The following is a 47,149-nucleotide window of genomic DNA, read 5'->3' on the forward strand; positions in this document are numbered from 1 at the left end:
GCCACGTCCTGCACCGCCCCCACCCGGTCCAGGTGCGCCTGCACCCGCTGGTAGTCCCGCCACTGCGTCGCCAGCCGCACCACCGGCCCGCTCATCTGCCGGGCAAACAGCGTCGCCGCGATGAGGGCCCCCACTGTCAGCTCCCCCCGCAGCACCGCTCGCGAGCCACCCACAACACCAGCGCGCTGCCCACCAAGTCCAAGGTCTGCGAGATGCTCGCGCCAATCGCACCGTGCCTCGACGCCTTGAAACCATGTTGCAGCGATGGCGCCAGCAGTCGCTGCATGGTGCGCAGGAAGGGCAGCTCCAGCGCGTGCGCCTTCAGGGACTCGAAGCCCTTGAACGAGTCCATCAGGTGCGTCTGGTACAGGTCGTGCTGCGACAAGTACGCCACTGTGTGGTTCCTCACCCACCGGCCGGCCACCGCCGACACCAGCAGGTGCAGCGGCATCAACGCCAGCGAGAGCAAGGCCAGCGTGGGCGAGTACAGCGTCAAGACTCCCGCCGTGCTCAACACCAGCGCCACGTCGATGGTGATGGCGATGGCGTTGTCCACGATGAAGCCTCGGATGAGGCTCACCTCCATGAAGCGGTTGAGGATGTCGCTCGTGGAGAAGCGCTGAAACAGCCCCGAGGCCCCATCCAGGATGCGCCGGTACAGCGTCTCCACCACGTCGCGCTCGATGCGAGTCGTACCGCATCGGCGAGGGGAGCCACATCATCGTGACCTCGGCGATGACGCCCGTGTCGGAGTGGGACACGATGGTGTACGCGGTGGTGACGTTCCGGCTGCCGCTGCCGCGCTGGCTCCTGCGCGCCGTGCTGCCCGTGGCCATGCCGGTGGCGCTCCACATCTTCAACCAAGACGTGCGCATCCTGAAGACGCAGACGGAGTCCATCCGGCGCTTCGGGACGGAGACGTACGCGTCCACCGAGATTGATGTCCTCGGCCCCGGCATCCTCCGCCTGCTGCGCGCCGCCGAGCAGGGCAAGCCCGGCGCCGTGGGCGACGCCGTGCACGAGACGCGGCTGAAGATGAAGAAATGAGCGCGGCTCGGGCGCCCAGCCACCACGTCGCGTCGACCCCTCCTGTCTGGATGCGCTGCCGCCCTGTCAAATCAGACAGGCCGAAGGGCCGCGCCGTCCTTGTGTCACTGAGGCGAAGCCCTGAGTCCAAACCGAGCCATCCCAATGATGAGGGTGTATTGCTCCCACGGACTGGCCGACCGAAAAGCACCTTGAAAGGGTACTACATCGTCCAATAGGGTCACTCGGAGTGAAGGCTGACATTTTGGAGATACGCATGAGATTCGTTTCCGCCGTGGTCCTGACGCTCTCTTTGATTGGGTGTGGTTCGCCGGAGCCCGTGCAGTCCGAGGATACCCAGTCACCGTCCACCCACGAGGAGGTCGTGCTCGCGGAGGGTGCGTGCGATCAGTCAGAGGCAGACGGCACCGTGTCGGCGCAGGCCTGTGTCAAGCTTTGCTCCGGGGGCACCTTCGCGGGTCAATCCTGTATCATCGACGCCAGCTGCGGGAAGACGTGCTCGGGTGGCACCTTCGCGGGTCAGGGCTGTAACACCGACGCCAACTGTGGCAGGTCGTGCTCCGGAGGGCCCTCCGCGGGCCAGAGCTGCAGCATGGACGCCAACTGTGGCAAGACGTGCTCCGGGGGAACCTTCTCGGGTCTGAGCTGCAGCACGAATGCCAACTGCCCCGGTGGGTTCTGCGTCTCGCACCTCTGCAATTCGCACGTCTGCAACTCACACCTCTGCGTGACCTACTGCTGAGTCACCCGATGTCGCCGCGCCGTGGCTCCGTTCACGGTGCGGCGGCATGGATGCCTCGGCGCGCGCGATACACAGCGCGCCGTTCCGGGGGCGGCGCTCGGCGGAGGCGGAAGTCCGCACGCCCCTGCGGGCCATGCCCTGCAAGTCCCGTCGAAGTCACGGACCCGCGGCCCATAGCGGTGTTCCTCACCGGGTGAAGATGGCGGTCGGATGGTTCGTGCTACTTCGCGAGCTTCAGCTGGGCTTCCCAGCGTCTGCGCAAGGCGGCGCGGCGCTCGGGGTAGGGCGTGTCGAGAAAGCCCACGCTGAGCAGGCGCTCGGTCCTGAAGTAGCGGAAGTCGCGCCGCAGCTCACACCAGGCGATGAGCACGCGGACGCCCGTCACGTAGCCCACGAGGATGGGCCACACCGTGCGCTTGCTCGTGAGGCCCTCCGCTCACCCAAGAGAAGGCGGAGCCGGAGGAGAAGAGCTCGTCGTTTGCCGCGACGGTGGAGGAGCCGAAGAAGGAGTGCACGCCACGATTGGACTGGGCGGGGCTGCTACGCAGGACGTTCGCGCTGGACGTGTGGGCCTGCGTGAGGTGTGGCGGCAGGCCTCGGGTGCTGGCGTACCTGACAGCTCCCCGTGGGGTGAGCGCCATTCTGGTGCACCTGGGACTGCCCTCTGGGCCTGCGAAGCGGGCCCCAGCACAGGACCCACCGCGGGTTGGCGTGGTGTTGAAACTCCAGCAGTCGCCCTGCTCCAGAAGCTCACGCCCCTGCTGCCCCCTTTGGCGGGCCGACGGCCACCCGAAGGTGACCCAGGTGCTGCTGAACAAGTGGATGAGCCGCATCCAGCGGCTGGCCGGGCTGAAGGTGACGGGAGGCATCCACATCCTCCGCCACACCTTCTGCTCCCGGCTGGCGATGGCAGGCGCTCCGGCGAAGGCCATCCAGGAGCTGGCCGGGCACCAGAACCTCTCCACCACCCAGCGCTACATGCACCTGAGCCCTGCGGCCAAGTCAGCAGCCATCCGGATGCTGGAGGGGACGAAGCAGGACGCCCAAAACGGAAACGGGCTGGAAATCCGTGAGGATCTCCAGCCCGTCAATGAATCATGGTCGGGGAGACAGGATTTGAACCTGCGACCCCTTGGTCCCGAACCAAGTGCTCTACCAGGCTGAGCCACTCCCCGATATGTCCGTCCGCCGGTGGGTCTTCTTCGGGACCGGCGAAAAGTGCGGGCGGTAATACCCGTGCCCCTCGGCTGAGTCAACGTCCTCGGATCACCTTTTCGTTCCCAGCTCCCTCGCCTGCCCCCTCCACGAGTCCCTGAAGACCCTCAATCGCCCTTTCTCCTACCCACCCCCCTTTAAAACTCCCCGACATTCCGGTACTTCCGGATATATTCACTGATTCTCCGGGCCGAAAAAGGCAGTGGGCCGTGCAGGCCGATACGAAAATGTCACCCGTCGTCCTCATCTCCGATGATGAACCGCTCATCGTGTCGGCCCTCGCCCGGGAGGCGAAGCGGTCCGGCTTGACGTGCATCTCGGACACGACGTCGGAGCGCGTGCTGGAGCTGGCCCGCCTCCACCGCCCCGCCGTCATCATCCTGGACATCAACCAGCACCAGGACGGCCGGGACTTGCTCGCCCAGCTCAAGCAGGACCCCGCCACGCGCGAGTGCAAGGTCATCATCCTCAGCGGCGTCGAGGACCAGTTCACCCGTCACGTCTGCTTCGAGCTCGGCGCCGACGACTACGAGGTGAAGCCCTTCGACCCCACCTTCATGACCCGCGTCGCCCGGCTCGCCACCACCGTCGCTCGCACCCGCGCCTGAGTCACGGCCGCAGCGAACGGATGGCCGCGGCCCTGTCCTTCGCCCCGAAGACGTAGCTACCCGCCACCAGCACCGTCGCCCCCGCCACCACCACGCGCTTCGCCGTGTCGGCGTTGATGCCCCCGTCCACCTCGATATCCGTGTCCAGCCCGCGCGCGTCGAACATCGCTCGCAGCCGGCGCACCTTGTCCACCGTCGCCTCGATGAAGCCCTGCCCGCCAAACCCCGGGTTCACGCTCATCAGCAACACCATGTCCACGTCCCCCAGCACCTCTTCGATGGAGGACAGCGGCGTGCTCGGGTTCAACACCACCGACGCCTTCGCCCCCGCGTGACGAATCTGTTGCAGGGTCCGGTGCAGATGGGGGCTCGCCTCCACGTGCACCGTCAGCACGTCCGCCCCCGCCTTCACGAAGGACTCCACGTACTTCTCCGGCTCCACAATCATCAGGTGCACGTCCAACGGCTTCGTGGCCGCTCGCTTGATGGCCTCGACCACCACCGGCCCTATCGTGATGTTCGGCACGAACCGCCCATCCATCACATCCACGTGAATCAAGTCCGCCCCCGCGGCTTCAATGTCGCGGACCTCCTCGGCCAGACGACCGAAGTCAGAGGACAGCAGCGAGGGGGAAATCCGAACAGGGCGGCGGCTCATGGGGGCGCTACTTACCCGCTTCCCACCCTCTCCGGCACGGGCTGAATTCCCGGACGTCCACTCGAAAGCAGGAAACCGAGCAGGTCGGGGCTGAAGGCAGTCACCTGGCTGGGCATGTTACAACCCCGACGTCCTGCACGGCCGCAGGCCATGTCGCCCGGAGCCGCCCGGTGCTCTCACGCTCTCCCGCCGTTCCGCAGCCACTCCCCGACCTCAATCGCCGACTGGCGAAGCTCACGTCCATCCTGGACGTCGCCAAGGCCATGAGCGCCGAGCGGGACCTGGACCTGCTGCTCCCGCTCATCCTCTTCGAGGCCACCAAAGTGGTGGAGGCGGACCGCTGCTCGCTCTTCATCCTGGACCGCGAGACGAACGAGCTGTGGAGCAAGGTGGCCCAGGGCTCGAAGAGCGAAATCCGCCTCCCCGTGGGCAGCGGCATCGCGGGACAGGTCGCCCACACCGGCGCCATCATCAACATCCCAGACGCCTACGCGGACACCCGCTTCAACCGCTCGTTCGACGTCTCCAGCGGCTACCAGACGAAGACCATCCTCTGCGTCCCCATGCGTGACGCGAATGGCGAAGTGACGGGCGTCATCCAGGCCCTCAACAAGCTCGATGGCCAGGGCTTCAACTCCGAGGACGAGGAGCTGCTGCTCGCCCTGGGGGCCCAGGCCGCCGGCGCGATTGAGAACGCCCTGCTGCACGAGGAGATCAACCGCCTCTTCGAAGGCTTCGTCTCCGCCTCGGTCGTCGCCATCGAAGCTCGCGACCCCACGACGGCGGGACATTCCGGCCGCGTCGCGGACCTCACCGTGTCCCTGGCGCAGGCCCTGGAGCACCTGTCCACCGGCCCCTATGCCCGGACGCACTTCTCCTCCACGGAGATTCAGGAGATTCGCTACGCCTCGCTGCTCCATGACTTCGGCAAGGTGGGCGTTCGGGAGAACGTGCTCGTCAAGGCGGAGAAGCTCTACCCCTATGAGCTCGACGGACTTCGCGCCCGCTTCCAGCTCGCTCGCAAGGACCTCCAGCTCCAGAGCTACCGCCGCCGCTTCGAGGCCGTGAAGCACCGGGGCGACAAGCACCTGGCGGAAATCGAGGCCGAGGAGACCGAGCGGCTCGGCACCGAGCTGAAGCACCTGCACGAGGTGTTCGACTTCGTGCTCACCTGCAACCGGCCCACGGTGCTCGCCCAGGGTGGCTTCGAGCGCCTGCACGAGCTGGGGCACCTCCAGTTCGAGGATGCCGACGGGGCCTCGCAGCCGTTGCTCCTGCCTCGTGAAATCCAGTCGCTCTCCATCACCCGCGGCACCCTCTCCTCCGAGGAGCGCCGCGAAATCGAGAGCCACGTCGAGCACACCTACCGCTTCCTCACCCAGATTCCGTGGACGCGCGCCCTGCGCCGCGTGCCCGAAATCGCCTACGCGCATCACGAGAAGCTCGACGGCACCGGCTACCCGCGCGCCATCCCCGAGCGCACCATCCCCGTGCAGTCGCGGATGATGTCCATCTCCGACATCTACGACGCGCTCACCGCCAGCGACCGGCCCTACAAGAAGGCCGTGCCCCACACCCTCGCGCTCGACATCCTCAAGCGCGAGGCCGACAACGGGCAGCTCGACAAGGAGCTGTTCCACATCTTCGTCGACGCGGAGATTCCCCGCCGCGCGCTGGCCCACCCGCCGAAGTAGCAGACCCATGAAGCACGAAGGGGAAGCCCCGACCACGGGCCTCCCCTCGCGGTGCCGCGATTCGACTCCGGCTCAGCCTTCGATGGTGTGCAGCCGCAGGCTGTTGATCTTCCCGGGCTGTCCCACCGGCGCGCCGTACACGATGACGATGCGGTCGCCCTTGCGACCCAGGCCCCGCGCCACCAGTTCCTCACCCACGCGGCGCACCATCGCCTCGGTGTCCTGGATGGGCTCCAGCACTCGCGGCACCACGCCCCACAGGAGCGCCAGCCGACGACGGACCTCCTGGTTCGGGCTGAAGGCCACAATCGGTACCGACGGCCGGTAGTGCGACAACAACCGCGCCGTCACGCCCGACAGCGTGAAGGCCGCAATCAGCGACGCGCCACTCGCCTTCGCCGCCTCGCACGCCACGCGCGCAATCACATCCGGGAAGTGCGCGGGCAAACCCAGCGGCGCGTCGATGTTGCGCAACACCGGCTGCACCCGCTGCGACGACTCCGCCGCCAGGATGATGCGCTCCATCATCTGCACGGACTCGATGGGGAACTTGCCGCTCGCCGTCTCGCCCGAGAGCATCACCGCGTCCGCGCCGTCGAACACCGCGTTGGCCACGTCGCTCGCCTCGGCGCGCGTGGGCCGCGGGTTGTCGATCATCGAGTTCAACATCTGCGTCGCCACGATGACCGGCAGGCCTCGCAGGTTCGAACGCCGGATGATGTCCTTCTGCACGGCCGGGACTTCCTCGGGCGGAATCTCCACGCCCAAGTCGCCACGCGCCACCATGACGCCGTCTGTCTTGTCCAGGATGGCGTCCAGCCGGGCAATCGCCTCCGGCTTCTCCAGCTTCGCGATGATGGGCACCGTCCGGCCCACCTCCGCCATCGCCTGCCTCGCCGCGTCCAGGTCCGACGGCTGCCGGACGAAGGACAGCGCGATGAAGTCCACGCCCGCCTTGATTCCGAAGACGAGGTCCTCCCGGTCCTTCGGCGTCAGCGCATCCGCGCGCACCGCGACACCCGGCAGGTTGATGCCCTTGTTGTTCTTCAGCGCACCGCCGTGGATGACCTGCGTCTTGATGAGCTTCTGCTTGTCCGTGTGGAGGACCTTCAGCTCCAGCAAGCCGTCGTCCAGGAGGATGCGGTCGCCCGGATTCACGTCCGCCGCCAGGAACGGGTACGTGGTGGACACGATTTCGTCCGTGCCCGGCACCGTCTCGTCCGTGGTGATGTGGAAGATGCCGCCTTCCTTCAAGTCCGTGCTGCCCTTGGTGAAGCGGCCCGTGCGAATCTTCGGGCCCTGCAAGTCACCGAGGATGCCCACCGCCTTGCGCACCTTCAGCGAGGCCGCGCGCAGCTTGGCGATGTTCTCCGCGTGCTGCTCGTGGCTGCCGTGCGAGAAGTTCAATCTCGCGACGTCCATGCCGTTCTCCAGCAGCGCCTCCAACATCTCCTGGCTCTGACTCGCGGGCCCGAGGGTGCAGACAATCTTCGCTCGTCGCATATGGCTCGGGAGGATGGGTGGCCCTCACGAACGCGTCAAGCACGCACCACGCGTCGCTTCGCTCGGTAAAACGGTAAATGAGCCACCGAGCAACGGAGCCATCAACCGCGCAACAGCACACCCAGATTCTCTCGCTCCCACCGCAGCGCCGCCGCGTAGTGAGGATACGTGCGCTCGCGCTCCCGGAAGGCCCGCGGGTGGTGGACGCGACGCCCGCCTCGCCCCGTGCTCGGGAAGAGCTGATGCAGCATCTCGTGGTAGACGATGAACTCCACGAAGAAGGCCGGCACCTCGGGCCTGTCCAGCGCGGGGTGGATGCGAATCTCCCGCGTCTGGTGGTCGTACACGCCCAGGCGGATGGACTTGCGCCGGCGCCTCGGAGGCATCCGTCCCCAGCCGATTCGCGCCTGGATGACGTTCTCGAAAAAAGTGGCGTTGACGCTGTTGTAAAGCGCCGTCAGGTCGAAACAGCGCCCCAACGGGTTCAGGTCCGCGTCCGATTCGCGACGCACCTGGCGGATTCGGGGCTGCTGTCCCCGGATGTACTCGTCCAACATCACGCCCGCGGTGCGGTGCCCCCGCCCCGCGTAGTCCGCCACCGCGCGGACGATGGTCTCCGGCGCGTCCAGGAACATGTGGTGCAGCCGCAGCTGCAGCGCGTTGCCCCCTCGACGGAAGGACACCATGGTGGAGCGGTTGTCCGTCACCGCCAGCTTCACCGGCATCCCCAGCTCCGCGCTCAGCCTCCAGGCCAACGACTCCGCCCGGGTCCACATCTCCTCGCGGGGAGACGGGACATTGAGCATGCGCGGCGCTTCCTCGGGCACCCGATGCCGGGGCGGAGGCGGCCGGTGCTGAGGCACGGGCACCGGCACGAGCTGCGGAACAACCTCCTCTTCCAGGGCACGAGGCTCCGCGACCGCCGCCGTGGCCCGACTGGCCGCGGAGAGGCCGCGTGGAAACAGGGACATCTGACGGAAAAACTCGGAGGTCACTCGGGGCGCATCGTACCCGGCAACCTCCCGGACTCAAGGCCGCCGGCCATTGCCCGCCTGCCCTCCGTCAGCCCGTCAACCGCGCCCCACCCCTTCGCGCGGGGGTTCACACTCCACGGCGAGGTTTCGTCACGGAGCGGGCACCTCCGTATGACGGGACTTGAGCAGTCGCTCCAGCCGCTCCGCCTCCATGCGCACCACGAAGGTCTTCTCGCGCGTGTACGTCACCTGCCCCTGCGCCCCTCCCTTCACCTTGCGCACGAACTTCACCTGCACGTAGCTCACCTCGCCGCGCGGCTCGCCCTTCGCCCCGGAGTGGTGCAGCGCCAGGTGCGCCGCGTCCAGCAGCACCTCCTGCGTCGGCTCCTGCCCCTTCTCTAGGGGAAGCACCACGTGACTGCCCGGCACTCCGCGCGCGTGGAACCACAGGTACCAGGGCCGGGCCACCTTGAAGGTGAGCGTGTCGTTGTCCTCCGAGCCCCGCCCCACCCAGATGCGCGAGCCCGCGTGGCCCACGTACTCCTTGAAGGGCTTGCCCTCCGGCGTGGCCTCGCCTCCCACCGGCACATGCAGCACCTGCGCCTGCGCGAGCAGCATCGCCTCGTCCATCCGCTCCACCTGCTCCAGTGAGAGCTGGGCGTGGGCGACCTCTCGCGCCAGCTCCGCCTCGCGGTGACGCGCCTGCTCCACGCCCCTCAAGAGCCGGCGGTACTGGTGGAAGTTCCAGTCCGCCTCCTCCTTGGGCGTGCGCTTCGGGTCCAGCTTCACCTGGACCTCCTCCGCGCCGGCCTCGGTGTACTCGGTGAGCGTCACTTCGGTGGCGCCCCGCTTGAGGCGGAAGAGGTTCTGCGCGAGCAGCTCCCCCGTCCGACGGTGCTTCTCCGCGTCCGGCCCGCGCGCGGCCTCCGCCCTCACCTTCTCCAAGGTGCGCGAGGAGCGCTTGAGGCGCGCCCGGTACGGCTGCGCCAGTCGGCGGCGGATGGACTCCGCGCGGCTCGCCTGGTCCTTGGCTCCGAGCAGCCCCTCCGCCGCGTGGGAATAAGGGAGCGAATCCCCCTCGGCGGGCACCAGTCGCGAGGGCGCGAGCCGTGCTTTCGCCAGGGCGTCCGGGGGCAGCGGCTCCGGAGGCGTCCACGCAGCGCCCGGGTAGAGATTGCGCCGGGGACCGAAGCCCTCGCCGGACAGCATCAGCACCCGCCCCTGCTCACTCAAGAGGAGCAGTCCGCCCGGGGAGCCCAGCTCCATCACCAGGCGTCGGCGCACCTCCTCGCGCTCGAAGTCCAGCTCCACCACCCGCTCCGCGTCGCGAAAGCGCGCCGCCACGAGCTTCGCGCCGGTCAGCTCGTGCCGCAGCCACCGTTGAAAGGGCGCGGGCTCTCCCGGTGTGGGGAAGCGCGTCTCGGCGACGGCCACTCGCGACAGGTCTCCCTCGGCGCACAGGCACAAGAGGAAGGAGCGTCCGGGGACTCTCAGCTCCAGGTAGGCCAGCCTCGGCAGCGGGCACCAGGCCTTCTGGGCCACCGCTCCCGTCAGCTTCGCACCCACCTCCGCCACCACCTGCTCCAGCTCCGAAGGACGCAGTGACATGAGCCAACTCCCTGTCCGCACAAAAGAAAAACGGCCCGGCGGGATTCGCCGAGCCGTTCACCGGACGTCAAATACCGTCCGCGAATGACGACGTGCTGCTCAGGACTCCGGGGTCGCCGGGGCCGCCACCGTCTTCGCCTTGCTCGCGCGCTTGCGGGCAGGGGCCTTCTTGGCAGGCTTACGAGCAGTCGTCTTCTTCGCCGCCGCCTTCTTCGCGGTCTTGCCAGCCGTCTTGCGGGTGGTCGTCTTCTTCGCGGCGGTCTTCTTCTTCGCGCTCTTCGCGGCGGTCTTCTTCTTAGCGGCCATCAGAACCCTCCATGTAATTGGCCCCAGTCAACCGAGGGCCTGCACTCTTCTTTTGATGGAGTGAGTGCTTGAAGTGAATGGTACGGGCGACACACCAGTGTGTCAACGCATGGTGATGTATTGCATCGCGCGGCGAGGCCGATTTTTCGGCATCGGGCGGTGCTGGAGGTCGCGAAAGGCGCTTCGCGGACACTTCCGAAGCGACGAACGAAAACGCGCGCGAGGCCGAATTCTAGGCTCCGGACGCGACGGAGCCGTTCGTGCCGCGCGCCTCGGAGGCGCACTGTCGGATGCCGCGCACTGGCCTGTGCGGCACTCCGAACTTTTCGCGAAGGAGGCCCGCGTCTACGGTGCGCGGCCACGATGAGGACCTCCGAGAAGACCTTCCCCGCCGACTTCACCTTCGGCGTCGCGACCTCCGCGTACCAGGTGGAGGGCGGCATCGAGAACGACTGGGCCGAGTGGGAGCGCGCGGGAAAGTTGAAGGAGCCCCACGCCCGCTGCGGGCAGGCGGTGGACCACTGGCACCGCTACGAGGAGGACTACGCGCTGGCCCGCGCCGTGGGCGCCACCGCCTTCCGAATCTCCCTCGAGTGGGCGCGAATCGAGCCCGAGCGCGGCCGCTTCGACGAGGCCGCGCTGGAGGCGTACCGGGAGCGGCTCCTGAAGATGAAGGCCCAGGGCCTGCGGCCGGTGGTGACGCTCCACCACTTCACCCATCCGACATGGTTCCACCGGGAGACGCCGTGGCACTCGGCCGACAGCGTGGAGGTCTTCCGCCGCTATTCCCGCCGGTGCGCATCGCTGCTGGAGGGCCTGGACGCGCTCGTCATCTCCTTCAACGAACCGATGGTGCTGCTCTTGGGCGGCTACCTCCAGGGCGCCATCCCCCCCGGAATCGCGGACGGGGCGCTCACCATGAGGGCGATGGAGAACATGGTCCGCGCCCACGCGGCGGCGCGGCGGGAGCTCTTGGAGCGGCTGGGCCGGGTGGAGCTGGGCATCTCCCAGAACATGCTGGCCTTCTCGCCGGACCGCTGGTGGAACCCGCTGGACCGCGCGCTCGTGCGGCTGGCCTCCCCCGCCTACAACCACGCCTTCCACGAGGCGCTCTCCACCGGGAAGCTCCGGGTGAACATGCCTGGGGTGGCGACCACCCGCGCCGACATCCCCGAGGCCCGGGACTCGGTGGAGTTCATCGGGGTGAACTACTACAGCCGCGCGCACCTGCGCTTCGTGCCGCGCCCGCCCTTCATCGAGTTCAAGTACCGCGACACCCGAGGGAGGGGCCTCACCGACATCGGCTGGGAGGACTGGCCCGAGGGCTTCCTCCAGACGCTGCGCGACGTGAAGCGCTACGGCAAGCCGGTGTGGATTACGGAGAACGGCATCGATGACCGCGCGGGCGCCCGGAGGCCCCACTACCTGCACTCCCACCTCGACCAGGTGCTGGCCGCCCGGGCCCAGGGCGTGGACGTGCGCGGGTACCTCTATTGGAGCCTGCTCGACAACTTCGAGTGGCTGGAGGGCTGGGGGCCGCGCTTCGGCCTCTACCACGTCGACTTCGACACGCTCGCGCGCAGCCCCACCCCCGCCTGCGACTACTTCCGCGCTGTCGCCACCGGCCGCGTGCTCGTGCCGCCGCCGGGCTCGGCCCCGTAGGAGCTTCCGCGCCGCGTCAGCTTCAGCGGCTCAGCCGAGCGCGGCGCGGTAGTCGACGTCCTGCTCCTCCGAGGAGGCCCCGGAGCGGTCCGAGTCCGCGGCGGAGAAGAAGGCGCGCACCGCGTCCGCCACGGCCTCCGGGGCATCCAGGACGTTGGCGCGCGCACGGAAGGCGGCGGCGCCGGCGAGGCCGTGGGCGTACCAGCCCAGGTGCCGGCGGAAGGAGCGCACCGCGTTGAGGGGGTCCCCCACGAAGGCCAGGTGCGCGTGGAAGTGCTCCAGCACCAGGGCGCACCGCTCCTCGGGAGCAGGCGCGTCCCCTCCGGCCAGCTCGCGAAAAATCCACGGGTTGCCCAGCGCGGCGCGGCCAATCATCACGTAGTCGCAGCCGGTGGTGTCCAGCATCCGCCGCGCGTCCTCGGGGGTGCGCACGTCCCCGTTGCCGAACAGGGGCAGCTCCGGGAAGTGGCGCTTCAGGTCGGTGATGACGCTCCAGTCCGCCTGGCCCGAGTAGCCCTGCTCCCGGGTGCGCGGGTGGATGGCGAGCCCCGCGCACCCCGCCTCCTGGAGGGCCGCGGCCATCTGGAGGTAGTTGCGGCTCTTCGCGTCCCAGCCCGAGCGAATCTTGCAGGTGATGGGCAGGCCCGAGGCCTCGCGCATCGCCCGGACGATGGCGGCGGCGCGCTCCGGGTCGCTCAACAGCGCGCTGCCCGCCCCGTTCTTCGTCACCTTCTTCACGGGACAGCCCATGTTGATGTCCAGGAGCTGGGCGCCATGGGACTTGCCGACCGCGGCCGCGAGGCCCATGGCCTCCGGGTCTCCTCCATAGAGCTGGAGCGAGTAGGGCCTCTCCACCTCCGCGTCGAAGCGCAGGTACATGAGGGTGCGCTGGTTGGCCCGCATCAACCCCTGGGAGCTGACGAGCTCGGTGGGGCACAGGGCGGCGCCCATGCGGAAGGCGAGCACCCGGAAGGGCATCTCCGACACCCCGGCCATGGGGGCGAGGACAAAAGGATTCGGGAGGGAATAAGGACCGAGTCGCGGCATGGGGCGCGGAGAACCTACCGAAATGAAGAGGAAGCGGTTGCGGGATGTGCGCTACGGACTGCGCATCCGCGCCTCAACGGTTAAGGTCCGTGCCCATGTTCCGCTTTCGACTCGGGAGCATTCCCGTCGACGTCCACCCCAGCCACCTGCTGGTCTCCGCCGTGCTCGCCTACAGCTCGGTCCGCGCCGCGCAGGACGGCTGGCCCTTCCGCCAGGTGTCCGAGGCGCCCGCCCTGGGCCAGGCCAGCGCCATGGTGGTGTTCGTCCTGTCGTGGATGCTCATCGTCTTCGTGTCCGTGCTGGTCCACGAGCTGGGCCATGCACTGGCCAGCCGCCTCTTCGGCTACCAACCCAGCATCGCCCTCGTCTGGCTGGGCGGGCATACCCTGCCCACCGACATGCCCGGCCCCCTTCCCTGGAAGAGGGACTTGGTCATCACCGCGGCGGGCCCGCTGTTCGGGTTGCTGCTCGGCGTGGTGAGCCTGGTGGGCTACCTCGTCTTCAACGGGCACTCCCCCGCGCTGGACTTCTTCCTGCGCACCTTCGCCGGGGCCAACTTCATCTGGGCCATCTTCAACCTGCTGCCGGTGCTGCCGCTGGATGGTGGGCGACTGGTCTCCACGCTGGCCACCCGGGTGCTCGGCCCCAAACGGGGGATGATCGCCTCCCAGGGCCTGGCGCTGCTGGTGTGCGTGGGCGTGGTCGTCTACAGCGTGAACATCGGGTGGCTGTTCCCCGCCATCTTCTTCGCCATGTACGGCTTCCAGGCGTTCCGCTCCCTGGCCGAGCTCCTGAGCTCCGGCGGCGGCGCCTCGTCGGGCATCAGCGCTGGTTCAATGGACCATCCGCTGGCGGCGAAGCTCCGCGAGGCGAAAATCGCGCTGGACGCGGGGCGGCTGGATGACGCGCGTCGCCTGGGTGGCGCGGTGCTGGAGGGGGGCGAGGGCCTCACCCCCGAGCTGGCCAGCCACGCCCACCACCTGCTCGGCTGGGTGGCGCTGAAGGAAGGCCAGGGCCGTCAGGCGCTGGACCACTTCTCCCAGGTGCAGGGACAGAAGGTGGAGCCTCACGCGGTGGCCGCGTCCTTCTCCCTCGTGGGGGATGACGCGCGCGCGCTGGATTGGTGGAAGCAGGCCTGGCAGACGTCTTCGGACCGCACGGTGATGCACGAGTACGCCGGGACGTTGATCCGCCTGGGCCGCGCGCCGGAGGCCCTGAAGCTGCCCGGCGTGGAGCCCGCCGCCGCCTTCAGCTGCGCGGAGCGGGTGCTCTTCATCCGGGGCGTCTATTCAGAGGCAGCGGCCATGGGCGAGGCCGCGCTGGAGTATGTGCCGAGCGCCAGCATCGCCTACGACGCGGCGTGCGCTCATGCCAAGGCGCGCAACGTGCCCGACGCGGTGCGCCTGCTGCGGAGGGCGAGCGAGCTGGGGTTCAAGGATGGGGCGTATGCCGCCTCGGACGCGGACCTGGCGCCCCTGCATGGCCACCCCGCTTTCGAGGAGTGGTTGACGGAGCTGAGGCAATCCGCCGCCTCCTGACAGAGCGATGACAGCAGGGGGTGTTGATGCGGGGAGAGGCTGCGCACTTTCGGGTGCGCTCCTGCTCCAGCTCACGAGGCTTCCTTGCAGACTTCCTCTCCTGCTCCCGCCCTGTCCTCGGACAACGAGCGCCTGAACTGGCTGTCGTCCATCCCCTTCTTCGCCGTCCACATCATGTGCCTCTTCGTCCTCTCTGTCGGGGCGAAGCCAGTGGACGTCGCGGTCTGTGTGGGGCTGTACATCCTGCGCATGTGGGGAATCACGGTGGGCTTCCACCGCTACTTCTCCCACCGGGCCTTCAAGACGGGCCGTGTCTTCCAGTTCATCCTCGCGCTGGTGGGCACCCTGTCCACGCAGAAGGGCGTGCTGTGGTGGGCGGCCAACCATCGCCACCACCACCGGACGTCGGACCAGGCGGACGACATCCACTCTCCCGTGCAGAAGGGCTTCTGGTTCAGCCACGTGGGCTGGATTCTGTGTGACAAGTACGGGGCCACGCGCATGGAGGGCATCAAGGACTTCGCGCGCTTCCCGGAGCTGGTGTGGCTCAACCGCTTCCACCTGGTGCCGCCCGTCCTGCTGGCCGTGGCGCTCTACTTCATCGGCGGCTTCTCCATGCTGGTGTGGGGCTTCTTCGTGAGCACCACCCTCTTGTGGCACGGGACGTTCACCATCAACTCCCTGAGCCACATCTTCGGAAAGCGCCGCTACAAGACGACGGACACCAGCCGGAACAACTGGCTCCTGGCCCTCATCACCCTGGGCGAGGGCTGGCACAACAACCACCACTACCACCAGAACACCGCCAACCAGGGCTGGTTCTGGTGGGAGGTGGACTTCAGCTTCTACTCGCTGAAGGTGCTCTCCTGGCTCAAGGTGGTGGAGGGCCTGCGGCTGCCCTCCGACTCGGTGAGGTACGCATACAGGAAGTACTCGGCGGAGGACCGCGCCGCGCTGGCCGTGCCCGCCCGCTTCTTCGGCGCGGGTGGCGCGCGCGCTCAACTGGTCGCCGCGAAGAGCGCCGCCGAGGGCAAGGTTCGCGAAGCGCTGGCCGCCGCCGCGGACCACCTGCCCTCCTCGGCACCCACACCGCAGCCGATGCTCAAGCAGTAGCCGCCTCCGTGAGGGCGGGGCGGAGGCGCACCCACCCGAGTCCCGGCCAACCGGCTAGAGTGGCTCGCGCGTGACTTCGCCTCCGCCGATGAAACCCGCCTCCGCGCCCGTGCGTACCGGAGACGACTCGGGGCGCGCCTCCGTCGCCCTCGAGTCCGACGAGGTGCTGATGGCGCGGTTCTGTGAGGGGCAGGCTCCGGCGTTCGACGCGCTCTTCCAGCGCCACTCGCGACAGGTGCGCGGCTACCTCACGCGGCTGACGGGCAGCGCGTCCACGGCCGAGGACCTGGTGCAGCTCACCTTCATGTCCCTGGTCCGCGCGCGCGGGCGCTTCCTTCCGGGCTCCCGCTTCAAGCCCTGGCTGTACGCCATCGCCACCAACGCGGCGCGGGACTTCCAGCGCCGGGGCCGCCGCCCCGAGGAGCTGACCCCCGAGGGAGAGCTGCCCACGGGCATCGCCGACGAGAGCCCCGGCCCCCGCGACGTGGGATTGGAGCGCGCGGTGCGCCAGGCGCTCGACGCGCTGCCGGAGAGCCAGCGCATCCCCATCCTCCTGCACCGCTTCGAGGGCATGGGCTTCGCCGAAATCGCCGACACCCTGGGCCTCACCGAGAGCGCGGTGAAGGTCCGGGCCCATCGCGGCTACCTGCGCCTGCGCGAGCTGCTCGCCGCGCTCCGAACGGAGACCCTGGAATGACTCCCGAGTGTTCACGGGTGATGGACTGCCTGGGCGAGACCCTGCCCCCGGACCTGGCCGCGCACGTGGCCCGATGCCAGGAGTGCCAGGTGGTGACGGGCGGCTTCGAGTTCATCAGTGGACCGAGCCTCGCTGGACCGAGCCTCGCTCCGGCCGCGCTGGCGTCCGCGGCCTCCTCTGACGATGAGGACGACGAGGACACCCTGCCCGGTCAGCTCGACGCGCGGCGCTTCGCCCTGGAGGCCCTGGCGAAGCAGCCGAAGGCGCGCCCCTGGTGGCATGGACTGGCGCTGTTGGTGGGCGTCCACGCGGCGACGGTGGGCGTGGGGCTTGTGCTCTTGAGCCGCGACTTCTGGGTGCGCAACGCGGCCCACTCCAGCCTCGTCGTGGGCGTGGGGGTCCTCATCCTCGCGCTGCTGGCCGCTGGGACCTATGTCGCGCTGTCGCCCCAGCGCCGCGTCGTGCCCTGGGTGGCGGTCCTCGCCACCTCGGGAGCCCTGGGGCTCACCGTGGTGCTCACGGGCTCCGGCCAACAGGGCAAATCCTTCCTCGCGGGCCTCGTCGGCTGCATGGGCACGGAGCTGGCGGTGACGGTGGTGCCCCTGGCCGTCACGCTGGTGCTCTTGAGCCGCTCCGCCTTCCACCCCGCGCGCGCCCTGGCCGCCGGCCTGTCCGCGGGCGCGGCCAGCCTGCTCGTCCTCCACCTCCACTGCCCCGACGGGACGGCGTCACACCTGCTCTGGGGCCATGTCGTCCCCTGGCTGGGGCTCGGGGGCATCGCCGTGCTGCTGCGCTCGCGCCTGCCCACGAGCAGCCACGCGCCCTGAGGGCGGGCGCCCCTCCCCTCGCTCCCTCCCGCTGTACCTCCGAGAGGAGTGCCACCGGCCCGACAAGTCACTCCAGAACGTTGCAGCTTCCACGTTCGGGATGGGTTAGTGGGAGGACCAATGAATGTCGATGAACCTCCGCCTGGAGTGGTGACCCAGCGCGCGGCGTGGCTCCTCCGAGCCCGAGAACTGCTGAGCCGTTTCACCCACACGGCGCTCCAAGCCTCCAACCGCCTGCGACTGCCCGGCCCGTCCGTGCTGCCGGTGGCGGGCGCGGTGGTGGGGCTCTACAGCGGCCTCGTCGCCGGCATCTTCTCCAACCTGATTGGCCTCTTCAGCGGCCTGACGTTCGGCGCGGCGGAGCTGGCGCACACGCTGCGCCGCAGCCAGTTGCTGACGCTGGTGGACGCGTTCGGCTCGGCGCGGTGGCATCTGGAGTACGCCATCGTCGGGGCGCCGCTGGCGTTCGGCGCGCTGCTGCTGGCGCGGGTCATCGAGCCCGGGGGCCCTCGGGACGAGGTGAAGCGACGGCTGCGCCTCCTGGCGCTGCTGACGCTGGGCGCGCTGTCGCTCTACTACCCCCTGGTGGCGCTGGCCGCGCTCAACAGCGTCTTCGGCCACCCGCATTTCCTGGCGGAGGCGATTCCCCAACTGCCCTGGTGGCTGATGCTGCTGGCGCCGACGCTGGGCGGAGTGGCGGTGGGACGGCTGCTGCGCGACAGGCCGGAGACGCATGGCCACGGCGTCCCGGAGGTCGTCCGGGCGGTGAAGAGCGGCGCCAACGTGGTGCCCGCGGACCGGGGCTTGTTGAAGCTGGTGGCGTCCGCCATCACCATTGGCAGCGGCGGGTCGGCGGGCCGCGAGGGCCCCATCGTCTATGGCGGCGCGGCGTTCGCCTCCACGGTGGGCCGGGTGCTGGGCTTCAGCCGCAGGGAGCTGTCCATCCTCCTGGCGTGCGGCGCGGGCGCGGGCATCTCCGCGTCCTTCAACGCCCCCATCGCCGGCGCGGTGTTCGCGATGGAAATCATCCTCCGCGAGTTCGAGCTGCGCGTCTTCTCGCCCATCATCCTGGCCAGCGTGGCGGGCACCCTGGTGAGCCAGGGCGTGCTGGGCGAGGCGCCCATCCTGCGCAGCGTGCCGTACGAACTGGTGAGCGGCTCGGAAGTCCTGGCCTACGCGGCGCTGGGCATCGGCTGCGGCCTGTTGGCCTTCACCTTCGTGCGGATGCTGCACGGGGTGGAGCACTTCTTCCAGGGGCGCATGGGTGGCAAGCTGTCGCCGTGGCTGGGCCGCAAGTCGCTGCCGTTCCGCGCGGGCGTGGGCGGGCTGTGCGCGGGCACCATGGCCTTCGTCAGCCCCACCGTGTGGGGCAGCGGGCACGACTTCATCAACCTGGCGGCGGTGGGAAAGCTGTCCTTCTTCTTCCTCGTCACCGCCTGCGTGCTGAAGCTGGTGGCGACGGCCATCACCATCGGCTCGGGGGGCTCGGGCGGGACGTTCTTCCCCGCGGCCGTCATCGGCGCCATGGCGGGCGGCGCGTTCGGCACGCTGGTGCACTACTTCTTCCCGGCCAGCACCGGCCCCAGCGGGGCGTACGCGCTGGTGGGCATGGGCGGCGCGGTGGCGGCGCTCAACCGCGGTCCGCTCACCGGGATGATGATGATGTACGAGCTGAGCGGGAACCACGACATCATCCTCCCGCTGATGGTGACATGCACCATCGCCTCCGCGCTGTGCCACTACCTCATCGAGCGCAACGCGCCCAAGGCGCCCAGCGACACGGACCTCCTGGAGAGCACGCCCGTGAAGGAGCTGATGGAGCACATGGCGCCCGTGCCCGCGGGCCTGCCGATGCGCCCCCTGGCGGACCTGCTGCTCACCTCTGAGACAGGCGCGCTGGTGGTGCTCGACACCCACGGCGAGGTCTACGGCATCGTCCAGGTGGAGCAACTGCGCGAGGTGTGGCGCGACGAGGCCATGTACCCGCTGCTGGTGGCCAGTGATTTGGCGCGCAAGCTGCCAGCCCTGGCCCCCGAAACCGACCTGGCCCACGCGCTGCTCCTCATGGACCAGGAGGACGTGGACGCCCTGCCCGTCGCCGCGCCCGAGGGCATCGCCACCCGGGGCCTGCTGACCCGCGCCGCGGTGAGGCGCTTCCTCTTCGCCCAGCACGCCCGGGCTCACGCGAGCGGAGACAGCCCCGTCAGCGCCTCGGAGACCTCGCACTGACGACCTGGGGTCCGGGCCACCCCCCTTCTACGAGGAAGGCTCGTCCTGTTCGTGGCGCGAAGGATGGGACATGCTGGGCGCCCGGAGGCGTCCGTGGAGCTACTCCGTGCGAGTCCAGCCGAGCACCCGCTGCTGCGAAACCTGTACCCGCTCTACCTGCACGACTTGAGCGAGTTCGGCGTGGAGTACCGCCTGGACGCGCAGGGCCAGTGGGTGCCGAACTTCCTGCCCACGTGGCTGGCGGACTCCAACGAGGTCCACCCGCTGCTGTTGCGCTGGGAGGGCCGCACGGTGGGCTTCGCCTTCGTGGCGCAGGCGCCCTTCCCGTACATGACGCCCGGGCGCGACTTCCGGATGAGTGAGTTCTTCATCCTGCGCGGCGAGCGGGGCTACGGACTGGGCCGGCGCGCGGCCATGGCCGTGTTCGACCGCTTCCGGGGGCTGTGGGAGGTGTCCCAGCTCCCCGCCAACCACGCGGCCACCTCCTTCTGGAGGAAGGTCATCCGCGAGTACACCGGCGGCCAGTTCGAGGACAGCTACGTGGAGGACTCCCCGGCCCAGCTCTTCGACAACCGGGGACTGCCTCCCCTGCGACTCAAACCGCTCAAGGACCGGTAGGCTACGGCTTCGGCTTCGCCTCGGGAGCGGGCTGCTTCGCGGCGGGCGCTGGCGTCGCGCCGGGCTCGGGAGCGGCGGCGGGCTTGCCCTGGGTGCACGAGGTGATGGCGCCCGACGGGTCGATGGCGTCACCGCCCGAGTCCACCTTGAGGACCTTGCGCCCCTCGCCGACGACGAAGGTGTAGCGCTTGGACACCGTCATCACCGGCATCTTCACGTCGTACGCCTCCACCACCTTGCCCTCCGGGTCCGGGATGAAGGGGAACGGCGCCTTCAGCTCGTCCTTGAAGCGCTTGAGCGTCGCCGCGTCGTCCGTGCTGAAGGCCAGCACGCGCCCCTGCAGCTTTTCGATTTCCGAGTGCCGGGCCGTATACGCCTTGAGCTCCTTGGTGCACCCGCCCGTGAAGGCCTTGGGGAAGAAGGCGACGATGACGGGCCCCTGCTTCACCATCTCCGACAGGATGTAGACCTTGCCGTCCGTGTCCTTCACGGTGAAGTCAGGGGCGGTGTCGCCCACGTTGGGAACGGCGCCAACCAGCAGGCCTGCGAGCAGTACGGGAGCGAGGAGCATGCCGGGCATTTGAGCGGGCCCGCTCCTCCCAGGCAAGCGACGCGGGCCCGCTACTTCGCCTCGGCCATGCGCGCCCACACGGCCGCGGCCGCCTCGCGCGCCTGCTCGGCCACGACGGAGGGATTCACGGACAGCGGCCGGCGCGCCCACATGCGCCACACCCCGTCCACCATCACCGCCTCCACGTGCCGGCTGCCCAGGCCGAACACCACGTGCCACGCCAGGTTCTCCGCCGTCAGCGGCGTGGCCGGCAGGTAGTCGAGCACCAGCAGGTCCGCCAGCGCGCCCTCGCGCATCGGCCCCACCGGCGCACCGAAGTGCTGGGACACCAGCCGGTGCCCGTTGGCCAGGTAGCGCAGCACGTCGATGGGCTGCCCCGCCTCGCGCGAGCGCAGGTACGCCGCCTGCGCCTCCGCGAACAGGTCCGCCGACACGCCGTCCGCCCCCAGCGTCGCGCGCGCGCCGAACTTCAGCGCCGGCGCATAGCCCACCTCCAGCCCCTGGTTGGCGCGCGGCGTGTGGACAATCCACGCCCCCGTCGCAATCACCTGCGCCAGGTCCGCCCACGCCAGATGTCCCACGTGCGCCAGCTGGCTGCGAGGCGACAACAGCCCCGCGTCCAACAGTCGGGGCACCTGCGAGGCGCCGTGCCGCTCATTGGACAGCCGCTCATCCAGCGGGTCCTCCGCGAGCGGGATGTGCAGGCCGGTGTTCGCCGCCTTCAACGCCTCGGCGAGGCCCTGGAGCGCGTCGGGCCCCAGCGTGAAGCAGGGGGCCGCGCCCACCTGGCCCCGGAATCTCCCCTTCGCCTTCTGCGCGAAGCCCACCGTCTCCTCCAGCCCCTCCTCGCGCCCCACCGCCCCGCCGCGGTCCGACACCGCGTAGGCGAGCACGCCGCGCACGCCCACCTCGTGGAGCCCGCGCGCCAGCCGCACCAGCGAGCCCGACACCGCCTTGGGCGACGAGTGCAGGTTGCACACCGTCGTCGTGCCGCACTGGAGCGCCTCCAGGCCGCCCGCACAGCCCGCCACCTGGACCGCGTCCAGGTCCAGCGCGTCCTCGTAGGGCCAGAGCACCTTCTCCAGGATGTCCTGGTAGGTCTCCATCGCGGTGTTCGGCATGCCCCGACCCAGGACGGCGTGCAGCCGGTGGTGCGCGCTGACCAGGCCCGGGAAGACGAGCTTGCCGGAGAGGGCCACCACCTCGTCGTCGGGATGGGGCGTCAGGTCCGGCCCCCGCGCGACGATTCGCTCCCCTTCGACGCGCAAGTCCACGCGCTCCACCACCGCGGGCTCCAGCTCGACGACGAAACCACCCTTGAGGACGGTGCCCAACATCCCTCCGAACGAAGAACGACGCGCGTGGCGGGTCAGCGGGTCGCGAGGTTAGCACTCCACCCACCCCCTCATGCGAGCGGGCAGATGGAGCGCCCACACCCCGCGTAAGGCCCACGAGCGCCGCGCCGGGCGCCATGCGGGCTTCCGACCTTCCCGGACACGTGGAAACCCACACCCAGGCTTGGGCCCGCGCGTCACGGGGACTCAAGGCGCCGGGCGACAGGGTTCGGGACGGAGCCGGGCAGGCATCCCCCTCGAACTTCTGAGGGGGGACGCGGGGAGGCTCTCCACATAGACTGGCGCCATCTTGGAGTCGGGTCCGAACACCTATTGGGTCGGTCGCTACCGGCTGTCCGCGCGCATCGCGACGGGCGGCATGGCCGAGGTGTACCTGGGGCGCCGCTTCGAGGATGACGGCGCGCGCGGGCCCGCGGTGGCGGTGAAGCGGCTGATGCCGCACCTGGCCTCGGACCGGCGCGTGGTGCAGATGTTCCTCAACGAGGCGCGAATCACCGCGCAGGTGCGCCACCCCAACGTCGTCGCCATCCTGGAGCTGGGGATGGAGGGCACCGAGCCCTTCATCGCGATGGAGCTGTTGGAGGGCCGCTCCTTCGCGGAGCTGCGGCAGGAGGCCGCCGAGCGGGGCCAGCGCGTGCCGTTGGGCATCACCCTGCGCGTGCTGGTGGAGGCCTGCCGAGGTTTGGACGCGGCCCACCGCGCCGTCGACGAGGCGGGGCGCCCGCTGCGCATCGTCCACCGCGACTTCACCCCCGACAACATCCATGTGGGTGTGAACGGCGCGGTGAAGGTCATCGACTTCGGCATCGCCAAGGCGGATGCGCTCGGGTCGGGCACCGAGCCCGGCGTCCTCAAGGGCAAGTTCTTCTACATGTCGCCGGAGATGATCGCCGGCAAGCCGGTGGACCACCGCGCGGACCTCTTCGCCGCGGGCGTCATGCTGTACGAGCAGCTCTGTGGCCGCAGGCCCTTCACCGGCATGACGGCCGAGGAGGTGCTGGGCCGCATCGCCGAGGGACGCGCGCGCCCCCCCACCGCGTTCGACCCGTCCGTCCCCGCCGCGCTGGAGCTGGTGTGCCTCACCGCGCTCCAGAGAGACCCGGCCGCGCGCTTCGACAGCCTCGAGTCCTTCATCGACGCCATCGAGGCCATCGGCGGCCAGGCCGAGGTCGCCACCGGTGAACAGGTGGCCGCGTACGTGGACACCCTCTTCCCACCGGACCGGGACCCGAAGCGCCAGGCCCTGCGCCGCGCGCGGATGGCCGACCCGTCCCACGGCGGCACGCCGCCCATTCCGCGCGCCTTCGACCCCAACGCCGCGCCCCACAACGCCATGACGGTGCCGGCCGCGTGGGCCCAGGTCTTCCTGCCCGACGTGGGCGCCACCCTCCACGGCGGCGAGCCCCCGGACTCCGTGCGCCCGACTACGCCCACGACGCCGGGCTCCACCGAGGCCGCCACCGTCGCGGGCTTCCGCGCCAGCTCTCCGGGGGTGGTGCAGCAACCTCGACCTGGCGCCGCGACGGACTCGTCGCCGCCCACTCGCAACCCGACGGACTCGTCGCCTCCCACGCGCAACGACTCCGGCATCACCCAGGGCGGCCCTCGACGCCGCTCGCGGCTGGGACTCGCCGTTGCCGGGGTGCTCGGGCTCGCGGCGCTCGGTGCCGGAGGGACGTGGTACCTGACGCGCAAGGAGTCGTCGCCCACGGAGCGGCTGGCGAAGGCCCAGGCCGCCGAGACGCCGGCCGCGAAGGTGTCGCTGTTGTCCGGACTGGGCGCGGACCCTCGCGCCACCGCCGAGGAGCTGGCCCAGGCGGGGACGACGCTCCTGACGGCTCGCGCCCACCCCCAGGCGTTGGAGCTGGCGGAGGCGTATGTCGCGCGCTTTCCGAAGGACGTGGAGGCGCACCTGCTCGCGGCCCAGGCGGCGACGGAGCTGAACCGGGGCAAGAGGGCGGAGCGCGCGCTGGACGAGGCCCTCACGCTGGCGCCGAAGGACTTGCGCCCCTCGCTGATGCTTGCGGACCTGCGCGAGCGCCAGGGAGACCTGTCCGGCGCGGTGGCGGCGCTGGCGAAGGCCTACGCCCAGAAGCCGGGCACCGCGCGGGTGGCGCCTCGCTACGGGCGGATGCTGTCGCAGAGTGGCCGTTTGGACGAGGCCGCCACGGTGCTGTCGGCCTGGACTCGTGAGCACGACGACGCGGCCAGCCTGGCGGAGCTGGGCTTCGTGCGCTTCCGGCAGGAGCGCGTGGACGAGGCCGCCACGCTGCTCAAGCGCGCGGTGCGCAAGGATGGCCGGCTGGCCGTGGCGCACTACTACCTGGGGGCCGTCCTCTTCCGTCAGGGCGACAGCACGGGCGCCGAGCGCGCATATCGGGAGGCGGACAAGCTGGCCCCGGAGGACCCTCGGGCCCTGGCCGCGCGATGCCAGCTCCATGCCCATGGTGGCAATGCGACGGCCGTCGCCGAGGTGAAGCGTACGCTGGAGGAACGATTCCCCGAACGGGCGAACGTCCTCGCGGCGGAGTGCAAGACGGGGAATTAGCTTCCCGTCCATGCCTCGCGGCCCTCATCTCGTGATTCTCGCCCTCGTCCTGGGGGCACTCGGCTGTTCGTCCTCGACGGCTTCGCGTCCGGAAGTCCCCGGTGACACCGGCGGCCCCGGGCCCGAGGAGCCCTCCGTGCCGGAGCGCACGTCCTGCACCGGACTGTCCGAGGGCCCGGGCACCCATGAATGGACAGTGACGCACGATGGACGGGCGCGGACCTACCGCGTCCACGTGCCTCCCGGCTACGACGCCACCAAGCCCATGCCCACGGTGCTCGCGTTCCACGGTTTCGGCTCGAACCCCGAGCAGTTTGAAGTCCAGACGGGCCTGTCGACGCTCGCGGACACCGAGGGCTTCCTCGTCGTGTACCCGCGCGGACTGAGCGCCGCGGAGCTCAACGGGGGCACCTCGCCCCCCCGGGACAACACCCGGGGCTGGAACGCGGGCGCGTGCTGTGGGTCGGCCCAGGTGTCCAACAGCGACGACGTGGGCTTCGTGGACGCGCTGCTGACGGACCTGGACACCCGCGTGTGCGTGGACCCGCGCCGCACCTTCGCCACCGGCTTCTCCAACGGCGGCTTCTTCTCGTACCGGCTGGCCTGTGAGCGCGCGGGGCGCTTCGCCGCCGTGGCGCCCGTCTCCGGCATGTCGCCCCAGAGCGGCTGCAGCCCGTCCCGTCCGGTGCCGGTGCTGCACATCCATGGCACCGCGGACACCGTCATCCTCTACGCGGGAGGCAACAACATCCCCTTCGGCCGTGCCTACCCTTCCGCCGAGGACTCCGTCCGGAGCTGGGCGGAGCGCGATGGCTGCGGCGGCCCGGTGGTGGAGACGTACCGCCAGGGGGACAGCACTTGTAGCGCCTTCACCGGCTGTTCGCCGGAGACGGCCACCGCGTCGCTCTGCACCGTGCAGGGCGGCGGACACACCTGGCCTGGCAGTCCGGTCAGCGCGGGCAACCCCACGCAGGACCTGAACGCCACGCTCGAGGCCTGGCGCTTCTTCCAAACCCGGCCTCGTCCCTGATGCGCAGGAGAGTTCTTCGTGAGCACACGCGCCCTCATCATCAACGCCGACGACCTGGGGTATGACCCGGCCGTCACCCGAGGCATCCTCCAGGCCATGCGCGACGGCGTCGTCTCGTCCGCCACCCTGATGGTGAACACCCCGTTCGCCGAGGCCTCCGCCCACGAGGCCGAGGGCCTCTCTCTGGGGCTGCACCTGAACCTGGCCCGGGGCACGCCGGTGTCGAGCGACTTCCCGCGCGAGATGCTCGGCGCCAACGGGAACTTCCTGGAGTCGCGCGCCGCGAGCATGACCGCCGAGGTGGTGGAGGCGGAGACGCGCGCGCAGCTGGAGCGCTTCACCGCGCTGACGGGGCGTCCGCCCACGCATGTGGACGTGCACATGCACCTGCACCTGCAGCCCCTGGTGCTGGAGGGCCTGTCCCGCGTCGCCCGGGAGATGAAGCTGCCGGTGCGCTCCATCGACTCCATCATGCGCCACGCGCTCAAGACGCAGGGCATCCCCACCAACACGCACTTCCTGGGCGACACGGGCTCGGACGCGTACTGGACGCTGGAGCGACTGGAGGCGGAGCTGGTGTCGCTGCCCTCCGAGGGCATCATCGAGCTGATGTGCCACCCGGGCTATCGCCCCGAGACGGTGAAGAGCGGCTACGGCGCGCAGCGCGAGGTGGAGCTGGCCACCTTCAAGAACCCGAAGGCCCGCGAGACGCTGTCCCGACTGGGCATCACCCCCGTGGACTACCGCGTCCTCACGTCCGCGAGCTGAAGTCGTCGGCCCGTCCGCGGCTCGCGCCATGGGTGCCTGCCTTGCGTGGGAGCAAGCCCCTGACGAGCCAGCCTCCGCGCGTGCCCCTCAGATTCGAGGGGCCATGCCCACGTGCGGGGGCAGGTCCCCCACCGCGGGCGAGACTCCAGACGGCCGCCGCCGCTCCTGCATGAGCACGTTGCGCACGCGCGCCACCAGCTCATCGGCGACGTAGGGCCGCGTGCACAGGGACGTCTCCTCCTGGGCCCACCACGGCCGCGCATCCCCGGCCAGGAGGATGGGCACCGGCCGCGCGCGTGGCAGCGTGGCGAACGTCTCCAGGAACAGGCCCGCCTTGCCATGGGTGACGGAGGTGGACAGCACGATGAGGTCCACCGGCAGGTGCGTGGCCTGGCGCAGCGCCTCCGCTCCGTTCCGCGTGGTGAGCACCTCGAACCCCTCGGCGCACAACACGCGCTCGGCCAGGGCCTCCTGCGCGGAGTCCTCGTCGAGCAGCAGCACCCGCCGGGGCAGCCGCTTCACCTCGTGCGACGGCATCCGCGGCAGGCTCACCGTGAAGGTGCTGCCCTGGCCCTCCGAGCTCGCCAGCGACAGCGCGCCCCCGTGCAGCCTCGCGATGGAGTGGCTGATATACAACCCCAGCCCCAGTCCCCCGAAGTTGCGGTGCGATACGTTGCGCGCCTTGTAGAAGCGTTGGAACACCTGGGACTGGTCCGCGCCGGGGATGCCGATGCCATGGTCCTGGACGTGGATGCGCGCCTCGCCCGCGAGCCGCTCCACGCACACGGTGATGGGCTCGCCCGGCGGGCTGTACTTGTGCGCGTTCTCCAGCAGATTCACGAGCACCTGCTCCAGCCTGTCCCTGTCTCCCCGCACCCACACGCGCTCGCGCGGCACGTCCACCGCGAAGGGCCGGTCGAAGGCCGCGCGGAAGTGGTCCACCACCTCCGCCACCAGTTGCCCCACCTCCAGCGGCGACAAATCCAACGCCAGCCTCCCGGCGTCCAGCCGCGAGGCATCCAGCAGGTCATCCACCAGCCCCGCCAGCCGGTCCACCTGCCGCTTGGACTTCAGCACCGTGGCCAGCTCCAGCGGCTGCCCCGCCGTGAGCTTACGCTCCATGGTGAACAGGCCCAGCTTCAGCGGGGTGAGCGGCGTCTTCAGCTCGTGGCTCGCGATGGACATGAACTCCTCGCGCACCTGGAGCGCCGCCTTCGCCTCACGCAGGAGGCGCGCGTTCTCCACCGCCACCGCGAGCTGGTTGGCCGCCGCCGTCCACAGCTCCAGCTCCCGGGCGGAGAAGGACGTGCCCTGTTCCTTGTAGAGCAGCAGCAACCCCACCGTCCGGCGCGGCGCGCACAGCGGCACCGCGGCGAAGATGGAGCCCATCGAATCCCCATACCCCCGCTGGATTCCGAGCTGCGCCTGCCGCAAGGCCAGCGCCTGCCGGAACGGGTCCTCCTCCGGGTCGAACGAGTCCTCGGGAGACTCGCTCCCGGCCAGGTCCGACACCGCCGAGCGACGCAGCTCCGCGCCATCCTCCTCGCAGAGGTACACCTCCGCGCGCCGCACCTGCGCGCATCTCACCAGCGCGACGACGGCCGCGGCGCACACGCTGTCCACCTCCAGCGTCTCGCCCACGGCCCGGGCAATCTCGCGCACCGCCATGGAGAAGGCGCCGTCGTCATCCACGCCGGAGGGCTCCACCACCAGCCAGGAGCCGGGAGACTCCTCCTCGCGTCCCGGCTTCACCTGCACGCGCACCTGGTGCAGCTCCCGGGTGATGACGTGGCCGGTGTGCGGACGGCCCTCGCGCACCGCCAGCTCCATCGCCTCCAGGCTCCGTCCGCGCTCCAACGCCTCCAGCAGGTTGGTGCCCAGGGGCAACGTCATACCCGTCTTGCGGGCGAACCCTTCCTCACACCACTGGACGCACAAGTCGGGTCCGACGCGCACCAGGGCTTGGGGGAGGCACGAGAAGGCTTCTTCGACGTCAGGGGGAAGCGTCATGTGCTCGGGAAGGTGGCGGGGGGCCTTCGGGATTATGAACCCCGCCCCGAGTGCGCAACCCGCCCGCCCCCCGCATTCCACGCTGGTGGACGACCGCCGCGTTGAGGGGGTGACAGAACCCTTCAGGGGCAGCCAGGGGGGCTGGGAGCCACGTCGTGGATGACACGTAGCGATGGTGTGGTAGACGACAGCGCCATGCCTTCGCAGCCGACCAAGGAACTCCAGACCTTCCCCAACCCGGCGCCCGAGCGCGACTACGAAATCGCGTTCGACTGCCCGGAGTTCACGTGTCTGTGCCCGCTCACCGGGCAGCCGGACTTCGCCCGGTTCAAGATTACGTACGTCCCGGACCAGCTCTGCATCGAGCTGAAGAGCCTGAAGCTCTACATGTGGGCCTACCGGAACGAGGGGGCCTTCCACGAGAAGGTCACCAACACCATCGCCGACGACATCATCAAGGCCATCCAGCCGCGCAAGCTGACGCTGGTGGGTGACTGGTTCGTGCGCGGCGGAATCGGGACCATCGTCACCGTCACGCACGAGAAGAAGTAATCGTGTAGCAACAGCGGGAGCAGCGAGCGCCGTCTCGAGGGCGCTCGCGCCTCACTCCGCCTTGTTGAAGATGGCGTCGGCGTTCTTGTTCAGGTCCGTCTCGATGCGGTCAGCGGCCTTGTGCACGTTCTGCAGCCTGCGAGCGGCGGCCGCCTCCGGGTCCGTCTTGGCCGGGCGGTTGAGGACATACCGCGCCGCCGCGACCAGCACGACGATGCCCAGGATGAAAGTGACCATGCGTCCCATGGACTGCCTCCTCCCGCCTCAGCGGGTGAGCTGTTGCACCAGTGGCGCCCACTGCGCCTGGGTGAAGTAGAGGCCGGTTCCGGCCAGCGACGCGAGGACGAGCGCGACGAGCGCCCACTTGAGTCCACCGCCGGAGCGAGAGCGCGAGGTGTCGAAGACCTCCACCGCCGCGTCCAGCTCCTGGGGCCGCAAGAGCTGCTGCGCCTCCGTCTCCGTCAGCTTCTGGCGGTGGCGCAGGAAGGCGACCAGCAGCCCCGCATGCGACACCTGGACTTCCTGGGCCAGGAAGACATCCAGCTCACGGCGCATGGCGGCGGCGTCCGGGAAGCGGTCCTCCGGCTTCACCTCCATGGCGCGCTGGATGATGCGCACCAGGGGCGAGGGTACGTTGGGCGCCACCTTGTTGAGCGGCGTGTACTTGCCGTCGCGAATCTTCGCGAACACCTCGCCCGCCGTCTTGCCGTGGAAGGGCCGGGCACCGGAGAGGGCCTCGTAGAGCAGCACGCCGAGCGAGAAGATGTCGGTGCGGCCATCCAGCGGCGCGCCCGTCACCTGCTCCGGGGACATGTACGAGGGCGTACCCACCGCCATGCCCGCCTGCGTGAGCGCCTCCAGCCCCACGTCCTTGGCGATGCCGAAGTCCATCAGCTTCACGTCACCGGACTTGGTGAGCATGACGTTGGCGGGCTTCAAGTCACGGTGGATGATGTGGCGGAAGTGCGCGTGGTCCAGCGCGCTGGCGATGCGCGCGGCGATGACGCCCGTGACGTCCGGGGGCAGCGGCCCTTCCTTGATGAGCGTGTGGAGGGTGGGGCCGTCCACCAGCTCCATCACCATGAACATGCTGTCGTTCTTCTCCACCAGGTCGTAGAGCGTGACGATGTTCTGGTGGCGGAAGGCGGCCAGCGCGAGCGACTCCCGGCGGAAGCGGGACAAGGTCTCCCGGTCTCGCTTGCCCTCGGGCAGCAATTCCTTGATGGCGACCTCGCGCTGAATCATCTCGTGGAGGCCGCGATACACGACGGCCATCCCACCTCGGCCCAGCTCTCCGAGCACTCGATACGCGCCAATCTTGCGATGACGGACTGCTTTTTCAGCGGCAGGCACGGGCGAAGGGTACAGAACTGGACGCGCACCGTCGATGTCTCACGTGGCCACCCCCGTCCACGACTCACATCCGCCCGAGCCGAAGAAGTCCAAGGAGGACAGCCAGGACGGACACCCGGGCAAGCGCTCCCTGTCACCCGGGGCGTGTCCCGCTCCGCCCGGGAGAGTTGTAGGGTGGATGCGCTCATGCGCACCGAAGCCTCCGTCGTCCCGCAGCCCGCGCTCCCGCTGTCCCAGCCGTCACTGGCCCGGGAGCACGCGAGCGAGCACTGCACGCTGCTGGATGGAGGGACGGAGGCGTTTCCCCGGATGCTGGAGGCCATCTCCTTCGCCCGGCACCGCATCCACCTGGAGGTCTACACCTTCGAGCGCGAGGGCGTGGGCGCGCTCTTCCTGGACGCTCTGGTGGCGGCGGCGAAGCGGGGCGTGTTGGTAAAGGTGGTGGTGGACGGCTGGGGGAGCATCGGCGCCAGCAAGCACCTCACCCAGACGCTGCTCGCCGCGGGCGCGAAGGTGCGCGTGTACAACCCGCTCACGTCGCTGTGCCTGGGCCGCTCGTGGCGCAACCACCGCAAGATTCTCCTCGTCGACGACACGGTGGCGTTCCTGGGTGGCATCAACATCGGCGACGCCTACGCGGCCAAGGGCGACGTGCCCGGCTGGGCGGACCTGGCGGTGGAGCTGCGGGGTGACATCTGCCGGCAGCTCGGGGAGAAGCTGACGGCGGGCGCGGCGGCGCTGTCCGCGGGCGCGGTGAGGCTGTTCCTGTCCGGCATCGGCGGGGGGCACCGGCTGCGCAAGCGCTACCTGTCCGCCATCGACGGGGCGAAGCACGAGGTCATCCTCGCGCACGCATACTTCCTCCCCGACAACAGCTTCGTGAAGGCGCTGACGCGCGCGGCGCGCCGGGGCGTGAAGGTGTCGCTGCTGCTCGCCGGACGCAGCGACGTCATCTTCGCCCGCGCCGCGACGATGCGGCTGTACGCCACCTTCCTGCGCGCCGGGGTGAGCATCCACGAGTGGACGGCCTCCACGCTGCACGCCAAGGCCGCGGTGGTGGACGGCAGGACGCTGCTGGTGGGCAGCTTCAACCTGGACCCGCTGTCGCTCGTGAATCTGGAGACGCTGGTGGAGGCGGAGGAGCCCGCCGTGGCGGCGCAAGCGGCCCTGTGGCTGGACAAACACGTGGCCCTGTCGAGGCACGTCCTGCCCGAGCAGTGCGGCCGCTCCGGCCTCCAGCGGTGGCTGTTGGACGTCGTGGGACTGGCCGTGGCGCGCTTCGCGGAGCACTTCGCCAGCTTCATCGGGCGGCGGCGCAAGCGGTGAGGCCGTCACGCTCGCGTCACGCGAGGGCCTGAAAAAGCCCCTGCCCGGCCGCAGCCCCCTCATGACGTGCTGCGCGGGCCGCCAGGGCGCTCTACACTGTCGCACGTCCAACCATGCCCATTCGCCGCCCCGCCCTCCCGCCCGTACTCGCAGCCATCGATGTGGGGACCAACGCCGTGCGACTGGAGCTCGCCCGGCCGGACGCCGACGGGGCGCTCGAGACGCTCCATCAGGAGAGAGACCCCATCCGCCCGGGTGAGGGCGTCTTCGCCACCGGCACCATGCCGGAGGCCACCGCCGAGCGACTCCTGTCCACGCTGCGGCGCTACTCCGCGCTCTGCCGCCGCCACAAGGCCCAGGTGCGCGCGGTGGCCACCAGCGCCCTGCGCGAGGCCCGCAACAGCCCGGACATCGTCCGACGCGTGCGCGAGGAGGCCGGCCTCAACCTGGAGGTCGTCAGCGGCAAGGAGGAGGCGCGCCTCATCTGCCTGGGCGTGCTGCACCGCAAGCCCCCGGGCACCCGCTCGCTGCTCATCGACATTGGCGGCGGCAGCACCGAGGTGGCCACCGCCGTGGGCGAGAAGCCCGACAACCTCTGGAGCCTGGGGCTGGGCTCGGTGCGCCTCACCGAGGTCTTCGAGGCGTCACGCATGGTGACACCGAAGCAGCTGCGCATCATGCGAGGGTTCGTCCAGGAGGTGCTGGGCAAGACGCTGCCGGAGAAGCTGCCGCTGTTGCCTCGGATGGCGCTCGGCTCGTCCGGCACCATCAACGCCGTGGTGTCCTTCGCCTCCAGCGAGAGCAGCGGCAACGCCACCGTGCGCCAGCTCACCCAGACGGTGGAGACACTGGCGCAGATGCCCGTGGACCGGCGGCGCAAGCGCTTCGACCCCAAGCGCGCCGACATCATCGTCGCCGGCGCCGTCATCCTGGAGGGCGTGGCGAAGTACCTGGGAATCGAATCCGTCAGCGTCGTCAACCGGGGCCTGCGCGACGGCATCCTCGTGGACCTGCTCTACCGGCAGGACGCCCACCACCAGGACGACGACCACAGCCTGGCGGACGCCGCCGTCGTCATGGGGCAGCGCTTCTTCTTCGACGAGAAGCACGCGCGTCAGGTGGCCCGCATGGCGCTGACGCTCTTCGACGACCTGGCCGCCCTGCACCAGCTCCCGCTGTCGGTGCGCCCCTATCTGGAGGTCGCCGCGCTGCTGCACGACATCGGCCACGCGGTGAACTACGAGCGCCACCACAAGCACACGTACTACCTCATCCGGCACGCGGACCTCCCCGGCCTCGCGGACCGTGAGCGCGAGCTGGTGGCCCGAGTCGCCCGCTACCACCGGCGCAGCCCGCCGGAGCTGGCTCACTCGGGCATGACGGGGCTGACTCCCACCGAGGCCCGCACCGTGCGCAAGCTCGCCACCCTGCTGCGCGTGGCCAACTCGCTGGACCACAGCCACCACCAGCCCATCAAGGACTTCAAGGCCACCAACGGCCGCGACGGCGTCGCCCTGCACCTGCGCGCGCGCCAGCCGGTGGACCTGGAGCTGTGGAACGCGGAGCACGAGGTGGCGCTCTTCCGCCGCGTCTTCGGCAAGAAGCTCACCTTCCACGTCCACACCGGCGGCCGTTAGTCGCTCGTCCTCCCGGCCGCTGACCGGAAGAGGAGCCGCCGCGCCCTGCCCGCGGTCGCGTGGATGCCCACGCTCCAAGTCGCACGGGTCCGTCGTCGCAAGACGGGCCCTGCTCGACTTTGAACGCCTGGCACCCCGGACGGGGAAGGAGCACGAGATGAAGGCCATCGTATTCCATGGGATTGGGGACATCCGGCTCGACGATGTGGCGGAGCCGCGCATCGAGAAGCCGACGGATGCCATCGTCAAGCTGTCGGCGAGCGCCATCTGTGGCACGGACCTGCACATGATTCGCGGGACGATGCCGGGGATGAAGCCGGGCACGATTCTGGGTCACGAGGGCGTGGGCTACATCGAGGCGCTCGGCGACGACGTGCGCAACTTCAACGTGGGCGACCGCGTGGTCATCCCCTCCACCATCGCCTGCGGCAACTGTGTCTACTGCCGCGACGGCTACCATTCGCAGTGCAACGACGCGAACCCCAACGGGCCTTCCGCGGGCACGGCCTTCTTCGGCGGGCCGGAGCAGACGGGCCCCTTCCACGGCATGCAGGCGGAGAAGGTGCGCGTTCCCTTCGCGCACGCGGGGCTGGTGAAGATTCCGGACGGCGTGACGGACGAGCAGGCCATCCTCATCTCCGACATCTTCCCCACCGGCTACTTCGGCGCGGAGCTGGCGGAAATCAAACCCGGTGACACCGTGGCGGTGTTCGGCTGCGGGCCAGTGGGGCTGTTCGCCATCGTCAGCGCGAAGCTGCTCGGGGCGGGCCGCGTCTTCGCCATCGACTGCCACGAGGACCGGCTGGAGCTGGCGCGCACCCAGGGCGCTGAAATCATCAACTTCGACCGGGAAGACCCGGTGAAGACGATTCAGCGCCTCACCAACGGCATCGGCGTGGACCGGGCCATCGACGCGGTGGGCGTGGACGCCGTGCACGCGCACGCGGGACCCGCGGCGAAGCAGGCCAGCGCGCAGAAGGCGGAGCTCAAGCGCGAGGCGAAGGAGACCGCGCCGAAGACGAAGCCGGATGGCGACAACTGGGTGCCCGGTGACGCGCCCACACAGGTGCTGTCCTGGGCGGTGGAGTCCCTGGCCAAGGCGGGCACGCTGTCCATCATCGGCGTCTACCCGCAGCAGGTGCGCACGTTCCCCATCGGCATGGCGATGAACAAGAACCTCACGATGAAGATGGGCAACTGCAACCACCGCAAGTACATCCCCCGGCTGCTGGAGCTGGTGCGCACGGGCGAGGTGGACCCCACCGCCATCCTCTCGCACGTGGAGCCCATGAGCAGCGCACTGGACGCCTACCGCAACTTCGACCTGCGCAAGCCTGGCTGGGTGAAGGTGGAGCTGGAGCCCAATCAGCTCCAGTGAGCCCTCACGCGTCCAGCACCAGGCACGAGTCCCCGAACTCGTGCCCCAGGTAGCCGCGCGCCTCCGCGTGCGCGGTCGCCTCCTTCAAGAGCGGTGACGGCGCGAAGGCCTGGAGCAGCGCATGGTGGCTGCTTCCAGGCTCGTGCATGCCCGTGAGCAGCCCGTGCACCACGCGAGGCACGAAGCCGGGCCCCAGGAGCAGGTCCGTCACCGCCTCGCCCGCCACCAGTCGCCCGCCGTTCATCTCCGCACGGCCCTCCAGCGCGCGCACCACCGTGGTGCCCACCGCGACAACCCGACCTCCCGCCGCGCGAGTGGCCTCCACCTGTGCCACCGTGGCCGCGGGGATGTCCGAGCGCTCGGGCCTCGGCAGCGCCGCGTCCAGCACGGCGTCCCCGGTGGAGGACAGCCCCGCCGCGTGGGTGAGCGACGCCAGCCGCACGCCTCGACGACGCAGCGCCAGCAGCAGGTTCCAGGTGAGGGGCAGTCCCGCCGACGGCGCCTCCGTGGCCCAGGGCCGCGCGCCATACCCCGTCTGCACGTGCCACAGCGACAGCGGGGCCACGGTGTGCGCGTACTGCACGGGCCTGCCGCCCTGGTACAGCGCGGACCAGAGCGCGGCGCCGTCCTCGTCGAAGGCCACGCGCACCAGGCGGGGCGAGGGCGGCAGCACCTCGACGACCTGGACGGGCAAGCCGACGACGGTGAAGCGCGAGCCCACCGGCAGCGCGGGCGGGAGCGGCCGGTCCTCGGTGCGCTTGCGCCAGTCGCCCGCGCCGAAGAGGACGGCGGTCCAGGTGCCGTCCTGCTCGCGCGCCAGCAGTCGCAGCTCGATTCGCTCTCCCGCCGCCGTGCGCCCCAGGAGCGAGGCGGGGAACGTGGCGGCGTCGTTCACCACCAGCAGGTCTCCGTCCCGCAGGAGTGACGGAAGGTCCGCCACGCGGGCATCGGAGAAGCGACGTCCGTGAGGTTCGATGTGCAGGAGCCGCCCCTCCTCGGGATGGTCCACGGGCCAGCGCGCGGGCTTCATGCGGCCTCCAGACTCGCCGCCTCCAGGCGGGAACCCGACGGCAGCGACTCCGAGCGACGCTCCACCATCGCGACGATGCGCGCCGCCACGTCCTCGGGCCGAGCCAGCGTGGAGCGGTCCGCCTCCGGCATGGCGTCCGAGTGCATCCGCGTGTCCATCTCCCCCGGGTCCACGTTGAGGAAGCGCACGCCCGTGCCCTCCAGCTCCGTGGCCCAGAGGCGGCCCAGGTGCTCCAGCGCACCCTTGGACACGCTGTAGGAGCCCCAGCGCGGATACGCGGAGAGGGCCGCGTCCGAGCTGATGTTCAGTACCAGCCCGCCCCCTCGCACCACCATGTTGCCCACCACCGCCTTGGTGAGCCGGAAGGGGCCCACCACGTTGACCTCCAGCACGTGCTGGAGGTCCTCGCACGCGGTGTCGAGCAGCAGGGGCAGCGGCGTGGGTCCGAGGATGCTGGCGTTGTGCACCAACACGTCCAGCGGGCCCACCAGCGACGTGGCCACGCCCACCAGCCGGTAGATGGACTCCTTGTCACCGACGTCATAGGCCACGCCGTGCGCCTCCAGCCCTTCCGCGCGCAGGGCCTCGGCGGCGGCCTCCATCTCCGGGGCATGGCGGGCCACGCCCACCACCCGGGCCCCTCTTCGCGCGAAGTGCGCCATGAGCGCGCGGCCCAGGCCTCGACTCGCTCCCGTCACCAGGACCGCTTTTCCGGTCAGCTTCATGTGGAAAGTCCTCCTTGGTGGATAGGGATACGCCCGCCGCGTTGATGGAATGGCGTCGCGGACAATCCTTTGGCAGATTGTCAAACCATGGCCATCGACGAAGAGGACCTGCCGAGCAGGCTGGCGCGCAACATCCGGACCCTGCGGGAGACGCGGGGCGCCACGCAGGCCCAGCTCTCCAAGCTCGCGGGGGTGCCCCGGGCGACGTGGGCCAATCTGGAGTCGGGCACCGCGAACCCCACGCTGTCGGTGCTGCACCGCGTGGCGGCGGCGCTCCAGGTGTCACTGGAGGAGCTGGTGGCGAGGCCTCGCGCCAGTGCGCGGCACTACCCGCGCGACAGCCTGACGACGCGCATCCGAGGTGCGGGGCAGTTGCGCAAGCTGCTGCCGGACCCGCTGCCGGGCATGGAGTTCGACCGGGTGGAGCTGCCCTCCGGGGTGCGCATCACCGGCGTGCCCCACACCCCCGGCACCCGCGAGTACCTGGCCTGTGAGTCCGGGGAGATGGCGCTGGTCGCCAGCGGTGAGCGCTTCGTCCTCAAGCCCGGAGACGTCGTCGTCTTCCGGGGGGACCAGAAGCACTCGTACGAGAACCCGGGGACGCGCACGGCGGTCGGCTACTCCGTCGTCCTGCTCGCGCCCCCGCTGTGAGGTGAAGGCTCAGCCCGCGTCGCGGCCGTAGTACCAGGCGGTGAGGGCCAGGCGAGAGGCGTGGGCGGGCAGCACCTCGTGCTCGATTCGCTCGCTCAGGAAGACGACGAGCGTGTCGAGCACGGGGGCCACGTCCACGGGTGCGGAGTCCTCCGGATACAGCCGCAGGACGCCTCCGTGCTCGGGCACCCAGCCCGGGTTGGCGTACCAGATGGCGGTGGCGCGGCGGTTGGATTGGCCTGGGAAGGCGTCGAAGTGACGCGCGTAGCGCGCTCCGCCGCCGGGGTAGCAGGCGAGCTGGAGGTCGAAGCGTCCCAGGCCGAGGTAGGCCGCTGACGAGAGCGCGTGTCCCAGTTGGGAGAAGTGTTCCCGCAGGACGCCGAGCCCAGTCCCGGGCTCCGGCTCTATCCAGCCGATGAGGTCTCCTCGCACGCGGGAGTCCAGGGTCCGCTCGGCGCCCCGGCGGATGCCCGCGGCATGGAGCACTCCGGATTCAGCCCTCGCCAGCGCATCAGCCCGCGCGGCGAGGGCGGCCACATCCCCGAGGAAGACAGGGCGCGTGAAATAGCCACGCGCTCCCAGCTCCGTCACTTCCACATCGGTCAGCTCCACACGTGCTCCTTCCAGCAACGTGCCGCCCACACGCGCGCACCGTGCCCCAGACGCGTGCCGCGAGGAAGGGGATACACTGGGGCCCATGGCGCACCTCTCGCGAATCCTCACGGTCCTCCTGGGTATCGCCGCCGGAGCGCTGGGCGCGGGCCTGCTCTTGCGACCCGCGTCCCCCGTCCTGCCCGACACCGCCTCCGTGGTGCAGCAGATGCGCGAGGTGGCGCGGCTGGAGACGTTGGAGGTCGCCCTCTACAAGAAGGTGACCTTCTCTCCCGAGCCGCAGGCCACGGATGCGCTGTGGAAGGACGTGGTGAACTGGGCGGCGTACACGCTCCAGAATCCGCGCGGCCGGGCCATCGTCTTCGCGGATGCGCACCTGGGGTTCGACTTCCAGCGACTGGACGCCTCCAGCCTCCACGTCGCCGGGACGAAGGTGCATGTCGTGCTGCCGCCCCTGGACGTGCGCGTGGCGCTGCGGCCCGGGGAGATGGAAGTCATCGACTCCAACCTGGACAGCGCGCAGACGGCGCAGCTCCTGGAGAAGGCGCGGCTCGCCTTCGAGAAGGACGTGCGCGCCGATGCACGACTCCAGCAGCGCGCCCGTGACTCCGCCGAGCGGGCCCTGCGCGCGCTGCTGCTCACGCTGGGCTACCGCGAGGTGCTGTTCGTGGACCGGCTGCCCACCAGCACGGCGGGCTGAAGCCCCTCAGTCCCCAGCAGCCCAATCCCGGGTGAGCCCCGCGTCCGACAGGAAGTACAGGCCTTCGATTCCCTCCGAGGTCGGCTCCAGGTCAGCCAGGAGCTCCCGGGCCGACGCGTCGGACACCCGGGCCACGAGCGCCAGCTCGCGTCGCACCAGGGAGCCGTAGAGGGGCTCGTCTCCCGCCTGCTCCGCCAGCAGTCGCCGCTGGGACGCGGTGAGCAGCCGCGCGCCGTCGAGCCCATCTCCTCCCGCCACCGCCCACAGGCCCGAGAAGGTCTCCGCGAGCCGGACCTCGCCCTGGTCGATGACCACGGGCCGCACGGGCGCGGGATGCGCCTCTAGATTTCGCCACGCCGCCGCGTCCACCCCCTCCTCCGTCAGCCCGGAAGCACGCAGGGCGGACTCGGGCAGGTAGCGCACGAAGTCCGCGTCCTCCAGCACGTAGAAGACCTCCAGTCGCGCCGGCCCGGGCCTGTGCAGCGCTCCCACCGCCTTCGCCGCGAAGTCCGACGGACGCAGCACCGGGCGCAGCCGGGCCTCCAGCGAAGCCCCCTCCGCGCTCAGCCCCGAGTCCAACCCGCCCAGGCGCGCGGCCAGGGCCTCCACGTAGGGACTCAGCCCCGCTGAGCCAGGGGCCTCGCGATAGGCCGCATACAGCGAGCCCAGGTCCACGCGCCCCACCCCGCCCGAGGCCAGCTTCACCAGCAGGTCCTTCCCCTGTCGCCGGAAGGCCACTCTCGCCCGTCCCAGCGCTCCCGCCAGCGCGGCGGTGAACTCCGGCCGGAGCACCTGCTCCTCCGGCGCGGCCGGGGGCGGAAGCTCCGCCGATTCGAGCTCCTCCTTCAACAGCCGCGTCTCCGCGTCGAACGGGTCTCTGGCGAGCGCATCCTTGACGTACACCTGCGCCCGCTCCACCTCGCCCCGACGCAGCGCCAGCACCGCGAGCACCTTGAGGACCTCCGGGTCCCCGGGCTCCTGCGCGCGGGCCTGCCGCAGCAGCGCCTCCGCGTCCCCGTGGCGCTCCAGCCCGAGCAGCGCCCGGGCGAGCCCCAGTATCACCGGCACGTCCCGAGGGAAGTCGCGCCGCAGCGCCTCCAGCAACGGCAGCGCCTCGCGGTCCGCTCCCGCGTTGATGAGCGCATGCGCCACCGCCAGCCGCATCGTCGGCCCTTCGCTGCCCTGTGCCCGCGCGCGCAGCCCTTCCAGCTCCGCGTCACTCAGGACCTCACCCGCCTCCACCTTGCGGCGGATGCGCTCCACTTCCAGCAAGCCGTTCACCCCCGCGACTCTAGACGCCCCGCCTCATTTCACGAACCCACCCCGCACCGCTCCCGCGTTCCATTGCCAGACAAGCATTCCAATCCACCCGGACGCACCAGGGCAATTCCATACACAAACACGACGAAAGAGAACACTCACATACCCCAGGGGTGGATGGCTTGCACAAAACCCGGCAGGCAGGATTCGCCTGCTTCGCAGACAGGTGCCGCACCCCGAGCAATCCCGAGTTCAGCTTCGTGGACGTGGCGAAGTCCCTCGGCGTTCCACATGGTGAGGTGACTCACCGCCAGGACGAAATGAAGGCCGCGATGAAAGTCGCGGTGGAGCACGTCCTGACCCGACCTGAGTCGTCCGTGCCCGACATGCGCGCGGCTCAGGTGACGCCGCTACCGCCCGCGAGGCGGCCGGTGAGGGTCTCCAGGCGACGGCGGCCCCCGTTGCCCCTCCACCTTTTGGACCCACATGATGCCTTCCAGGTCTGTGCGCCAGGGCCCGGGCGGCCTCAGTGTCTTTGTGTGTCGGGACTGTCGCTGAGGGGCTTGGGAGCTTCCCCGGCGGCTTGCGCGGCCTCACCGCCCGAGCCGCCCTCCGTCTGCGCGAGGAAGTCATCCAACGCGCCCACGTCGATGGGCTTGCGGAACACCGCGTCCACCAGCGCCAGGTTGGCGCGGTTCTGCCCGCGCACGTCCATGCCGGTGACGATGGCGAGCAGCGCCTGAGGCGACTTCTCGCGCAGCGCGCGCGCCAGCTCCCAGCCGCTCATCTCCGGCATCACCGCGTCCAGCAGGGCCGCGTCGAAGCGGCGCCGGTCCCACATGTCCAGCGCCACGCGGGGGTCATGGGCCACCTGCACCTCGTAGCCTTCTTCCCCCAGCACCTCGGCCATCATCCGCGCGTTGTCCAGGTCGTCGTCCACCACCAGCACGCGGCGCGTCTGCTGGAAGCGCCGAGGCGCCGCCGGAGCCACGGCCTTCGTCCCGGCCGGCGGAGTGCGCGTGGGCTCGTACGTCGACGACTGCTCATGGACGCGCGGCAGCCGCACCACGAAGGCCGCGCCCTTCCCCGTCGTCGCGTTCTCCGCCGTCAGCTCGCCGCCCCAGCGCTGCACCTGCGCGCGCGCCACCGCGAGGTACAGCGAGAGCTGCGGCGCGCCCGGGTCCCTGCGCAGCGGGTCGAACAGGTGACTGAGTTCCTCGGTCGCGTACGTCGGGCCCTCGTCCTGGATGCGCAGGGTGAGCCACTCCTGGTTCTCCCTGCGCGTCTCCAGCTTGAGGTGGCCGCCCTCGTCCATCCTGTCGCGCGCCGCCAGGAGCAGGTTCACCACCAGTTCGCGGAAGAAGGCCGCGTCCGCGCGCACCGCGCCCGGGTCGTGCAGCTCCAGCTCCACGTAGACGGGGTGCTCGCGCTGCTCCAGCTCGCCGCGCGCCAACTCGAGCGACTCGCGCACCGTCTGGTCCACCTTCACGTCGATGGGCCGCTCCTCGGTGCGCTGGACGTTGAATTCCTGAAGTCGCGCCACCAGCTCGCCAATCTGCTGCACCGTCTTGTCGAGCGCCTCCAGGTGCTCGGGCTTGTACTCGCGCTGGAGCAGGGTGATGCGCAGGCGCAGCACGTTGAGGAAGTTGTTGAGCGCGTGCGCCGCGCCGCCCGCCAGTTGCCCCAGCGCCTGCTGTCGGGTGCGCTGGAGCAGCCGCCCCTGGAGCCGGCGCAATTCGCCATAGGCGCTCTCCAGGGCCTTGGTCTTGTTCGCGGACTCGGTGCGGTCGGTGAAGGTCTGGATGGCGCCGGCCAGCTCGCCCTCCTCCTCCCAGACGGGCGTGGCGCTCATCTCCAGCGTCACCTCGCCGCCGCCGGGGCGCTCCACCACCATCATCACCCCGCGCACCGGGCCCTGCTCCTTGAGCGCGCGGACGAAGGGCATGTCGGCGACCTTGAAGGGCTCTCCCGTCAGGTGCCGGGCGTTCACCTGCGTGAGCACCGGGGACACGGTGTTCACCGCGCGCCCGCCCACCACCGCGCGCATGGGCACGCCCATCAGCCGGCTCACCGGCGGCGTGGCGAAGGACACGGTGCCGTCCACTTCGGCCAGGAGGATGCCCACGTCCACGTGGTTGAGCACCGACTCCATCACCGCCGCCTCGCGGAAGCGCACCTCCTCCGTCTTCAGGATGCGCGCGTAGGACGCCTGCGCGGCCGCGTCCCCTTCCCACACCAGCTCCGAGATGAGGCCGGCGACCTCCGGCTCAATCAGTCCACCGTGGTGGCGCGCGTAGACGTGCAGCAGCACCGACTCCAGGGACTTGAACTCGCGCGTCAGGTCCTCGGGCTCGAAGTTCTGCGTGTACCGGTCCGCGCCGTGGGAGCGGGCGACTTCCGGCCACAGCCGCACCGCGTCCTCGCCCCTGTCCTTGAGCAGGCGCGCCATCTCGCCCACCAGTCGCCTCAGCGGGGCACGCAAGTCCCGGCCCGGAATCTCCACTTCGTAGACTTCCGCGCGCAGGCGCTTGGCCCACAGGCGCGCCACGCGCTCCTGCTCTCCCTGGAGCAGCTCCGACAGGGCTTCGATGGGATTGAGTCGAGCCACGTTCAAGTCGCCAAGGTGGGCACGCCCGCCCGCCATGGCCACCCGTGCCCCCGCCTGGCCGCCCGCTCCCGAGGCACGATGCCACCACGTGAACCCCGTTGGACCGAGGCCGCCTGGACGCTCACCAGGGAGGCGGGGCATCCAACCGGGCACGCATGCCGGGAGCGCTCAGGCGGGCGAGCCGTTGCATCGACACGCCCCCCGGCCCACCTTCCGGGAACGGATGCCCCTCAACGAGCCCACCAAGAACGACCTGCTGGAGTCGCCGTGGCTGTCGCAGCAGGCCATGGCGCAGCTCTTCCGGGGCGAGCTGAGCCGCTCCGACACCTGGCGCACGCGCCTGGACACGACGACGAACTGGGCGCTGACCACGACGGCGGCGGTCATCTCCTTCGGCTTCGCGACGCCGCAGAGCTCGCACGTCACCTTCCTCGTCGGCATCTGGATGGTGGTGTCGTTCCTGCTCGTCGAGGCGCGGCGCTACCGCTACTACGACTTGTGGAACCGCCGCGTGCGCCTCCTGGAGGACGGCTGGTGGGCGCCCATGCTGCGCCGCGAGCCGGTGGACCCGGACGCCCTGCGCGAATTGGCGGTGGAGATGTCCCGCCCGCAGATTCAGCTCTCGTTGCTGTCCGCCATCTCCACGCGGCTCAACCGCACCTATGGGCCCATCCTGATGGTCCTGTTGGTGACGTGGTTCTTCAAGGTCTACAGCCACCCGAAGCCCCCGGTGGACTTCCTGGAGTTCGTCACCCGGGCCCATGTGGCGTGGATTCCAGGGCCCATCGTCATGTTGATCCTGGTGTTCATCACCATCGCGGCGACGTACCTGTTCATCTCCTCGTTCTTCATCCGGGCCCCCTTGGGGGAGCTGCGGACCCGGCCCCGGGGGCGCCGCGCCGCGCTGTGGGAGTCGTTCTACCGGCCCTACGCCATCCGCAGGAGGCACCGGCCCACCCGGCGGCCCGCTCGGCGGCCAGACTCGGCGTCCGAGCACTGAGGGCCTGTTTCACCCGGGGCGCTCCTGGGAGCCCTCCAACTGGCCCCTGGCTCATGGACCCCATGCCTGGCCCTGTACTCCGGCCGTTTTCGTCCTTTCGAGTCCGGGGGATTTGTGCTGTGAATCCGCACCCATGGCGAACACGCGCACTGTCACGGTCATCAATGGAGACGGCATCGGCCCCGAGGTGATGGCGGCCACCATCCGCGTCCTCGAGGCGCTCAAGGTTCCGCTCGAGTTCGAGCACAAGGACGCGGGCGCGGAAGTGGTGGCCAAGTACGGCACCAACCTGCCCCACGAGACGGTGGAGGCGGTGCTGCGCAGCGGCGTCGCGTTGAAGGGCCCCACGGGCACGGTGGTGGGCGGCGGTCTGCCCTCCGCGAACGTGGGTCTGCGCAAGCGGCTGGATTTGTATTCGTCGCTGCGGCCCGTGAAGAGCGTGAAGAACGTGAAGACGCGCTACGAGGACGTGGACCTCATCGTGGTTCGCGAGAACACGGAGAGCCTCTACGCCGGCCTGGAGCACATCATCGTCCCGGGCGTGGTGGAGTCGCTGAAGATCATCACCGAGAAGGCGTCCACGCGCATTGCCCGGTTCGGCTTCGAGTACGCCAAGAAGCACGGTCGCAAGAAGGTGACCGGCGTGCACAAGGCGAACATCATGAAGCTGTCGGACGGTCTGTTCCTGGACTGCTGCCGCAAGGTGGGCCGTGAGTATCCGGAGATCCAGTACGAGGAAGTCATCGTCGACAACCTCTGCATGCAGCTGGTGAGGGACCCGACGCGTTTCGACGTGATGGTGTTGGAGAACCTCTACGGCGATATCGTCAGTGACTTGTGCGCGGGTCTGGTGGGCGGCCTGGGCATGGTGCCGGGCGCGAACATCGGCGAGCGCACGGCGGTCTTCGAGGCGGTCCACGGCACGGCGCCGGACATCGCGGGCAAGGGCATCGCGAACCCCACCGCGCTGATGATGTCGGCGGTGATGATGCTGGACTACCTCGACATGGGCGAAGAGGCCCGGCGCATGGAGAACGCCCTCCACAAGGTCTACGGCGAGGGGAAGATCCGCACCGGCGACCTCGGTGGCAGCGCGACGACGCGCGAGTTCACGGACGCGCTCATCGCGGCGCTGTAGTCGGTTCGACGGGACACTCCGTCACTTGAGCCCGGGTTGCCTCTTTGAGGTGCCCGGGCTTTTTCGTGCCTGGCATGTCAGTGGGGGGTGGGCTTCGAGGAGTGCAGCGCATGCGCGGCATCGTCGAAGACCCTGGCGCCGACGGAGTCCTGGGGACGGTGTGCCTCGATGGCCGCCACGTCCTCCGGGCGTCCGACGGATTGCAGGAGGATGGCGGAGCGCAGGGAGAGGTCGGGGTCTTGCGAGCCGAGTAGCCCTAGCGAGAGGACGCGCAGCCTCGTCCGGGCATTGTCGGGCAGGTTGGGGAGAAGCCGCTCCCGGTGGGCCAGCAGTACAGCGAGGAGGCACTCCGCATATTCGCGCTCACTCGCACTCGAATCCGAAGGCGAGGACGGGATGAACGCGGAGAGGGAAGGCAGCCAGGCTTCTGGCAGGTCCGCTTCGAGTATCGCGAGGACTTGCGTCTTGTCGGCCAGCGCAACGGACGCGTCACCCGCCCACTCGCGCAGCGACTCCGGCGACTTCGACAAGAGGACGTGCAGCCCCTGAAGAGGGCCCGAGACGGAGGGAGTGAGCTTTCGCAAGGCCTGCTCCACGACCGGGAGCAGTTCAGGATGCCTCCGCTTCCAGAGCGCATGCGCAAGCGTGTACAGCTCCGACGCCCCTGGTGCACCACGTGTCAGCCGCTCCAGCCGACGCGTCAGGCTTCCGCGAGCCTCGGCTTCATGGAGTTCGCCGAGGGCCTGCGTCACCACCTCCGCGACGGACTTGCCATCCAAGTCGGCGCGAGCCTCTTCGATGACGAGCTGCCGCTCCAAACGACGAAGATTGGAGTCACCTCCCAGCACGCCAAATCCGAAGACTGCGGCACGTCGCAGCCGCGCGTCCGGAGACTCCAACGAGCGCGCCAACCACGACTCCGCGTCGGAGCCCAGTCGGGAGACCGCTTCGCGCGCGCGCGACTCGTCGCCTTGATGGAAGGCTTCGATCAACTCGTCCGCTGCCATCTCTGTATCGCCACGCGATGCCATGGAAGCCCCGTCCTCGTCCCAAGCACTCAAGGGAAGCTCACTCCCGAAGGGACGTACCGCCGGACCAACGTTCCGTCGAGCGAGTACAACTCCTGAATGGCCTTCCGGTCCGCGCGGACCATGGACTCGAAGGCCTCAATCTCGCGTGCCAGGTCCTTGGGGTTGGAGACGTAGTTGGTGTTGTGACGGACGCCATCGGGGCGTACCGAGGACGCGTCCGGTCTCCGGAAGCGGATGCCTCCTACAGGGCTTGGATCCTGGACCGGTCGCCCCTGCGCGGTGACCTGTGACTGATTCTTGCGCAAGTCACCGTGCCCCGCGGACTCTCGTCGGGCCAGTTCCTTTTCGATGGTCTCGTTGTGAGGCGGATTTCGTCGGGTGTGTGCACCGCCATAGCGCGTCGACAGCCCGGTCTCACTCGCAGGCGAGCCGACCTCGTCCTGCATCGAGCAGACAACGGTACCACCACACACCGGGGCCACCATCGTCCCAACCAGGGCTCCGGCCACCACGACCGTTCCATCCGCCACGACATGGGCCACGGCACCGGAATTCAGCGACATTCCCTCGGCGAGGACGTAGCGCGAAGGCCCCCACATCGGCGGCCCCAGTCCCCCGGCGGAAACGGGGGGCAGCACCTTGGCGACTCCGAAGCTGGCCACCAGCGCCAGCACCCGCAGCGCGCTGGCTCCCACGGCACCACCGAAACGCTCGGCCACCGCCTCCAGTTCTTCCGCGGTCCGAGCGGCCATGGACTCTTCGTAGAGACGTACGCAGATGCGTCCGAGCTGAATCAGCTCATGCACGCCCACGGCGAGCGCAAGTCTCACGGTCACCGCCGTGGCGAAGGCCTTGGAAAACACCGGTTCTGGCAGTGCCCACGCGGCCACATAGACCAACATCGCGAGGGTGACACTCACGAGGAAGGCCGGGGAACGGAACATCTCCAGCGCCGCATCCCGGAGCCCGGGGGCCATGTAGCCAGGTGAGAGCCGCAGCGCGAGGAGGACCGGGCTGTCCTCCAGTGAAGCAGGCAGCGGCAGCCGGGACGGGCCAAAACGCGTCAAGTACTCCTGACGAAGCCGCGGTTCCCAATCCGAGGGACTGGAGTCCATCGAGGCCACCTGCCGCGAGGACGCCCAGAGCCGCCGTCCCCGGGCATTCTCCGCGAGAGGGAAGTCCTGCTGGAACACGGCGAGCAGCGCTCGGGCCTCCTCGACAGAAAGCTCTCGCGCATTCGCTACCGGAGGGAGTGGCGGAAACGAGAGCGCCCAGCGCCCATCCGAGAGTTCACGCGCCGCGACACGCACCACCGTCGTGGAGGCCGCGCCCGACCTTGGGCCCGAGGAACACGACAACACCAAGCAGAGCCAGAGGGCCAGCGCACTTCGACATAGGGAAGAGACGTTCCACATGTCGCGGAAGCATGCACCTACAACAACTACCTCGGGAAGTGCTCAACGCCTTCCGGCATCACGGCGAGCGGCGGTGAGGCCTCGTGGGGCAGGGAACCGGAGGCTGTCGTGCGCAACGCCTTCCGGCATCACGGCGAGCGGCAGCACCTGTTCCGAGACGACGACAGCAACGTGTACGCGTGCTCAACGCCTTCCGGCATCACGGCGAGCGGCGGGAGGCGGTGAAGGTGGTGCTGGGCAAGTCCAAACTGTGCTCAACGCCTTCCGGCATCACGGCGAGCGGCGGGGCCGGCCCGAATCAACATTCGCTATGCAGCTGGCTGTGCTCAACGCCTTCCGGCATCACGGCGAGCGGCGGCCCCCAC

41 protein-coding genes, 1 tRNA gene and 2 pseudogenes are annotated in these 47,149 nt (G+C 69.7%); 23 read left to right on the top strand and 21 right to left on the bottom strand.

All coding sequences use genetic code 11. The features are described from left to right. Nucleotides 1–136: 136 nt before the first annotated feature. Entirely contained in the window at nucleotides 137–685 is a 549-nt protein-coding gene (locus tag G4D83_RS44065; protein WP_420826709.1) for an ABC transporter transmembrane domain-containing protein, read from the bottom strand. 8 nt (nucleotides 686–693) lie between these two features. Here G4D83_RS44065 and G4D83_RS44070 point away from each other — a divergent pair. Next, nucleotides 694–1,047 (top strand): annotated as a pseudogene (locus G4D83_RS44070) (aromatic ring-hydroxylating oxygenase subunit alpha); the annotation flags it as partial. Between the two features lie 962 nt (nucleotides 1,048–2,009). On the opposite strand, the gene G4D83_RS44075 reads toward G4D83_RS44070, so the two are convergent. Further along, nucleotides 2,010–2,198, bottom strand: a complete 189-nt coding sequence (locus G4D83_RS44075; protein WP_240357165.1) for a WYL domain-containing protein — start codon at nucleotides 2,196–2,198, stop codon at nucleotides 2,010–2,012. Between the two features lie 386 nt (nucleotides 2,199–2,584). Here G4D83_RS44075 and G4D83_RS47365 point away from each other — a divergent pair. Continuing rightward, nucleotides 2,585–2,767 (top strand): annotated as a pseudogene (locus G4D83_RS47365) (tyrosine-type recombinase/integrase); the annotation flags it as partial. Between the two features lie 120 nt (nucleotides 2,768–2,887). Here G4D83_RS47365 and G4D83_RS44085 read toward each other — a convergent pair. Continuing rightward, nucleotides 2,888–2,964 (bottom strand) — tRNA-Pro (locus tag G4D83_RS44085). A 267-nt stretch (nucleotides 2,965–3,231) separates the two neighbouring features. On the opposite strand from G4D83_RS44085, the gene G4D83_RS44090 reads away from it, so the two are divergent. After that, nucleotides 3,232–3,612, top strand: a complete 381-nt coding sequence (locus G4D83_RS44090) for a response regulator (RefSeq protein WP_163870972.1) — start codon at nucleotides 3,232–3,234, stop codon at nucleotides 3,610–3,612. A gap of 1 nt (nucleotide 3,613) precedes the next feature. Here the strand turns inward: G4D83_RS44090 and rpe are convergent, their stop codons facing one another. Beyond that, on the bottom strand, nucleotides 3,614–4,270 hold the full coding sequence (gene rpe / locus G4D83_RS44095; RefSeq protein WP_163870973.1) for a ribulose-phosphate 3-epimerase: 657 nt from the start codon (nucleotides 4,268–4,270) through the stop codon (nucleotides 3,614–3,616). A 170-nt stretch (nucleotides 4,271–4,440) separates the two neighbouring features. Between rpe and G4D83_RS44100 the strand changes: the two genes are divergently transcribed. After that, the gene (locus tag G4D83_RS44100; RefSeq protein WP_240357166.1) at nucleotides 4,441–5,964 is read left to right on the top strand and encodes a GAF and HD-GYP domain-containing protein; all 1,524 of its coding nucleotides are present in this window, start codon (nucleotides 4,441–4,443) and stop codon (nucleotides 5,962–5,964) included. A gap of 72 nt (nucleotides 5,965–6,036) precedes the next feature. Here the strand turns inward: G4D83_RS44100 and pyk are convergent, their stop codons facing one another. From pyk to G4D83_RS44120, 4 genes are all read right to left on the bottom strand, one after another. Next, nucleotides 6,037–7,467, bottom strand: a complete 1,431-nt coding sequence (pyk, locus tag G4D83_RS44105; protein WP_163870974.1) for a pyruvate kinase — start codon at nucleotides 7,465–7,467, stop codon at nucleotides 6,037–6,039. Nucleotides 7,468–7,568: 101 nt separating this feature from the next. Then, nucleotides 7,569–8,438, bottom strand: a complete 870-nt coding sequence (locus tag G4D83_RS44110; RefSeq protein WP_163870975.1) for a hypothetical protein — start codon at nucleotides 8,436–8,438, stop codon at nucleotides 7,569–7,571. Nucleotides 8,439–8,591: 153 nt separating this feature from the next. Continuing rightward, nucleotides 8,592–10,049 carry an NFACT RNA binding domain-containing protein gene (locus G4D83_RS44115; RefSeq protein ID WP_163870976.1) on the bottom strand — a complete coding sequence of 486 codons (1,458 nt, stop codon included), beginning with the start codon at nucleotides 10,047–10,049 and terminating at the stop codon, nucleotides 8,592–8,594. 99 nt (nucleotides 10,050–10,148) lie between these two features. Beyond that, a complete protein-coding gene (locus tag G4D83_RS44120) occupies nucleotides 10,149–10,355 on the bottom strand; it encodes an excinuclease ABC subunit A (RefSeq protein ID WP_163870977.1) in 207 nt (68 codons plus the stop codon). A gap of 363 nt (nucleotides 10,356–10,718) precedes the next feature. Here G4D83_RS44120 and G4D83_RS44125 point away from each other — a divergent pair, with 363 nt between their 5' ends. Next, nucleotides 10,719–12,017, top strand: a complete 1,299-nt coding sequence (locus G4D83_RS44125) for a glycoside hydrolase family 1 protein (protein ID WP_163870978.1) — start codon at nucleotides 10,719–10,721, stop codon at nucleotides 12,015–12,017. 30 nt (nucleotides 12,018–12,047) lie between these two features. On the opposite strand, the gene dusB is transcribed toward G4D83_RS44125, so the two are convergent. Further along, entirely contained in the window at nucleotides 12,048–13,064 is a 1,017-nt protein-coding gene (gene dusB / locus G4D83_RS44130; RefSeq protein WP_163870979.1) for a tRNA dihydrouridine synthase DusB, read from the bottom strand. A gap of 95 nt (nucleotides 13,065–13,159) precedes the next feature. On the opposite strand from dusB, the gene G4D83_RS44135 reads away from it, so the two are divergent. From G4D83_RS44135 to G4D83_RS44160, 6 genes are all read left to right on the top strand, one after another. Beyond that, entirely contained in the window at nucleotides 13,160–14,602 is a 1,443-nt protein-coding gene (locus tag G4D83_RS44135) for a site-2 protease family protein (protein WP_163870980.1), read from the top strand. A gap of 84 nt (nucleotides 14,603–14,686) precedes the next feature. Then, the gene (locus G4D83_RS44140; protein ID WP_163870981.1) at nucleotides 14,687–15,715 is read left to right on the top strand and encodes an acyl-CoA desaturase; all 1,029 of its coding nucleotides are present in this window, start codon (nucleotides 14,687–14,689) and stop codon (nucleotides 15,713–15,715) included. A 70-nt stretch (nucleotides 15,716–15,785) separates the two neighbouring features. Continuing rightward, the gene (locus G4D83_RS44145) at nucleotides 15,786–16,412 is read left to right on the top strand and encodes an RNA polymerase sigma factor (RefSeq protein ID WP_240357168.1); all 627 of its coding nucleotides are present in this window, start codon (nucleotides 15,786–15,788) and stop codon (nucleotides 16,410–16,412) included. Beyond that, a complete protein-coding gene (locus tag G4D83_RS44150; protein WP_163870982.1) occupies nucleotides 16,409–17,239 on the top strand; it encodes a VirB8 family type IV secretion system protein in 831 nt (276 codons plus the stop codon). The genes G4D83_RS44145 and G4D83_RS44150 overlap by 4 nt, the downstream gene beginning before the upstream one ends. A 120-nt stretch (nucleotides 17,240–17,359) precedes the next feature. Continuing rightward, complete coding sequence (locus G4D83_RS44155; RefSeq protein ID WP_176436761.1) at nucleotides 17,360–19,468, top strand: chloride channel protein; 2,109 nt, start codon at nucleotides 17,360–17,362, stop codon at nucleotides 19,466–19,468. Between the two features lie 93 nt (nucleotides 19,469–19,561). Then, a complete protein-coding gene (locus G4D83_RS44160) occupies nucleotides 19,562–20,086 on the top strand; it encodes a GNAT family N-acetyltransferase (protein WP_163870983.1) in 525 nt (174 codons plus the stop codon). Nucleotide 20,087: 1 nt separating this feature from the next. On the opposite strand, the gene G4D83_RS44165 is transcribed toward G4D83_RS44160, so the two are convergent. Further along, complete coding sequence (locus G4D83_RS44165) at nucleotides 20,088–20,666, bottom strand: peroxiredoxin (RefSeq protein WP_240357169.1); 579 nt, start codon at nucleotides 20,664–20,666, stop codon at nucleotides 20,088–20,090. Between the two features lie 41 nt (nucleotides 20,667–20,707). Next, nucleotides 20,708–21,991 (bottom strand): amidohydrolase family protein, encoded by a 1,284-nt coding sequence (locus tag G4D83_RS44170; RefSeq protein WP_163871006.1) that lies wholly within the window; start codon nucleotides 21,989–21,991, stop codon nucleotides 20,708–20,710. 379 nt (nucleotides 21,992–22,370) lie between these two features. Here G4D83_RS44170 and G4D83_RS44175 point away from each other — a divergent pair, with 379 nt between their 5' ends. The 3 genes from G4D83_RS44175 to G4D83_RS44185 are packed head-to-tail and all read left to right on the top strand — an operon-like array spanning nucleotide 22,371 to nucleotide 26,358. After that, entirely contained in the window at nucleotides 22,371–24,560 is a 2,190-nt protein-coding gene (locus tag G4D83_RS44175; protein ID WP_240357172.1) for a protein kinase domain-containing protein, read from the top strand. Between the two features lie 10 nt (nucleotides 24,561–24,570). Continuing rightward, on the top strand, nucleotides 24,571–25,590 hold the full coding sequence (locus G4D83_RS44180; RefSeq protein WP_163870985.1) for an extracellular catalytic domain type 1 short-chain-length polyhydroxyalkanoate depolymerase: 1,020 nt from the start codon (nucleotides 24,571–24,573) through the stop codon (nucleotides 25,588–25,590). Between the two features lie 18 nt (nucleotides 25,591–25,608). After that, nucleotides 25,609–26,358, top strand: coding sequence for a carbohydrate deacetylase (locus G4D83_RS44185; RefSeq protein WP_163870986.1), 750 nt, complete (start codon nucleotides 25,609–25,611; stop codon nucleotides 26,356–26,358). A gap of 87 nt (nucleotides 26,359–26,445) precedes the next feature. Here G4D83_RS44185 and G4D83_RS44190 read toward each other — a convergent pair whose 3' ends face one another. Next, a complete protein-coding gene (locus G4D83_RS44190; protein ID WP_163870987.1) occupies nucleotides 26,446–28,368 on the bottom strand; it encodes a hybrid sensor histidine kinase/response regulator in 1,923 nt (640 codons plus the stop codon). Nucleotides 28,369–28,563: 195 nt separating this feature from the next. Here G4D83_RS44190 and queF point away from each other — a divergent pair, with 195 nt between their 5' ends. Beyond that, nucleotides 28,564–28,920 (top strand): preQ(1) synthase, encoded by a 357-nt coding sequence (gene queF / locus G4D83_RS44195; protein ID WP_141646096.1) that lies wholly within the window; start codon nucleotides 28,564–28,566, stop codon nucleotides 28,918–28,920. 51 nt (nucleotides 28,921–28,971) lie between these two features. Here queF and G4D83_RS44200 read toward each other — a convergent pair whose 3' ends face one another. Continuing rightward, the gene (locus tag G4D83_RS44200; protein WP_163870988.1) at nucleotides 28,972–29,166 is read right to left on the bottom strand and encodes a hypothetical protein; all 195 of its coding nucleotides are present in this window, start codon (nucleotides 29,164–29,166) and stop codon (nucleotides 28,972–28,974) included. A gap of 18 nt (nucleotides 29,167–29,184) precedes the next feature. Then, nucleotides 29,185–30,195 (bottom strand): serine/threonine-protein kinase, encoded by a 1,011-nt coding sequence (locus G4D83_RS44205; RefSeq protein ID WP_240357170.1) that lies wholly within the window; start codon nucleotides 30,193–30,195, stop codon nucleotides 29,185–29,187. Between the two features lie 264 nt (nucleotides 30,196–30,459). Here G4D83_RS44205 and G4D83_RS44210 point away from each other — a divergent pair, with 264 nt between their 5' ends. From G4D83_RS44210 to G4D83_RS44220, 3 genes are all read left to right on the top strand, one after another. Further along, entirely contained in the window at nucleotides 30,460–31,599 is a 1,140-nt protein-coding gene (locus G4D83_RS44210; protein WP_163870990.1) for a phospholipase D-like domain-containing protein, read from the top strand. Nucleotides 31,600–31,712: 113 nt separating this feature from the next. Further along, nucleotides 31,713–33,236: a Ppx/GppA phosphatase family protein gene (locus G4D83_RS44215; RefSeq protein WP_163870991.1), complete on the top strand. Its 1,524-nt coding sequence runs from the start codon at nucleotides 31,713–31,715 to the stop codon at nucleotides 33,234–33,236. Nucleotides 33,237–33,393: 157 nt separating this feature from the next. Beyond that, the gene (locus G4D83_RS44220) at nucleotides 33,394–34,614 is read left to right on the top strand and encodes a zinc-dependent alcohol dehydrogenase (protein WP_163870992.1); all 1,221 of its coding nucleotides are present in this window, start codon (nucleotides 33,394–33,396) and stop codon (nucleotides 34,612–34,614) included. A 4-nt stretch (nucleotides 34,615–34,618) separates the two neighbouring features. Here G4D83_RS44220 and G4D83_RS44225 read toward each other — a convergent pair whose 3' ends face one another. After that, entirely contained in the window at nucleotides 34,619–35,644 is a 1,026-nt protein-coding gene (locus G4D83_RS44225; protein WP_163870993.1) for an S-adenosylmethionine:tRNA ribosyltransferase-isomerase, read from the bottom strand. After that, nucleotides 35,641–36,369: an SDR family NAD(P)-dependent oxidoreductase gene (locus G4D83_RS44230; protein ID WP_163870994.1), complete on the bottom strand. Its 729-nt coding sequence runs from the start codon at nucleotides 36,367–36,369 to the stop codon at nucleotides 35,641–35,643. Before G4D83_RS44230 ends, G4D83_RS44225 begins: the two co-directional genes overlap by 4 nt. A gap of 93 nt (nucleotides 36,370–36,462) precedes the next feature. On the opposite strand from G4D83_RS44230, the gene G4D83_RS44235 reads away from it, so the two are divergent. Continuing rightward, nucleotides 36,463–37,020 carry a helix-turn-helix domain-containing protein gene (locus G4D83_RS44235; protein WP_163871007.1) on the top strand — a complete coding sequence of 186 codons (558 nt, stop codon included), beginning with the start codon at nucleotides 36,463–36,465 and terminating at the stop codon, nucleotides 37,018–37,020. 9 nt (nucleotides 37,021–37,029) lie between these two features. On the opposite strand, the gene G4D83_RS44240 is transcribed toward G4D83_RS44235, so the two are convergent. Further along, nucleotides 37,030–37,632, bottom strand: a complete 603-nt coding sequence (locus tag G4D83_RS44240; protein ID WP_163870995.1) for a 2OG-Fe(II) oxygenase — start codon at nucleotides 37,630–37,632, stop codon at nucleotides 37,030–37,032. An 85-nt stretch (nucleotides 37,633–37,717) separates the two neighbouring features. Between G4D83_RS44240 and G4D83_RS44245 the strand changes: the two genes are divergently transcribed. Beyond that, the gene (locus tag G4D83_RS44245; RefSeq protein WP_163870996.1) at nucleotides 37,718–38,332 is read left to right on the top strand and encodes a DUF4230 domain-containing protein; all 615 of its coding nucleotides are present in this window, start codon (nucleotides 37,718–37,720) and stop codon (nucleotides 38,330–38,332) included. A gap of 6 nt (nucleotides 38,333–38,338) precedes the next feature. Here G4D83_RS44245 and G4D83_RS44250 read toward each other — a convergent pair whose 3' ends face one another. Both G4D83_RS44250 and G4D83_RS44255 read right to left on the bottom strand, forming a co-directional pair. Beyond that, nucleotides 38,339–39,613 carry a tetratricopeptide repeat protein gene (locus G4D83_RS44250; protein ID WP_163870997.1) on the bottom strand — a complete coding sequence of 425 codons (1,275 nt, stop codon included), beginning with the start codon at nucleotides 39,611–39,613 and terminating at the stop codon, nucleotides 38,339–38,341. A gap of 505 nt (nucleotides 39,614–40,118) precedes the next feature. Beyond that, entirely contained in the window at nucleotides 40,119–42,236 is a 2,118-nt protein-coding gene (locus tag G4D83_RS44255) for a response regulator (RefSeq protein ID WP_240357171.1), read from the bottom strand. Nucleotides 42,237–42,423: 187 nt separating this feature from the next. On the opposite strand from G4D83_RS44255, the gene G4D83_RS44260 reads away from it, so the two are divergent. Further along, nucleotides 42,424–43,200, top strand: coding sequence for a DUF2270 domain-containing protein (locus G4D83_RS44260; protein WP_163870998.1), 777 nt, complete (start codon nucleotides 42,424–42,426; stop codon nucleotides 43,198–43,200). 133 nt (nucleotides 43,201–43,333) lie between these two features. Next, nucleotides 43,334–44,338, top strand: a complete 1,005-nt coding sequence (locus G4D83_RS44265; RefSeq protein ID WP_163870999.1) for an isocitrate dehydrogenase (NAD(+)) — start codon at nucleotides 43,334–43,336, stop codon at nucleotides 44,336–44,338. A 77-nt stretch (nucleotides 44,339–44,415) separates the two neighbouring features. On the opposite strand, the gene G4D83_RS44270 is transcribed toward G4D83_RS44265, so the two are convergent. Further along, on the bottom strand, nucleotides 44,416–45,369 hold the full coding sequence (locus G4D83_RS44270; protein ID WP_163871000.1) for a hypothetical protein: 954 nt from the start codon (nucleotides 45,367–45,369) through the stop codon (nucleotides 44,416–44,418). 26 nt (nucleotides 45,370–45,395) lie between these two features. Further along, nucleotides 45,396–46,436: a hypothetical protein gene (locus G4D83_RS44275; RefSeq protein ID WP_163871001.1), complete on the bottom strand. Its 1,041-nt coding sequence runs from the start codon at nucleotides 46,434–46,436 to the stop codon at nucleotides 45,396–45,398. Nucleotides 46,437–46,963: 527 nt separating this feature from the next. Here G4D83_RS44275 and G4D83_RS47370 point away from each other — a divergent pair. Beyond that, nucleotides 46,964–47,149, top strand: a 186-nt coding sequence (locus G4D83_RS47370) for a hypothetical protein (RefSeq protein WP_420826708.1), incomplete at its 3' end; no start/stop codon positions are given.

The sequence above is a fragment of the Myxococcus eversor genome (assembly GCF_010894455.1).
Taxonomy (GTDB): Bacteria; Myxococcota; Myxococcia; order Myxococcales; family Myxococcaceae; genus Myxococcus; species Myxococcus eversor.

Bases quoted from the DNA above. Each gene is read 5' to 3' on its own strand.
- G4D83_RS44165 (WP_240357169.1), bottom strand. From the start codon at position 20,666: ATGCCCGGCATGCTCCTCGCTCCCGTACTGCTCGCAGGCCTGCTGGTT.
- G4D83_RS44175 (WP_240357172.1), top strand. From the start codon at position 22,371: ATGGCCGAGGTGTACCTGGGGCGCCGCTTCGAGGATGACGGCGCGCGC.
- G4D83_RS44245 (WP_163870996.1), top strand. From the start codon at position 37,718: ATGGCGCACCTCTCGCGAATCCTCACGGTCCTCCTGGGTATCGCCGCC.
- queF (WP_141646096.1), top strand. From the start codon at position 28,564: ATGCCTTCGCAGCCGACCAAGGAACTCCAGACCTTCCCCAACCCGGCG.
- G4D83_RS44090 (WP_163870972.1), top strand. From the start codon at position 3,232: ATGTCACCCGTCGTCCTCATCTCCGATGATGAACCGCTCATCGTGTCG.
- G4D83_RS44135 (WP_163870980.1), top strand. From the start codon at position 13,160: ATGTTCCGCTTTCGACTCGGGAGCATTCCCGTCGACGTCCACCCCAGC.
- G4D83_RS44255 (WP_240357171.1), bottom strand. From the start codon at position 42,236: ATGGCGGGCGGGCGTGCCCACCTTGGCGACTTGAACGTGGCTCGACTC.
- G4D83_RS44205 (WP_240357170.1), bottom strand. From the start codon at position 30,195: ATGGCCGTCGTGTATCGCGGCCTCCACGAGATGATTCAGCGCGAGGTC.
- pyk (WP_163870974.1), bottom strand. From the start codon at position 7,467: ATGCGACGAGCGAAGATTGTCTGCACCCTCGGGCCCGCGAGTCAGAGC.
- G4D83_RS44260 (WP_163870998.1), top strand. From the start codon at position 42,424: ATGCCCCTCAACGAGCCCACCAAGAACGACCTGCTGGAGTCGCCGTGG.
- G4D83_RS44180 (WP_163870985.1), top strand. From the start codon at position 24,571: ATGCCTCGCGGCCCTCATCTCGTGATTCTCGCCCTCGTCCTGGGGGCA.
- G4D83_RS44200 (WP_163870988.1), bottom strand. From the start codon at position 29,166: ATGGGACGCATGGTCACTTTCATCCTGGGCATCGTCGTGCTGGTCGCG.
- rpe (WP_163870973.1), bottom strand. From the start codon at position 4,270: ATGAGCCGCCGCCCTGTTCGGATTTCCCCCTCGCTGCTGTCCTCTGAC.
- G4D83_RS44125 (WP_163870978.1), top strand. From the start codon at position 10,719: ATGAGGACCTCCGAGAAGACCTTCCCCGCCGACTTCACCTTCGGCGTC.
- G4D83_RS44150 (WP_163870982.1), top strand. From the start codon at position 16,409: ATGACTCCCGAGTGTTCACGGGTGATGGACTGCCTGGGCGAGACCCTG.
- G4D83_RS44210 (WP_163870990.1), top strand. From the start codon at position 30,460: ATGCGCACCGAAGCCTCCGTCGTCCCGCAGCCCGCGCTCCCGCTGTCC.
- G4D83_RS44230 (WP_163870994.1), bottom strand. From the start codon at position 36,369: ATGAAGCTGACCGGAAAAGCGGTCCTGGTGACGGGAGCGAGTCGAGGC.
- G4D83_RS44270 (WP_163871000.1), bottom strand. From the start codon at position 45,369: ATGGCATCGCGTGGCGATACAGAGATGGCAGCGGACGAGTTGATCGAA.
- G4D83_RS44155 (WP_176436761.1), top strand. From the start codon at position 17,360: ATGAATGTCGATGAACCTCCGCCTGGAGTGGTGACCCAGCGCGCGGCG.
- G4D83_RS44120 (WP_163870977.1), bottom strand. From the start codon at position 10,355: ATGGCCGCTAAGAAGAAGACCGCCGCGAAGAGCGCGAAGAAGAAGACC.
- G4D83_RS44215 (WP_163870991.1), top strand. From the start codon at position 31,713: ATGCCCATTCGCCGCCCCGCCCTCCCGCCCGTACTCGCAGCCATCGAT.
- G4D83_RS44115 (WP_163870976.1), bottom strand. From the start codon at position 10,049: ATGTCACTGCGTCCTTCGGAGCTGGAGCAGGTGGTGGCGGAGGTGGGT.
- G4D83_RS44110 (WP_163870975.1), bottom strand. From the start codon at position 8,438: ATGTCCCTGTTTCCACGCGGCCTCTCCGCGGCCAGTCGGGCCACGGCG.
- dusB (WP_163870979.1), bottom strand. From the start codon at position 13,064: ATGCCGCGACTCGGTCCTTATTCCCTCCCGAATCCTTTTGTCCTCGCC.
- G4D83_RS44190 (WP_163870987.1), bottom strand. From the start codon at position 28,368: ATGACGCTTCCCCCTGACGTCGAAGAAGCCTTCTCGTGCCTCCCCCAA.
- G4D83_RS44265 (WP_163870999.1), top strand. From the start codon at position 43,334: ATGGCGAACACGCGCACTGTCACGGTCATCAATGGAGACGGCATCGGC.
- G4D83_RS44220 (WP_163870992.1), top strand. From the start codon at position 33,394: ATGAAGGCCATCGTATTCCATGGGATTGGGGACATCCGGCTCGACGAT.
- G4D83_RS44225 (WP_163870993.1), bottom strand. From the start codon at position 35,644: ATGAAGCCCGCGCGCTGGCCCGTGGACCATCCCGAGGAGGGGCGGCTC.